Source organism: Verrucomicrobiia bacterium, assembly GCA_019634635.1.
Taxonomy (GTDB): Bacteria; Verrucomicrobiota; Verrucomicrobiia; order Limisphaerales; family UBA9464; genus UBA9464.
In genome coordinates this window covers 1-57,671 of sequence record JAHCBB010000030.1, presented here as the reverse complement: position 1 = coordinate 57,671, position 57,671 = coordinate 1, and the positions used below count along the sequence as shown (strand labels likewise).

The window sequence follows — 57,671 nt, the reverse complement described above, 5'->3', positions numbered from 1 at the left end:
GCCAACGTGGACCCGCTCCGGTACGGCCTCCTGTTCGAACGGTTCCTCAATCCGGAGCGGGTGAGCCCGCCGGACATTGACATTGATTTTGCCGACGATCGCCGGGCGGAGGTGATCGAGTATGTGCGCAACCGCTACGGACGCGATGCCGTCGCGCAGATCATCACCTTCGGCACGATGGGTGCGAAATCGGTGCTGCGCGATGTTGCCCGGGTGATGGGGTTGAGCTTCAGCGAGTCCGACCGCCTCGCCAAGATGGTGACCGACGGCAAATGGAGCCTGAAGGACGCCCTCGAGAAGAATCCCGAGTTTCGAAAGGCCTATGAGTCCGAACCGGTCACCGCGGAGCTGGTCGGCCACGCCATGATCCTGGAAGACCAGGCCCGCAGTGCCGGAGTTCATGCCGCGGGCGTGGTCATCGGCGCGCAGCCGCTGGTCAATCTCCTGCCGCTCAAGCAGGACGATGAGGGCGGGATCGTGACGCAGTATGCCATGGGTCCCGTCGGGGACCTCGGCCTGCTCAAGATGGATTTCCTCGGGCTCAAGACCCTCACCGTCCTCCGCAACACGGTGGAACTGATCCAGCGCACCGCGGGTTCGGCGCCCGACCTCGACCATCTGCCGCTGGATGATGCCCCGACCTACGCCCTGCTGAACAACGCGCAGACGCTGGGGGTGTTCCAGCTGGAGTCCGGCGGCATGCGGGATCTGTGCCGCAAGTTCCAGATCGAGAGCGTCGAGCACATTACCGCGCTGATTTCGCTGTATCGCCCGGGCCCGATGGACCTCATCCCGGATTTCATCCGTCGCCGCCAGGGCGAGCAACCGGTGGAGTATCCGCATCCGCTCCTGGAGCCCATCGCCAGGGAGACTTACGGAATCCTGATCTACCAGGAGCAGGTGATGCAGGCCGCGCAGATTCTTGCGGGCTACACGCTGGGCGGCGCCGATCTGCTCCGGCGCGCGATGGGCAAGAAGAAGCTCGAGGAGATGGTCCAGCAGCGCGAGGCCTTCGTCGCCGGCTGCGCCGCGGTCAACGGCATTCCGGCGGCCAAGGCCAACGAGATCTTTGACCTGCTCGAAAAATTTGCCGGTTACGGCTTCAACAAATCCCACGCCGCCGCCTACGCGATCGTCGCGTACCAGACGGCCTACCTGAAGGCGAACCACCCGGTGGAGTTTCTCAGCGCCATGATGACCAACGACCAGGCCGACCTGGCGAAGCTGGCGCAGTACATCACCGAGGCGAAGGAGTTTGGCATCGAGGTGCTCGGGCCCGACGTCAACGAGAGCGACGTCAGCTTTGCCCCGGCGCCCGCGGCGGCCGGAACCCCCGGCTCGCGGCGGATCCGCTTCGGCCTGGCGGCGATCAAGGGCGTGGGGGAGGTCGCGGTGCAGTCCATCCTGGAGGCCCGCGCCGGGGGCGGACGCTTCACCACGCTGGAGGAGTTGTGCGGGCGCGTGGACATGCGGGCGGCGAACAAAAAGGTGCTGGAATGCCTGATCAAGGCGGGCGCCTGCGATTCCCTTGGATCGAACCGCGCGACGATGATGGCGCTGCTGGATGGCGCCGTGAGCCGGGCGAGTTCGCTGGCGTCCGATCGCGCCCGTGGCCAGGTGTCGCTCTTCGACGCCCTCGACACCGCACCGCCGGCCTCGGGGTCCACGGGCGGACCGCTGCTGGAGGAGTGGCCGGTGGCCGACCGCCTGGCGGCGGAAAAGGAGCTGCTCGGGATCTACATCAGCGGGCATCCCCTGCAGCCGTTCGAGACCCTGCTCTCCCGGTATGCGCTGCACGCCATCGCCGAATTGCGAACGCTCGAAAACCGATCCATGGCGCGCATCGGAGGGCTGGTGTCGGCCGTTCAGGAGGGCCTCAGCCGCAAGTCCGGACGCAAATATGCCATGGTCACCGTCGAGGACCTCACGGGCAGTGTGCAACTGCTGCTCATGAACGAGAACTATGACCGGTATCGGGCGCTGGTCCCGGTGAATGCGCCGGTCCTCGTCACGGCGGAGGTCAACACGGGCGAGGATCGTCCGAAGCTGTTTCCGCAGGAGGTGCTGCCGCTGGCGGACGCCCCGAAACGGCTCACGCGCCAGGTTCACCTGAGGCTGCGCGCCACCGGCCTCGACCGGGCCCGCCTGGAGTCGGTGCGCGCGCTCGTGGAGGCGCATCGCGGCAGCGTGCCCTTGTTCCTCAGCATCCGCATGGACCATGGCCCCGTGGCATTTCTCGAAAGTCACGAGCGCTTCTCGGTCGCGCCGACGCTTGAGTTCGAGGCGGCGGTCAACGCGGCGCTCGGGCCGGCCACCTTTTTTGCGAAACCCGATGTCTCCCTCCCGGAGCGCACGCCGCGCCGCTGGGAACGCGGCTGAATATCCGGGCGGCCCCGCGGGTCGTTCGGACGTCCCGTTTCTCCCATGAAATCCGTTGGTTGTTTCATTGTCGCCCTGAGCCTCGCCGCCGGAGGTGCCGCCCAGACCCCCGAGTGGATCTGGTTTCAGAAAACCGATGAGGCCGAGACCCGGTATTTCCGGAAGACCTTCGCCGTGGAATCCACGGTTCCAAAGGCGATCCTCGTGGCCACGGCGGATGACGCCCTGGAGGTGTTCCTCAACGGGGAGCGGGTCCTCTCGGCGGATCAATGGCAGCACGGACACGTCGTGACGTTGACCAACCGGGTGACCGCCGGGACCAATGTCCTTGCGGTCCGTGCCATCAATGGCGATGGCTCGCCGGCGGGCGTCGTCCTGAAGCTCACCCTTGATTCCGGCAGTGATCCGCGGGTCCTCGTCTCCGATGGTTCATGGAAGGCGTCTGATCGGGAGCGTCGTGGATGGCGGCGGACCGATTTCGACGACACCACCTGGGAGGCGGCCGCGTCGCTGGGGCGGCTGGGCAAGGAACCCTGGGGAGCGGTGTTTGCCACCACCCTCCCTGGCGCGGCGCGTCCGCTGGGCAGTGGTGGCGGCGGTGCGGTTCGTGTGGCCCCCCCGGCCGATCAGCTTGCGGCGTTGCCGGGGTTCCGGGTGGAACTGGTGACCGGAGGCGGACCTGAGGAGGGTTCGTGGGTCAACCTGTGCCGTGATCCCGGGGGCCGCTTGATCGTCAGCCCGCAGTATCCCCGGGCCAATCCGGATGCCGGATTGTTGCGGTTGACCCTCGGGCCCGACGGCAGCGTTGCCAAGCGTGAGTTCATCGCCCGGCCGCTCTACGACGCGCAGGGAATGTGTTTTGCCCATGGGGCGCTCTGGGTGGTGGTGAACAGGTACTCGACCGGGTTTGAGTCCGGCCTCTACCGGATCACCGACGACGGCAGCGACACCTGGCAGCAGATCACCCTGGTGAAGGCGCTCCCCGGTGGTGGAGAACACGGGCCCCATGCGGTGGCGCTGGGACCCGACGGCCAGCTCTGGGTCCTCGCCGGCAACCACACGCAGCCGCCGGAGGGGCTCGCGGCCCAATCGCCGCACCGGCATTACGCCGAGGATCTCCTGCTGCCCCGTCGACCCGACGGCAACGGCCACGCCACCGGCATCATGGCGCCCGGTGGCTACATCCTGCGCGTGAGCCCCGAGGCCACCACCTTCGAGCTTTTCTGCGGCGGGTTCCGCAATGCCTATGACTTTGCGTTCAACGTGGATGGAGAATTGTTCGCCTGGGATGCCGACATGGAATATGACTGGGGCGTTCCCTGGTATCGCCCGACGCGGGTCAACCACGCGGTGTCTGGTGCCGAGTTCGGATGGCGCTATGGCACGGGCAAGTGGCCGGCGTACCATGCCGATTCGCTTGGGGCGGTGGTGGACGTCGGCCTCGGCAGTCCCACCGGCATGACCAGCGGAACCGGGGCGAAATTCCCGGCGAAATATCAGCGGGCCCTCTACGTCCTCGACTGGACCTATGGCCGGTTGATGGCAGTGCACCTGGAACCGGACGGCGCAAGCTACACCGCCACCTGGGAGAACTTTGTTGCCCCGGCAGGCCTGGTGACCCCGGATGCCCCCAAACCACCGCTGAACCTCACCGACGCCATCATCGGGTCCGATGGCGCGATGTATTTCACCGTCGGCGGCCGCAATACGGCGTCCGGACTGTACCGCGTGACCTATCACGGCACGGAGCCCGTGACGCCGTCGGTCGAGGCGAACACCGTGGGGGCTGACGCGCGGGCGACCCGCCGTCGTCTGGAGGCGTTTCATGGCCGTGTGGATCCCGGGGCGGTCGAGGCGCTCTGGCCGTCGCTGAACAGTCCGGACCGGGTCCTGCGTCATGCGGCCCGGATCGCCCTTGAATCCCAGCCGGTGGACGTCTGGAAGGATCGCGCGCTTGCCGAGACGTCGGCCGATGCCGGCCTGACGGCCTCGCTGGCCTTGGCGCGGGTCGGCGGTGCGGCCCTTCAGGAAGCCAATCTGCGCGGCCTGGGCCGATGGCCGCTGGCCACGCTCAGCGAGCGCCAGCAACTCGACAAGCTGCGGATCATCCAGGTGAGCCTGGCCCGAAATGGACTGCCTTCCGCCGGGCTTGTGGCGATGGCCAGCGAGCGGCTCGGACGCAGCTACCCCAGTGCCAGTGCGCTGGTGAACCGCGAGCTGGCGCAGGTATTGATCGCCCTCGGGGCGCCGGATGTCGTCGAGAAGACGCTCACCGTGATGGCCCGGGCCGCAACGCAGGAGGAGCTCATGCATTATCTCTTCCACCTCCGGACGGCCCGGAACTGGACCCTCGACCAGCGACGTGAATACCTCGGGTACTGGATCCAGGTCCGCGACGACCAACCTCACGAGCCTGAATTGCTCCTGTGGTTTGAGCAGGCCGGGCGGCCGTACAGCAACGGCGCCAGCTTCAATAATTTTCTCAAGAACTTCCTCGCGGATGCCACGGCCGGATTGGACGGGGACGAGGCCGCGGCCCTGGAGCCGCTGATGGCCTCCATTGCCAGCGGTGCCACCGGGGGCAGCCGCGTCCGCGAATTTCCGGCAGCAAGGGAGCGACCCTTGATCAAGGCCTGGACGCTCGAGGAGCTTGAGGAGGATCTGGAGGCTGTAGGACGAGGTCGCGACTTTGAAAATGGGCGTCAGGCGTTTGTTGACGCCCAATGCCTCGCGTGTCACCGGTTCGGACGCGAGGGCGGCGGTGCAGGGCCTGATCTGACGGCCGTGGCCGCTCGTTTCAGTCGGCGCGACGTGCTGGAAAGCATCCTCGATCCCAGCCGGGTGCTGTCCGAGCAATATCAGAACACCGCAGTGACCCTGAAGGATGGGGAGGAACACGTCGGCCGGCTGCTGCAGGAGACGACGGAATCCCTGGTGTTGATGACCGATCCGCTCGAACCCGGCTCGACCGTGACGCTTCGCAAGGCTGACATCGTCTCTCGCGCCGCCTCGAAGGTTTCGCCCATGCCGGAGGGCCTGGTGAACGGCCTCGGCCGCGAGGACCTCCTGGATTTACTGGCCTTCATTGAATCCTCCGGCCGCCGGCACCATCCAGCCTTCACGAAGTAGCGTTGGAACGGAGCGATTTGCCCGCGAACACCCGCACAAGAGTCCGGCAGGTCATGGAGTGCGCCAGCCCTCTGGCGCTTTGGCACCGCGTCCGGGCGGCACAGCGGGCGAAACCCGACTCCCGCGTCCCCCGGGGCTCCGGGCGGCCACACGCCGCAACGCCCATCTCGGACATCCCCGCCGTCATGTGCCCGCATCGTTCGGACTCACTTCGGGTGGCATTCTTATCACCTCGGAGCTTGTCCCTTACCACAATTGTGGACCGCGGCAAAAATCGCTTCACCGGTGTTGCCGGAGTCCCCGGACACGCCTCGGGGAGGGTTCCGTCGTGATATGGCGCAATATCCGACGAACCACTTCGCCAACGGCCTCGTTTACAACCTGTTGGAGAATCTCTTGCCCGTCGTGATACTGAGCTCACAACAGGACCTCGCCACGCCCGTCGTGGCTGCGCCCCGATATCAGCATGCTCCCGGCGTAAATTTCATTTTGACAACATGTTGCTCAAAGTCAGAATCGTCCCGATATCAATATCGTGACGGGCTGCCGTCGCTCAACCAAACGGCTCGATGAAAGCGATCCAATATCTCATAGGCATGTTGACGCTTTTGGCTTTGCTCGGCTGCGGGGGCAGCGACAAGTCTGATGCCCGGCTCAACGGCACCTGGAAGTCGAATCGAGAAGATAGCGTTGCGGACGCCTTCCGCCGAGATCCTCGATGGACCAACGCGCCCTCGGAGAAGGTCGCACGATTTCGAGATATCTTTGGGCACATGACTTTGAGTTACTCCAATGGCGTGGTGACTACGCGATTCAAAGGGGAGGAGGGGACGCTGCGATTCACGGTCATTGAGCGAGGAGAGGATTACGTTGTGATTCGTGTGCATGGCGGCAACCAGGACAGGAAGGAGAGCCGTATCCAGTTTGTGGATGACGACCGCGGGTACTGGATCACGACTGAGACAATCATGGGCGATGAGCTTCGTGAAAAATTCGACAAAGTAATCAGCGAACCAGACGGTGCAGCGAACGGGAGCCAGCCGATTCCTTCAAAGCCACATTCAACGTCACCGACGGCTGGCCCCCGTTGCTGACCTCTGCGTTCGACGACAAAGGGGTCCTTATGAGAACGACGTTGCCACACCGGATTGTGAGGCTGGAGGGCGAGTTATGGCGGATTCGTCCAGATGGCGGTGAGCTGGACGCGGCGGAGCAGCAGGAGTTGCGCGATTATTTTGACGAGGTTCGTTTGCCCTACCGAATTGAGCACGGGCGGCTTTGTGTTCCCGGGACCATCACATGGCAGGCGCTCTGCGAGAGATTGGAGCACTTTTATGATGGGCGCGCTGAGATTTATCCGTTTTGACTCCATGGGCTCGCCGAACAAATCGCTGCAAACGGACCGCCGCCCTTCGTTTCGGCTCCGAGCGCGTCGGTGCATCGGACGCTCGATTCGCTGCCAACGCCCGCATCCGGCAGCGGTCGGTGAATTCGGGCGTTGGGCAGGATCCCTCGGCTGTGCGCGCAATGAAGAACCGCTCTAAATCGGCTATCGCCATTTCCATTGTCTTGGTTCTCGGTGCCATTTTATGGCTGACCCTTCGGACGGCGGATCGGGAGCCGTCCTACCAAGGCAAGCCATTAGGGGTCTGGCTCAAGGGCTTCGATGCCGCTCAGGGATCTGCAGAGTACGCGGCCGCACAGTCAGCCGTTCAGCATTTCGGCACGAATGTCGTACCGCGCCTGATTTATTACCTTCGTCGCAAGGACCCTCCCTTCTATACCCAGTGGATCAACCTGAAGGCGAAGCTTCATTTGCTGCACGGTGAGGTGGACTATGCCGTATTTTGGAATCGAAGGGCCGCGCATGCGTGCGGGGCACTCGGTCCGGCGGGTGAGGCTGCCTTCCCGGCTCTGACGAAAGCGATGAATGACCGAGGTGCCGCTTCGGATGTGGGGAATGGCCTTTCCAGGATGATGCCCACGAGCGTACCTGTTTTGACAAACGTGTTGGCTACGGGAAGCGTGGTTGCCCGCTGTCGGGCGGCAGACAATCTCGTGACGGCCTTCTCCCACCCTGGGGTCGAGGGAATGGCGCGCACTGCGCTTATTGTTGCCCTACACGACTCCGATCGCGGAGTCCGAATGACGGCGGCTTCGGCATTCCAATTCTGGAACACCAACTTGGACTCTGTTGTCCCGGAGCTGGCGCGGCGGCTGAGCGATCCTGATGCCAGCGTGCGCGGAAACGCCGCGACCAGCCTTGGGAACTTTGGCAGCGCCGCAAAAGCGGCTGTCCCCGAATTGCTGAAGCTTCTTCAGGACACGAACTCGTACGTCTCTGGAACAGTTGCTGATCGTGCGGCCATGGTGTTGTCGAAGATCGATCCGGAAGCAGCAATTCGACCGGGTGTGGACTGAGCCAGCACCAGGAGGGACTGCCCAGCAAGAGCACAGGAGCGAACAGCCGGCCCGCGTCGCAGTTCAAGAGTCGCGTACTTCGGCGACGCGCTCTGGTTGTCGAGAGTCGCGGGGGTCACCACGGCGGGCCGACCGTCGCTCAGGTCTGTCGTCTGGCTAGAGCGGCGCAGATCCTCCACGGCGGCGAGCCGGCAACGCACCAGGTCCCGGATGGCCTCATCGGCTTCGTCCGGGACGTGGATGGAGGTGAGTTCGCCGGCCCGGAGGAGCCGGGCCAGCGTCAACGCGTCACGGCGATCGGTTTTGACCCGGTCGGAGGCCCGCTTGGGGATGAGCGAGGGACTGACAACGTCGCAGGCGATGCCCTGAGCCCGGAGGTGGCGGCAGAGGGCGAAACCGGTCGGACCGGCCTCGTACACGTAGCGGGCCTGGGAACCGTCTCCGGTCAGGCGCTTGTGGAGCTTGTCCAGCGCGTGAGTGTGGGCTGGGATGTTGCCGTAGGAGCGGACCTCGCCCGCGGGATCCGCGATGGCGACGGCAATGGTTTCGGCGTGGACATCCAGGCCGACATGCTTGAGCTTTTGTGCTGTGGGTGACGGGTTCATGAGGCACTTCTGGTTGACTGGCTGGCGGAGGGATCCGTCCGGCCACAACCCTGTGGCTCTGGAGGCCGCCAACGCGGCTTTTAACCCACGTCCGCCCGACTCGTCACCCACGCTCAACCGTCCGTTGTTGAGCCATAGGGTCTCGGCCACACACGTTATGCCCACTGAATTTCCTCACGTTACCTTTCTGATGGCCCGCGAGTATCCCGAGGAGGACGGGCTTTGGAATCCACGCGACAACGACCCGCCGCTAGATGGCGGCTTTCAGGTCAACGTCTTTGGGACACGAGAGCATTACTTGAGACTCGCAGACGCCATTCGGCGTTTTGCGGAGCAGGACACATCGAACGATGGCGACCACCACGAACACTTCGAGGGTCTGTTCACTGCGAACGGCAAAGTTCGGTTGAACGTCATACTTCGGAAGGACGATGTGGGAGACAGCATATGGAAGACTTGGTTTCCAAAATCATGACCGTGTGGCCTAATGCGCTGCAGCGAACCCGGCGGGGGCGTCGCGGTTGGCAATCCATGCGTCCCGTGTGCCGGTCGCAGACCTGGGTCGTTCGACCTTCGGGGCTGGCCACTTGCGCGATCTCCTGGCAGGTTCCACCCGTGCCGAAGGTCTTCGAGAAGGATGGTTTCCTGTTCTTCTTCTACAGCAACGAGCACCGTCCGATCCAGGTCCACGTTCGGCGCGGAAGCGGGGAGGCCGTGTTCGAGGTGGCGCACGGTGTTGAGTTGCGAGAGTCCCAAGGCCTGAAAATCAAGGACTTAGCGAAGGCCGAGGCCCTTGCATCAGAGCACAGAGAGCTGATTATTACAAAGTGGCATGAGCACCTTGTTCGATAGCGCGCGTTCCGCCGTCTACCGCGACGGCAGGATCGTCTTGACGATGCAGAGTGGTACGGAGTTCAGCTTCCCTGTGCTGGGGAATCCGAGACTGGCACGGGGGACACCTCGGGAGCTCGGTAACATTGAGATCTCCCCTTTCGGCCTCCACTGGCCGGATCTCGACGAGGACTTGTCCATCCGCGGCATTCTCGCTGGCGACCATGGACAGAACCAAGTCGTCGAACCATTGCGTCCTGCGAACGGCGGTTGAGCCGGGACTCCAGGACTGACCCTGTTCCCGCCGTCGCAGACGCAGGCGTTCGGCGAAATTTGCATCATGAGACTCCCGGGCTCTGCGCAAGCGGAGATCGACGTGCGAAAGCTCGGGGAGTAATGCCTTCGTTCGACCATCCTCGAGGGAAGCACAAGGCCCGAATGGTCCGCTCCGCCCTGGGAATCACGAACGAGGATGCTACCGAACTCGAGGTCCGCATCAGGGAGGCGCTCGAAGCGGAGCCATGTACTGTCGGGGTGAACGACAGATTCGGACGCCGCTACGCGGTCGATTTTCGCTGGAAAGGGGAAGGCAAGAGTGCCGAGGTCCGCACGACGTGGATCATCCGAGCCGATGAGAATTTCCCGCGATTGACTTCCTGTTACGTGCTCTAAACCATACAAATATGAATGCCGAAATCCGAGAGCTTGATGTTGTGGCCCTGCTCACCGACCGGCCCGTCTGCGGTTTGGTTATTGGCCAGGTCGGCACGGTCGTCTTGAGTCTCGATGAGGACCACTTCGAGGTGGAGTTCAGCGGAGACGATGGCCGTCCCTACGCAATGGTTCCGGTGCCGGCGCGGGAGTTGATGGTGCTCCATTACGCGCCGGTTGCAGCATGAATCAGCCGAACAAATCGCTTCACAAGAACCACCGCTGCCCGTTTCGAGTTCGGACGCACTGGTTCCTCGGATGCTCGATTCGCTGCCAGCGCCCGTCTCCGGCGGCGGTCGGTGACTTCGTCGTTCGATGATGGGGGCGCCCGGCACGATGCCCCATCCTTTCCGGACTTGAGCCTACGTTCCAGGACGGCATCATGCGCCAATGATACTGAAGGCGATCATCCATGATGCTGAGGAGGGGGGATTCTGGGCCGAGGTGCCGGCGTTGCCAGGCTGCGTGACGCAGGGGGAGTCCATTGAGGAGGTGACGGCAAACCTCCGGGAGGCCATCGAAGGCTGGCTGGACGTTGATCTCGCGATTGCCGGCGATCAGCAGGGAACGCGTGTCATTGAACTGGCCGTGTGAAGCAGGTCTCCGGCAAAGAGCTCGGCCGCGTGATCGAGCGCCGAGGGTGGCTTCTTGCGCGGATCAGCGGGAGCCACATCGATACCATGGCGTGGCGACGGGAGCGCATTGTAGTTCCGGTGCACGGCAACAAGCCACTGAAGATCGGATTGCTTCGCTCACTCATGAGGATTGCTGACCCCGAGGAGATTGATCTTTGAGCATCGAACCAGCCGTTCCAGCGAACGGGCGCCAGCCGGCACGCCGAGTGGCGAGGCTGACGCCGCTGACCTTTGTCTGGCCGGAAAAAAACGTGTTGCGCTGAGCCACATGGCATGGCATATCAAGCCATATGGCAGAGACAAAGCAACGCAGACCGTCCTCAGAGCGAGACTTCTCGCTCGTGTTCACGACTTCTGAGACACCCGGAACTGAAGTTCGATCAGCGTTCCGGAGCAAATGGGACTGGGTCATTACCTCACAGCACAGTGCCGCTGCTCGGTATGCGACGATCATTTCAAACCTCCTGCGGAGTTACACAGAGCCTGAGAAGGCGACAATCGACGTTATCCGGAGCAGGATCGCAGGCGGACTGCATCGCGACGCGTTTACCCGTCTGAAGACGGTGATCGCCATTTCAGGGGACGAGCTATCGCATGTTGTTGGAATTCCGGCACGCACCGTAGCGCGCCGGCATCTCTTCAAGCCCGATGAGTCAGAACGCATCCTACGGGTCGCATCCGCGTTTCAGAGATCAATCGAAGTGTTGGGTTCGCTTGACAAGGCGCGGCGCTGGTTCACTAGTCCCAAAAAGGCTCTTGGAGGCAAGACTCCTCTTGAGTTTTGTGATACAGATATCGGCACTGAAGAGGTGTGCAATTTGCTCGGGCGCATTGAGCATGGTGTTTTCACATGAGTGTTACGGCGTTCCGACTCACAAAGACTAAGCACGTATCCACTGCATTCGACGGCGAGGGTGCAAGGCTTTACGGTGGACGCTGGAACTCTATCGGGACTCGCATGGTCTATGTCGCGGGATCAAGATCGTTAGCAACCCTTGAGATCCTCGTTCATGTGGAGGACATCTCCACGATCGAAGGACAGTATAGCATCATTCAGGTCAGTTTCGCCAACGAACACGTAAAGCGCATCGATGAAAGTGATCTCCCTGATGGATGGTCGTCTCCAGAGCCGCTTGCGTTTACTCAGATGTTTGGCGATGAGTGGATTAAAAAGAACGAGTCAGTCATCCTTTCTGTTCCGAGCGCAGTCACGAATGAAGAGCGCAATTTTCTGATCAATCCGGCACATCCGGAGTTCTCCGCCCTATCGATCGGAACCGCCGTGCCATACCGCTTTGATTCGAGACTAGTGTAGTGTTCACTAACTGGGTTTACTAATGCTAGCCTCCCGTGCCAGGGCCTCGCGAGCCCTGACGATTCGTTCAAGGATGACCTTTCCCTCAGCTTTCCACTCGTACTGGGTCGGGTTGAGGTTCCATTGGTCCATGTATTGAGTGATCGCCTCGGCCAATTCTTTCACGCTGCTGAAACTCCCGGGAAGGATACAGTTGCCTTGACCCAAGGGCAGAGCCGGTTGACTGAAAGCGGCAAGACATGCTGTCCCTCGCCCCCTGCGCCGCCCCCGCGCCCTCGTGGAGCAGCGGGGCCGGCGACACGAGTGGTTGTCCTGTCCCTTGCGCGTCGCGTGACGGCGGGTCGGGGACCCCGTCCCTTCGTCGTCAGTCACCTGCCCGTTTCCCCATCCAATCCGCGGCGGGCCAGCAGGGGGCGGATGTCCGGATCCCGTCCGGTGAACTGACGGAACATTTCCCTGGCGTCGCGGCTGTCACCGCGGGAGAGAATGAGGTCGCGGAAGCGGTCGCCATTGGCCCGCCGGAGGCCGCCGTTGGCCTTGATCCACTCCACCGTGTCGGCGTCGAGGACTTCACTCCAGAAATAGGAGTAGTACCCGGCCGAATAGCCGCCGGCGAAGATATGGGAGAAGTACGTGCTGCGGTAGCGTGGCGGGACCGGGGCGAAATCCACGCCGGCCGCGCGCAGGGCCGCCTCCTCGAAGGCCGCCACCTCCTCGGGGGCCGGGACTTGATCGGGATTCAGTTGATGCCACGCCTGGTCAATCACATTGGCGGCGACCAGCTCGGTCGTGCTGTGCCCCTGATTGAACTTCGAGGCGGCCTCCACCTTGGCCAGCAGCTCCGGCGGAATGGGGTCTCCGGTTTGGTAATGACGGGCGTAATGCTTCAGAATCTCGGGCCAGGTCGCCCACAGCTCGTTCACCTGGGACGGATATTCGACGAAGTCCCGCGGCACGCTGGTGCCGGCGAACGACGGATACTTCACCTGGGAGAAGAGCCCGTGGAGGGCGTGTCCAAACTCGTGGAACAGCGTCCGGACCTCGTCATGCGTCAGCAGCGTCGGCTCTCCTGACGGCGGCTTGGGAATGTTCTGGTGGTTGCCGATCACCGGCTTCGTTCCGCGGAGCCCGTTCTGGGGCACGTACGCGCTCGCCCAGGCTCCACCCCGCTTGTTGGGCCGGGCATAAAAGTCGCCCAGAAACAGGCCGATCGGTGATCCATCCGCGTCGAACACCTCGAACACCAGCATGTCCGGGCTGTAGCCCTGCAGGTCGGCGCGCTCGTGGAACGTGATGCCGTAGAGCTGGGTGGCCGCGTGGAACGCGCCGTCCACCAGAACGCGCCGGAGTTCGAAATACGGCCGCAACTGCTCCTCGTCGAAGGCGTGGCGGGCGGCGCGGATTTTCTCGGCGTACCGTTCCCAATCCGCTGCGCCGAGGGCGGCGCCGTTGGTCTCGGCGTTCATCAGGGCCTGCATGTCCGCGGCCTCGCGGCGTGCGTTGGCCACCGCCGGCGGGGCCAGGCGTGCCAGCAACTGGTTCACCGTTGCCACGTCTCCCGCGGTCTGCTCTGCGAGCTGATAGGCGGCGTGGTTGGGGTGGCCCAGGAGTTGGGCGCGCTCCGCCCGGAGTCGCGCGAGATCGGTCACGATCTTCCGGTTGTCATAGGGGCCGCCGCGGCTGCCCCGCGCCAGGGAGGCCGCCATCAGCCGCTCACGCACCGCCCGGTTCTTCAGCGAGGCCAGAAGCGGCTGACCGGTCGTATTCGTCAGACGGAGCAGGAACCTTCCCTCCTGGCCTGCAGCCCGGGCGGCCTCGGCGGCGGCCGTGATCTGGGCGTCGGTCAACCCCTCCAGTTCCGATCGCGAATCCACCCACACGGCCGAAGCGTTGATTTCCTGGAGGACGTTCTGCTTGAACCGGGTGGAGAGCGTCGCGATCTCGGCATTCATCGTCCGAAGCTTCGCCTGGGCGTCCGGAGACAGTTGCGCGCCGCTGCGGACGAACTCCCGATGGTACCGCTCCAGCAGTCGCAGCGATTCCGGGTCGAGGCCAAGCGATGTCCGCTGTTCGTGAAGCTGGGCGATCCGCCGGAACAGGTCCGGGTTCAGCCGGATCGCATCCCGGTGGGCCGCAAACTGCGGGGACATCTCGGCGTCCAGTTGCTCCAGATCCGGATTGGTGAGGGCGCTGGTGAAGATCCCGAAGGCGCGTTGCGCCCGGCCGAGCAGCTCCCCGGAACGTTCCAGGGCGACGATGGTGTTCTCGAATGTGGGCGGTGCCTCGTTGGTCGCGATGGCCGCGACCTCGGCCAGTTCCGCGGCCATGCCCTGGAGGAAGGCCGGCTTGAAGTGCTCGTTCCGGATCTCGCCGAACGGCGGCAACTCGTAGGGCAACGGGCTCCGTGAGAGCAGCGGATTGGCCGCGTTCGCGGATTCGTCCGTTGCCCGGGCCCCGGACTCCCAGGGCAGCGCCAGGCAAAGGAGGGGCAGGAGCGGCATCCAATGCGGCCGCCTCCCGGCGGCGGTCCACGGGGCGCGTGAGATCATGATCCGCCAATGAATCGTTGTGTTCCCAACCGCGCAAGTGTTGAAGGGAACTGTATCGCGACGCGGTGAGGCAGGTGGATCGGGCATCTGAGGTTTTTGGGCGAGGACGACGACGCTTCGCGTTCGTGTCCGGGCGATGGACGCGTTGGGACGTCCACGGGTGTGCGGCCCGGGGAAGCCTCGACCCACCGGACTCCGTTTTGGGGGCCGGCCTTCTTCCGTCCCCCTCTCCAGGATCCTGCCGGAACCCGAGGATGCGACCGGGGGGGGCGCGGAGAGGGACAAAATGACGTTTGCCCAACGTCGTTCCGGGGTGGAAAGTGGGAAAGCGTTGGCGGTGTCCGGCCGATCCAGAGGTCGGGCGGCGGTTGCCCGGAGTTCCCGTGTAACCTCCGTCCCGTCCCATCGGTCCTCACCGCGGACGTTCAACGACTACTGTCACTACCCAATGAATACTCTGAAGAAATCCATCGCCCTCCTGGCCGGCGTGCTGTTTGCCGCGGCCGCCATCGCCGGGGAATTCCCGGATGTCAGCATCGCCGAGGTCAAGGCGGTCGCCGGAACCGGAAAAGCCACCATCATTGATGTCAACGGAACGGATTCCTACAACAGCGGTCACGTTCCGGGCGCCCTGAACTTCGACGCCATTGAGGCCGACTTCGCGAAGGCGCTTCCTGAGGACAAAAACACCCTCATCATCGCCTACTGTGGCAATCCCCGCTGCACTGCCTACAAGGCCGCGGCCGAGGCTGCTGAAAAACTCGGCTACAAGAACGTGAAGCACATGTCGGCCGGCATCTCGGGCTGGAAGAAGGCCGGCGAAAAGGTCGAGAAGGTCCAGTAGGACCACTTCAAGAAAACGAGGCGGACGTGCCCCCCGGGGAACGTCCGCATTGTTTTTTACATCGGCCGACTTCGGCGTCCGGGTGACCGCGTCCGGTCACCAGCCCGGCGGCCGCGTCTCGGCGGTCCCTCGAAGGATTTCACGAATGGTCCGCTTTTCCTCCTCCGGCAGGTACGCGTACTCCGGGTCGGGGTGCTCCACGTCGAGGGCCTTGTCCAATGCGGCCCACACGCGGTCCCGGATCTCGGGATGGATGCCGGTGAACAGGTCGGTGTAGACCATGTAGCTGCAGCGGTGCCGCAGGAGCCGTGTGTTGAGATCCAGATCCTTCAGGGAGGCGCCATTCACCGCCCGGCGGGTCTTGAGAAAGTCCGCCTTGAAGCGCGGGTCGCCGGAGATACCGCCCTCGGGCAGCGGAACTTCGTCCGCGAAGAGCAGGTAGCGGGTCAGGATCCGGGCCTGCTGGTCCAGGTCTTCCCGGTGCTCCCGCGTCAGGCCATCCGGCCCCTGGTCATTGTAAAGATGGGTGCGTGCCCGGTAGGTCGCCTCGACCGCGCGATTCACGAAGCCCGCCTGATGCTCATGCAGCAGTTGCGGCAGCAGGTCGCTCGTGGCCACCAGATATCGGGAGAAGTCGAACCGTTCCCCGGGCGGGACCGGTGTCCGGATCAGTCCCCCCGGGGACAGGTCGCCAATGAGGTTGCCCCAGTGGTTGGTGAAGGTGTCCGCCCCCGTCACGTACCAACCGCCGAATCGGTCCGCCAACGGGATGCCGTGTCCGGTCTGTTCCCGACGGAAGGAGTCGAGGCTGCCGCCGGCGGGACCGGGAATGACGGACTTGAGCGCCAGGCCCGGCACGTGGCCGGTGTTGTCCCCGGCGTGGCAGTTCATGCAGCGCGTGGAGCGCTCAACCTTGAGGGCTTCCGGCCCCCGGGGCACATCGAGGATGTGGAAAATGCCGCCCAGTTCCGGATCCACCGACACGACCTCGATGCGCCCGCCGGGAATGTACCCCAGGTAGATCTCCTCGTTGAAGTACAGGGCGCGGGGATTGGACGGGCTGATCAGGCGCAATTGAAGGCTGGTCGTGGAAAAGACCAGCATCTGGGAGGACTCCGGAATTTCCAGCAGTCGGAGCAGGCTGACCAGGAACGCCCGTTCACTGCGGCGATCGAGGGTCGCTTCGCCGGATTCCAGCGCGTTCTTGAGCCTTGAAAACCGGTCGGACGGCGTCCGGTCAAAATAATGGTGCGGCGCCTGGTCCCAGTCCCGGTAGGTCACCTCCGCCTGCGACAGGACGGCGCCCGCCAGCAACATTCCCATGGTGAATGACCCGCGACGCATCGCGCACGACGATAGCCGGGTCTCCGGCTCGGCGCCCGTCCGAAACGCCGAAACCGAACGGCACGTCCCATCGTGGTCTGGCGGGCCAGGTCTATTGGCAGAGGCATTGCACGGGGAGCGCACCACCTTTTGCCGGACCAGGCGAAGGGGATCCACTTGGCAGGGCCTGACCCGCGTGAATTCTTGCACCTCCGGCGACGGGCGCGGGTGGCTGGTGAGCGCCGGCGTCATCCACACGAAAAAATGCCGACGACGCCCACCAGCCGGGACCCCATTCGGAGACCGCGTGCCATGACAACCCGACGGCGCGTCTCAGGCAATGGTGCCCGCGTGAACTCGAGGTGACGGACTGGGGTGCACCCGGGCGCCTTGAGACTGGCGGATCCGTGTTTCCTTTGGCCTTTGCGGTTCGCCCGGGGAATTGGCGCCCGTCCGTCGTCATGGCTCCGGCAGTGAAAATGACTGCAGCGGCAGCCGGCGGGCGACACCCAGATCCTGACGCAGCTCGAAGGCGGCATTGGGTTGGACACCGGTGAAGATCTCACGCCCCGATCCGCCCGGCCAGCGCACGGCGACCTCGACAATGTGCGTGGCATCCCCCAGGCCCAATTCCTGACGCAGGGGGCCGGCCCCGAAGGGGCCGCCGGAGTTGACGTCCTTCCACACGGAGCGGCGGCCGCCCGGGGTCTCAATGACCACCTCGATTCGCGCCCCGATTCCGGAACGGTTGGCGGTCGTTCCGACCAGCCGGAGCTTCAGCCAGCCGGCCGGCGACCCCGGATTTCGGAAGAGGGCATTGCGGTAACCGTCGCCCTCGTAGGCGCCGCCGATGCTGGCGTAGACATCCTGGTCTCCGTCGTTGTCCAGGTCTCCGAAGGCGATTCCGTGGCCTTTCTGCAGGTGACCGAAGCCGCCTGCGGTGGTGACTTCCTGGAAGGACCGTCCGCGGTCATTGCGGAACATCCGGTTGGGGATGAGCATGGACAGCTCCGGATTCCCGGTGCCCAGATAGTAGTCGGGCCATCCGTCGTTATCGAGATCTCCGAAGTTGCCGGCCATGGGCAGGGTGGTCTTGAAGACGCCCAGGTCGCGGCTCTGATCGGTGAAGGTGCCATCGCGGTTGTTCCGATAGATCCGGTCGCGTTCGCTGGCATGCGGCAGATGCAGGTAGTCCGCTGCCACCCGTCCCACGTCCCTTGCGCCGTATCCGCTGACGTAGAGGTCGAGCCAGCCATCCTGGTCATGGTCCCAGAACCAGGCGGGAAAGCTGAACCGCGGTTCGGTGACCCCGGCGGCCGCGGCCACGTCCGTAAACCCCCAGCGGCGTCGGTCTGCGATTCGTGTCGGCGCGGTCCCCATCCTTGCGGGTTCGGACGCCCCGGTCGGACCGTCATTCCGGTAGAGGACATTGGGTTGCCCGCGAAATGAGAGGTAGAGGTCGGGTCTGCCGTCATTGTCGAAATCCCCGGCGTGGACCGCCTTGATCAGGCCCAGCGCCCGAATACCACTGGCGGCCGCGGTCTCGGTGAACGTGCCGTCCCCGTTGTTGCGAAACAGTTCGCAGGCATTGGTCGCCCCCGGGGTGGATTCGTTGCCAATGAAAAGATCCAGCCATCCGTCCCCGTTGAAATCCAGCCAGACGGCGGTTTGGGTCGGACGAAAACTCAACAGTCCCGCCGCCTCGGTCACGTCCTCGAAGCGTCCGTCCCCCCGATTCCGGAGCAGCGAATTGGGCAGGTCGCCCTGGGACTCCCACCAGGCGCCGCGGAGGACGAGGACATCCACCATCCCATCGTTGTCATAGTCCCCCTGGACCATGTTGAGACCGCCGCCAAGGCCCTCGAGTCCGGTGTATGCCGTGCGGTCCGTGAAGCGTCCGTCCGCCTCGTTCCGGAAGTAGCGGAGGGGATCCGCGGGCCCCCACGAACAGAGCAGAACATCGAGGTCGCCGTCGTTGTCGAAATCCTCCAGCACCACGCTGCCGGCGAGCCCCGGCGAGTCGAGGCCGACGGCGCCCGCGATGTTGGGGAATCGGGGAAAGGCGACCGGGGAGGCGAAGACCTCGGGTGGGATGAGGAATTCCGCCGGCACCTTGTGGGGCCAGTCCCCGACGGTCATGGCGGCGAGATTCAGCAGCCAGCCGTGACGGAGGTCGCCGGACCGCCGCACATCGGCCTCCAGACGTTCCATGGCCCGCCGGGAACCGCGCGGCAGGAGGTGGCGTCCCGCCGCGGAAATCGGCAGCAGGCAGGACTCGCCATGGTGATGGGCCAGGCAGTTCTCCTGCTCGCCAAGGCGGAGCCAGGCCACGCTGAGGGTGTCCCGAACCGCCTGGGCCTGTTCCGGGGAGACTTCGAAGCGTCCTGTCGTCACGGCCCTCTCGACGGTTTCCAGTTCCGGGATGGCCTGTGCGGTTTCGCCGGCGTGGAGCAACTCGACGGCCCAACGATAGCGGGCGGCAGCGATGCGGCCGGGGCGTTGACCGGCATCCGGCGCCGCCTCCAGGGCACGGAGATCTCGCAGGGCCAGGCCGGCGGCGGCGCGGTTGAGAAACGGGTGACGGGATGGATCCATCGCCTCATACCGGGCCTTGAGGCGCGCCGCCATGGACTCCGTGCCCGGTTCCGCCCCCAGCGCCAGGGCGCCGGCGCACCAGAGCCCGAGGCTGAACACGCGGGGTGTCATGCTGGAAATCTCCGCCAGTCGGCGGCGTTGGTGACAGCAGATTTCTCCGCATTTTCCGGTTCCCGCCACCCTTCATCCCCGGGGCGGCAGGTCCTCGGACTCCCTGCGACAGTGGACCCGGCGGATCCGCGCATCGCTGATCCCGGATCGTCGGCTCGAGTCGCCCGCGTCGGCGTCGTCCAGCCGCGTCTGACCGGGTGCCGGGCCCGATGGCCCGCGGCGACGCGGAAGCGCCGGCCGCTCCCGCCATCGGTTCACGATTGCTGCACCCTTCCCACCCCGGTAGACAGAATTCATGGATTTCGGAGCGAGATTTCGGCTGATCGGGATGAAGGCGTTCGTCGGCTGCCCGCGAAACCGGAGGCCGGGGCGGAATCGCCGGGTCCCCGCCGCGGCCCGATCGGGTGCGGTGAGCGCACCCTCCCGCGGTCTCCCGCTTTCCTGCCTCCTCGCGTGGCTGTTCACCGTTGCCTTGGCGCAGGAGGCCCCGGTCGTGACGGGGTTTGAGTTGGATCGGGCCGGGCGTGCGGTGGTGCGGGTCACTGCGATGCCGGGGCATTACTCCATTCTCTATCGAGGCGGGGCGCTGGATGCCATCCGGACTCCGGCGGCCGTGGCAGGCGAGGCGCCTTCCGGCGGATCGGGCATCATCGAACTCACCGACTCCGGGTGGCCCCTGCCGGGTGGCGCGCGGTTCTACCGGGTGCATCAGGTGCCACTGGCCACACCCCGCGATGTGGATGGCGACGGACTGGACGATCTTTACGAGCTCGCGCTGTACCCGTGGCTGGATCCGCTGTCCCCATCCGATGCGTCGTTTGATCCCGACGGCGACTATCAGTTGACGATTGAAGAGTACCGCGCCGGTACGGATCCGTTTGGGCACAATCCACCGACGGTGGGCGATGTGCCGTATCCCATGCCGACCCAAGACACCCCATTCGATCCCTTTCCCACGGATCCGGAACGATCCCTGGTTCAGCGGTTGCTGGTCTATGCGGCGGATGCCGACGGCAATGCGATCCCGGTGAAGACCCTGACCATCCAGAACAACGCACCGGTGACCCTGTTCCCGATCCTGAGGGATGGGAACGAGGCCACGACCACCAACGTTCCCCCGATCGGACTTTATGATCCCTATGATCCGGTGGAAACAGAGTACCGCGGCTACATCGGGTATCAGGGCACGGACGGTCAATTCTACTTCGGCCTGCCGGGGGGGAAGTCCATCACCATCCGCATCCCCCTGGTTTTCTGGAACGGCGCCCGCATGGGCATCGTGACGGACGGCCGGTACCTGACTCCCGGGGCGGGCGAACCCAATCCGCTCCATTTCGACCCGAATTCGCAACGGGTCATCGCCGCGGCGGCGCCCGGCGATCCCGCGGTTGCGGCGACATCGGATCCGCAGACCAATGGCGTGGTGATGTGGTATCGCGCCGGACTCCTTGCCCCGGCACTGGATTCGCCCGACCAGCTCGTGGAGTGGACCATTCGGGACCGGAACTACCTGGGCAATCCGCAGATCACCGCACGGACCGGGGGACAGATTCCGGATTCCGAGCGCGTCACCCTCATCAACTACGACGTCTCCTATGTGGACAACATGTTCCTGCCGGCGGCCATGGAGGCACTCGATGTTCCGGTTCCTGCGCCGCCGCCCCCGTTTGACCAGAATCGCGGCCCCTACGGATGGATTGGATCCACGAACAGCAGCGGGGAGCTGCAGGCCAAAATTCAGGCCTTTACCGCGTCCAGCAACCTCCTGCTGGGCACCTACTTTGGAACCAACGGATGGCCCGTCTACAACATGCCGCCGGATGCGCTGGGTCACGTGAAAATCCCCGCGGGCCAGAACATCTTCGCCCAGAGTCCGCTGGCTGGCGCGCTGTCCAGCTACGACGTGCTCAACAACCACTTCATGCTGTCGAGCGGCGGCACGGCGCCCATCCGGGTGAACATTGGAGGGCAGGGCACCGTGGCGACGGGGAACGTGCTCACGCTCAGTCCCAATGAGGACGTAAGCAAGGTCCTGCAGATCCAGCCGGGCTTCGCCGTCATCGGCCATCCGCCCGCCGGACAGCAGAATCCCATCCAGCCCGGAACCACCGTCACGCAGGTCCTGCATGTCAGCACGGGTCCAGGCGACCCCAGCACGGTCGGCCTGAGTCTGCCCCTGGTCGCCTCGCAGGGCGGATGCAATTTCGATTTCGTCCGTCCGGTGTCCGACTATGCCTCGAGCGCCATGATCCGGACCTGGTATTCATGGGCGGAATACTACCGGGCGCAGACCCGGGACGTGCCGGCGCAGACGCTGACGGGAGGCGTGGGCACGGACCAGGCGACGCTGTCCTTCGCCAGCCCGGTGAGCGGGCTGGTCGAGGGCATGCAGGTGACCGGTCCGGGACTCGACCGCGCCGACCCCGGCCGGGATCAGGGTGGGGTGATCGTGCTGGCGATCGCACCGGACCGTCAGTCCGTCATTTTGAGCCAGCTGGCCCGGACCAATCATCCGCTTTCGGAAGCGCGACAGTACACGTTCATTCCGCCTCAGGTGCTTCCGGATACGCCGACCCATCTGTTCTCCTTCGACTTCACCAACGACCCGGTGGAGCCGTCGCGCGTCCCCCTGGAGTTTTCGCGCAGCGTCTATCTGGTCATGGGGTCCATGGCGCAGATCCCCAGCGATCCGGACTCGACAGCGCCCCATGTGCTCGCGCTGATGAACAATGTCATCGGCGGCAACATGGGGTTCATTTTTGACACCGACGCCCGGAGGTTCTCTCCGGACGGCCTGGCGGTTTCCGCGCGGATCCGGGACATGATCAAGTCACTGCTGCGCGGCATCTCGAGTTTTGAACAGTACCCGGAGTTTGACGACCATGGACGGCGGATCTGGTATCCTGATCCGTCGGACTCCCGCGGCGGACTCGCCTTCAACGCCTACAACCTGGATCCGTTTGTGTGGTTTGTGCACGTCGTCCTCGGATTCTCGGGCTACGGCTTCTCGCTGGATGATGACACGGCGGACGTTGGCGCCGGCGAGGCGACCCGGTTGCTGCTCACCGTTGGCGGCGCCGGCGGGCTCATCAACAGCAACGAGTGGACCATTCAGGCGGTGTACGGTCCGGTGACTGGCACCGGGGATTGGGACCCCGCGCAGACGGTGAGCTTCTATGAGGCGATCACCGATGCCAGCAACACGAGCCCGATCGTCATCACGTCCGCCGCGCACGGTCTTGCCGACGGGGAGCAGGTGACCCTTGAACAGGTGGTGGGCAACACCGCCGCCAACGGCGCCTGGACGGTGTCCAATCCCACGCGGGACACCTTCCAACTGCTGCACTCGGTCGGCAACGGCGCGTACGTGTCCGGCGGTCGCTGGACCCGTGGACCGCATCCCTTCATCTCGGGTGTGGACCGGCTTGACGTGTATTGGAAGCTGAAGGGCGACGATCGGCAGGCGGGCTTCAGCGGGGCGTTGGTGTCCGGCCCGGGTGTTCTCAAGAAGGGGACGGTCCGGATCGTCCAGTTGGGCGACGATCAGCAGGGGGTCCTCGCATTGAACACCCAGCTGGTTCAGCCGGATGGCACGCCGCTGGCCAGGGGGCGCTACTCGTGGACGTTTTCGGGCAACTGAGCCGCGCAGGATCGGGGCCCTTGCCCTTCGACGCCTGCCCCGCCGTTGAACCGCCCGGGCTGCACCGGGGGCCTGGCGTTGGTTCATGGCCACGTGGGCCACAAATCCCGATGCGGATGGTTGTCGTTGATCCAACGACGTTCCGCGGAGTCGGCTGACCCGACTCTGGTTGCGTGCAGTGGGAGAGAGCGATCTCTCGTCCGCCGATGGTGGGCCGGTGTGCGGACACCGGGACAGGCTCTCAACCTCAATAGGTGTAGGTGATCGTGACCGCCTGGTTCTCGCCCCGGTCGTTCAGGAGGTTGGAGATCCCGCGGTACCCGACGAGGCGCTGGCTGGCCTTGTCGTATTTGACCTCAAGTTTGGGAGCGAAAAGCCTGAGGAACCAGTTCTGGATCGTGACGTCAAACGCCACGGTGCCGTCCGGAGAGGCGTCCCGGGCGGTCAGGCCAAAGTCGTAGTAGTCGAGCTTTCCGGGAATGAGGAAGCGCACCGGCACCCGGGATGACGGTTTCAGTTCGTCGAGGCGCCCGACCAGGTAGTAGTTCAGGCCCTGGCATCCGACGAGGAGCCTGTCCCCGGCATCCTCCGCGGTCAGCACGCGGACCCGCTCCGGCTTTCCCTGCTTCTGGTCAAAGAGCACGATCCGCCCGTCTTCCCGTCGCAGTCCATACGAATGGCCGGTGCGATGATCCACGAAGACATGGGATGGCACGGTCAGACTGTCGGAGAAGTCGGAACGGAGCTCGGCGAGGAGCCGGCCCTCGGGCGACTCGTAGCGCGTCTCGGCGCGGACGAACCGGCCATCGTCCTCCAGCGTGACCCGGTGTTTCTCCAGATAGGCGACGGATCCAGGAGTGCGGTCCGCAGCCACCCGCGCCTCTCCCTGGTACTCAAGAATGCGCTCCGCACGGGCGGAACCGATGGCGGTGGACGCAAACAACACGGTCAGGACGAGCCTCCTGGCGGTCGGAAACAGCATGCGGGAGCAGTTTTGCCGTGGGATCGTACCATGGGGAGGCGATGTCGCAATTTGCGAGACCGGGGTCACCGGGGCCTCCCCCGGGGGGCGCATCCCAGGAATTTGAGGAACCCTGGAGAGGAGTGCCTTCCGGCGCGACGGACAGATCCAAGGTGACGAAGACTTCCATGCGTGAATGGCGAGGGGTTGATTCGCCGATAGGCGGCGATTCGCCCATCGTGCGACCCGCCCCCAATCGCTCCTCAACGGTCGCGAGGTTCGGGCCCGGTTCCAAGGGAGGAGTCACCGGGCCAAGGATTGGAGGGTGGCCCGGTGGCCGGGAACTCCTGTTTTTTTCGCTTTCCCGGACGTCTGCTGCGGAAAAGGGTGGGGAATGATCCATCGAACGCTGCTCGCGGCCTGCCTGTTGCTGGCGCCCGTCCTTCTCAAGGCCACCCCGGGGGGGGACATGTCCGCGGCCGCCGGCAACTTCCTGGCGGCGCTCACCGCGGAACAGCGGGAAAAGGCGGCGTTTCCGTTCGACGCCGCCGAGCGGGAGAACTGGCACTTCATCCCCAAGGAGCGGAATGGCCTCCCGCTGCGCGAGATGACCACCCCCCAGCGGCAGCTGGCCCATGCGCTGCTCAACTCGGGCCTCAGTCAACGGGGCTACTCCAAGGTGGTGACCATCATGAGCCTCGAACAGATCCTCCAGGATCTCGAGGGACCCAACCGGCGTTTCCCCCGGGATTCGGAGCTGTATTACTTCAGCGTGTTCGGCACCCCCGGCCCCAAGGGCGCCTGGGGCTGGCGGGTCGAGGGGCATCACGTGTCGGTCAACTTCACGCTGGTGGATGACCAGCCGGTGTCCGGGACCCCGAGCTTCCTCGGCTCGAATCCGGCGGAGGTCCGCAGCGGGCCCCGGGCCGGCCTCCGGGTGCTCGGCGTGGAGGAGGATCTTGCGCGCGAACTGGTCCGCTCACTGAACGCGTCGCAACGCGCCGTTGCCGTGGTGGATGGCAAGGCGCCGGACGACATCCTCACCGTCGCCTCGGCGGTCGCCGACATCGGCGCGGCGAAGGGGTTGAGGTACGCGGACATGGATGCGTCCCAGCGGGACCTGCTGGAACGGATCCTCGCGGAGTATGTGGGGCGGCTTCGGGGGGAGCTTGCCGCGGCGGACCTGGGGAAAATCCGGAAGGCGGGTCTGGGCTCCATCGTCTTCGCCTGGGCCGGGGGTCTGGAGCCGGGGCAGGGGCACTATTACCGGGTCCACGGTCCCACCTTTCTGCTGGAATACGACAACACCCAGAACGACGCGAATCACGTCCATGCGGTCTGGCGTGAGTTCCAGGGGGACTTCGGTCGGGACATCCTGGCGGAGCACTACCGCACGGGCCACGGGAAGGCGCCGTGAGCGGGGCGGCGCTAAACGTCGCGGCCCGGGTCCTCGAAGGACGGTGCCGCCGTCTCGGCCACCCGCGACCGCGAGGCCTCCACCTTGACGTAATGGAGGATGACCGGGGCGAGGATCATGCCGGGGATGCCCATCAACCGCTCGCCCACCACCAGCCCGATCAGCGTCAGCCACATCGGGTTTTTGATCCGGTCCCCGATGATCTTGGAGTTCAGGAAGTACTCCAGCTTGTGGATGGTCACGAGAAAGATCAGGGCGAAGAGGGCGATCCGCGGCGACAGCGTGAACCCCACTGCGATGATCAGGGTGTTGCTCAGCAGGTTGCCGATGATCGGCAGCAGCCCGCAGAGGAACGTGAGCACGATGATCACGGTCACGTACGGGTAATCGTTCCAGATCAGGAAGCCGGAGGTCAGGAAGGTGTTGATCGCCGAGATCACGATCTGGGCGCCGATCACCGTCGAAAAGCTCCGGTAGAAGGTGCGGAAGCGGAGCGACAACTCCCGGCTGGCCAGGGAGTACAGGCTGCCCTTCACCGCGTGGGGATCTCCCTCCATCTGGAACCGCGAGTTGAGGAAGAGGCTGACGGGCAGGACGAGGCCGATGATCAACGAGGCGATTTCAAACATCGCACCCCGAAGGTAGGTGCCCACATTGGCAAACCGCTCCCGCACCTCCGCGAGGGCAACGACCTTGAGGCTGGCGAAGTCGGTGAATGGCAGGTCCACACCCCGCTGCTCGGCGTATTCCACCACGGCGGGGATGGAGGTGTTCGCAATCTTCGGGAGCGTGATGTAGGCCTGCTTCGAGAAGTAGACCAGCCCGACGAACAGCGCGCTCACGACGACGGTGTACAGGGTCACCGCAAGCCACTTGCGCCCCCCGAAGCTGAGCGCCCGGATCACGAAGTAGCCAAAGAGCGCGGTGAGCACGAGCGTGGCCAGGTTGAGCCAGCCGACCATGGCCAGCAACGCCAGCATGATGCCGTACGAGATCCGCGCCGGCGTGCTCGCGACGAGGGGCGTGGGCGTTGCCATGGTCAGCGGATCCGGCCCAGCAGCCACTCCGTCAGGGCCGCGATCGGCAGCCGTTCCTGGCGGCCGTCATCGCGATGCCGGAGGGTCACCGTGTCCTTCAACTCCGGGGTCTCCCCCAGCGTGTCGAAGTCCACCGTGATGCAATAGGGGGTGCCCGCCTCGTCCTGACGCGCGTAGCGGCGTCCGATGGACCCGGCTTCATCGTAGGCGGTGGCCAGGTGGATCCTGAGTTGCTCGCGGATCTCCCGGGCCCGGGCGACGAGGTCGGGTTTGTTCTTGAGCAGCGGCAGGACGGCCACCTTGACCGGGGCGACCCTCGGATGGAACCGCATCACGACCCGGGTCTCGGCCCGACCCTGGGCGTCGGTCTCGGTCGTCTCGTGGAAGCCATTGGCAATCAGGGCGAGGACCAGGCGGTCCACGCCCGCCGAGGGCTCGATGACGTGCGGGATGTACTGCCCCTTCGCCAGTCCGGCGGCGTCCTCCCGCGCCTGCGCCTCGATGGACTCCGGTGTGTCCCCGGGTCCGGCCGCCCGGGTGAGATAGCCCCGGCGGGCTTCGTAGTACCGTTCCGAAAGCCGGGAGCGGACCGCGGGGTCGAGAGCCGTCCAGGCCGTGCGCAGGGCCTCGTCAAACACGCCCATGGACTTGCCGGAGAAGCGCGCGTGCTGCGAAAGGTCGAAATCGCTGCGCGCGGCGATGCCCTCGAGTTCGTCGCCGGCAACCGCGCCCCCGGCATCCCGTCGGCTGAAGGGAAACTTGTATAGGATGTCGGTCGTCGCCCGCGCGTAATGGGCGAGCTCCGCGGCTCCCTGCACGTGGAAGCCGAGGGTTTCACGCGACAGGCCGATTTCCTCGTAGAACCGGACCCGTTCCTCGACCCAGTACTGGTGCCAGAGCTGCCAGCCCCAGTCCGGCTGCGGTTCGCCCGGGTGCCCCGGCCCGGTGGGCACCGCCACCCGGCCGTGGATCGCCTCGACGACCTCGTCGGGTGCGATGAAGAACTCGAGTTCCATCTGCTCGAACTCCCGGGACCGGAAGGTGAAGTTGCGTGGCGTGACCTCGTTGCGGAATGCCTTCCCAATCTGCGCGATGCCGAACGGGACGCGCTGGCGGGAGGTGTCGAGTACGTTCTTGAACTGGGCGAAGATCGCCTGCGCGGTCTCGGGACGCAGGTAGGCGATGTTGTCCTCGGACTGGATCGGCCCCACGTAGGTCTGGAGCATCAGGTTGAACGGCCGCGGCTCGGTCAGCAGGACGCCGTTCTCCGGATTGAAACGGGTGGAGTGCTCCACCGTCTCGGTGCGGATCCCCAGCAGTTCGACCCGCCTCAACCCCCGCCGCATGTAGAACTGGATGGCCATGGTCCCCGCATGACGTGCGGGCGTTTCCTGAGGAAGCAACATGGCGAAGGGCTCCTGGACCTCCAAACCGGACTCCGGATCGCGGGCCCCGGAGAAGTGATGGATCACACCGCTTTGCGGCTCGATCTGATCCGCGCGAAACCGCTTCTGCGTCAGCAGGCAGTCACACATCGGGTCGCTGAAGGTGTCCACGTGGCCCGAGGCCTTCCAGATGCGCGGCGACATGATGATGGAGGCGTCGAGCCCGACGACGTCGTCCCGCACCCGGGTCATGACCTGCCACCAGCGCTCCTTGACCTGCCGCTTGAGTTCCGCACCGAGCGGGCCGTAATCCCAGAAGCCGTTGATCCCGCCGTAAATCTCCGAGGATTGAAAAATGAACCCGCGACGCTTGCAGAGGCTGACGATGCGCTCCATCAGCTCGTTGACTTTCGGCTCGGCCATAGATTGAAGCGCGACCCTCCGGATTGCGGCCCGGCGTGTCAATGCGGCCCGTGGTTCGGGCAGGACCGGGGCCCCAAAGCCCCTTGAAGCTGCGGCGTTCCCCGACCGCCGCCGCCATCGGAGACCCGGATGCCGCCCCGGAAACACGGCTCTGAGCTTTGCAGGAGACGCGCGTGACGTTTGACTGGGCGGCGATGAGACCGTCCGGACCCGAGGGGCCTGATGCCGGCAACGCGGAATACGCCCGGTTGGAGGCTGCACGGCACCGCGAGGCCGATTGGTCCCGATGGGGGCCGTTCCTTCCCGAGCGGCAGTGGGCGACCGTCCGGGAGGACTACTCCGCCAACGGCGACGTGTGGCATTACCTCCCCCACGACCATGCGCGCAGCCGGGCGTACCGTTGGGGGGAGGACGGATTGCTCGGGTGGTGCGACCGGCAGTGCCGCGTGTGTTTTGCGGTGGCGCTCTGGAATGGACGCGACCCGATCCTGAAGGAGCGTCTCTTCGGCCTGACCGGTCCCGAGGGCAACCACGGTGAGGACGTGAAGGAGGAGTATTACTATCTGGACGCCACCCCGACGTCTTCCTACGCGCGAGCCCTGTACAAGTACCCGCAGGCCCCGTTTCCCTACGAGGCGCTCGTGTCGGAGAACCGCCGGCGCAACCGCCATCAGCCCGAATACGAGCTCGCGGACACCGGGGCGTTTGCCGGGGGCCGGTACTTCGACGTGATCATCGAGTATGCCAAGGCGGCACCCGAAGACGTGTTGATCCGCGTCGAGGTCTGGAACCGGGGGCCGGAGGCGGCCCCGTTGGACGTCCTGCCCACCGTATGGTTCCGGAACAACTGGAGCTGGGGGTGCCCCAGGGAAGGGGTTGAACGCAAGCCCTCCATCGCCCGGGTGGCGCCGGACCGGCTGCAGCTCGAGCAGGAGGCGATCGGGCGGCTGCACTTTCTGTTTGTTCCTCCGGAGGATGACGGGCGACCGGGGGTCCTGTTCACCGAGAACGCGACCAACCGGGAGCGGTTGTTCGCCGTGGCCAACGAGGTCCCATGGGTCAAGGATGCCTTTCACGAATATGTGGTGGACGGGGTGATGTCGGCCGTGAACCCGGAGGCCCGGGGCACCAAGGCCGCGCCGCATTACCGGCGGGTTCTCGACGCCGGCGGTTCCTGCGTGTTCCGGTTCCGACTGTCGGTCGGGACCGAACCTCCCGTCACGGCGCTGCCTGCGGAGGCTCCGGCGTTCGACGCGGTGGTGGCGCAGCGGCGATCGGAATGCGACGCCTTTTACCGGACGCTGTGCCCGGGGCATCTCGGGCCCGAGGAGTGCCGGATCCTGCGCCAGGCGTACGCCGGGCTCCTGTGGTCGCGGCAGTTCTATCACTTTGCGGTGGAGCAATGGCTGGATGGCGACCCGGGCCAGCCCGCGCCCCCGGCGTCCCGTCAGTCCGGACGCAACCGCGACTGGCGCCACCTGTATGCGCGGGACGTCCTTTCGATGCCCGACAAGTGGGAATACCCCTGGTTTGCCGCGTGGGACCTCGCCTTCCACATGCTGCCCCTGGCCCATGTGGATCCGGACCATGCGAAGGACCAGCTCCAGACGCTGCTCCGGGAATGGTACCTGCATCCCAACGGGCAGCTTCCCGCCTACGAGTTCGCCCTGGGGGATGTGAATCCGCCGGTGCATCCTTGGGCGGCGTGGCGGGTGTACAAGGTCTCGGCGCCGAAGGGCGGACGCGACCGCGAGTTTCTTGAGGGCGTATTCCAGAAGCTGCTGCTGAACTTCACCTGGTGGGTGAACCGCAAGGATGCCAACGGGCAGAACCTGTTTTCGGGCGGCTTTCTGGGCCTCGACAACATCGGGGTCTTCGACCGGTCGCATCCGCTGCCCCAGGGGGGCACGTTGCAACAGGCTGACGCCACGGCGTGGATGGCGTTCTACTGCTCAACGATGCTGGCCATCGCGCTGGAGCTGGCGTGGGACGGGCACCGGGTGCGCACGGCCTATGAGGACATGGCCAGCAAGTTCCTGGAGCATTTCGTCCAGATTGCGGAGGCGATGAATGTGCTGGGCGGGACGGGCCTGTGGGACGAGGTGGACGGATTTTACTACGACGAAATCCGGATGAACGGAACGCCGCAGTTGTTGAAGACGCGTTCGCTGGTCGGATTGATGCCGCTCATCGCGGTCGAAGTTTTTGACCGGGATCAGATCGAGCGGCTGCCGGGATTCACGCGGCGGTTGAAGTGGTTCATCGAGCACCGGCTGGACCACAACCGGGGCATCGCGCTGGGCTACTCGCAAAGCCGGCAGAAACTGCTGCTGTCCATTCCGACTCGTGACCGCCTTCGGCGCGTCCTGCGCTATCTCGGCGATGAGGGGGAGTTTCTCTCACCGTTTGGCATCCGCTCCCTCTCCCGGTACCACGAACAGCACCCGTACCGTCTGACCCTCGACGGGGTTGAGCACCGGGTGGATTACACCCCGGGCGAAAGCGACACCGCCCTTTTCGGGGGCAACTCCAATTGGCGCGGTCCCGTTTGGTTCCCGGTCAACTACCTGATCATCGAGGCCCTGGAGCGGTACCACCACTTCTACGGGCCGGAGTTCACCTTCGAGTACCCGGCGGGCTCCGGGCGCCAGCAGACCCTCGCCGGGGCCGCGGCGGACCTGGAGCGCCGGCTCATCTCGCTGTTCCTTCCCGATGCCAACGGCAGGCGCCCCTGCCATGGCGAAGACGCCCGGTATGCGACCGATCCCCACTGGCGGGATCTCCTGTTGTTTCACGAGTACTTCCATGCGGACACCGGACGCGGCTGCGGCGCCTCGCACCAGACCGGTTGGACCGCGCTGGTGTTGCGTTTCCTGGAGGACCGGGCCCTGGGGCCCAGGGGCTGAGCCCTGCGCGTTCGCCCGGCGCCTCGCCTTTCCCGCCTTCGATGGCAGACTCCCCGGACTGCATGTCGTCTCCTTCACCGGCCGTTACTGCATGGATCGCTGAATTCGCGACCGGAGCGCGATGGATCGAAGTGTGTGCCGTCACCGCGGGCAGCCGCCTGGAGTTGCGTCATGCGGAGGACGCCGCCCTGCCGTCGTCGAGCCTGCAAGACCGGACACCCGCCCAGCTGCAGGAGTGGGTCCAGACCGATGCCGGGGGCGCCTTCCGCCCGAACAAGGCCGCCCCGGGATTGCGCCGGGGCTGGCGTTGTGAAGTCGGAGATCCCGAAGCGCTTGAGGCGGCGCTGGACGCCTTGTATCCCGGCGCGCTGGCGGATTGGTACGCCGTGGTGCGTGGCGCTGTGGCGCCGGGCTCCTTTCGCGACTTCACCGGGCGCCAGACGGGGATGTACCGCGTGGTGACGCAGCTCAGTGACGCGGAAGCCGCAGGGGTCATCCGCGCCGGGTGCGCGGCCGCCGCCTGTCTGCGCCGCCGGCTTTGGACGGTGGACGGGCTGGCGCCGGATGGGTCCGCGGAGAAATCCGTGGTTCCCTGCCTCGAGCCGTGCGCCCTGCTGCTGGAATTCAGCCGTCAGGTGGCGCGATCCGGACGGGAGGATCGGGTTGCTCTGTCCCTGACCTCCAGCGAGATGCAGACGATTCGGGCCGCGCTGGAGCTGGCGCTCCGGCATCTGGACCCCGCGATCCGCGAGGGGGATTTCAGTGCGCCTGCCAACCCGAGGCGGCTTCGCCGGCTTCGGGATCTGCTTGCGCGGGCAGGGAACAATCCCGGAATTTCCGCGGAAGATAGTTGAACGGAGCCTCAGGAGCGCCAGTCTTTGGCGCTGAACGGTTGCCCGAATCCCGATTTCATGAATCCCAAGATTGTTGCTTCCGGCCTCGCGGCCCTGTTGCTCGTCGGCCCATCCGCCTGCAAGCCCAAGGAGTCCGAAACGGCTCCCGCCCCCGCGGCGACGGCCCCTGTCCTGACCCCACCCTCGGCTCCAACGGCGACGGCCGGTCCGGCGGCATCCGATGCCGAGGAAGCGGCCTGGCTTGCGCTGATCGAGGGCACCGCGCCGCCGCTCCCGCCGGCCGAGTGGAACCAGCAGCAGCCGTCCGAGGAGGAATACGCGGCGTTCCGCAAGAAGATGGGCGAGTCGGCCGCGGCGACCGCGGATCGCGCGAAGGCGTTTTTGGAGCGCTTTCCGGACAGCGAGCATGCCGATGACGCCAAGGAAATCCGTTCCCAGATGCTGGGCGCCGCGGTCCGGCTTGGGCAGACTGACCGGGCCGATGAACTGGCGGCGATTGGCGGCGAGGGTCGCCCCGGGGGACCGTTTGAGCAGAAGATGGGCGAGGCCGTGCAGAAGGCGATGGCGCAGCAGGAAAAGGGCATGGAGGCGGTGCTGACCACATTTGAGGAGGGGATCCGCGAGGTGATGAAGGAGTTCCCGGACCGACCTGAAGTCTATGGAGCCCTCCTGGAGGTCGCCAATGGCGTGGGGGCGGAGCGGGCGCGCGAGATTGCGAAGGAGATTCAGGGCAGCGCGGCTCCCGACGGCGTCAAGGAGGCGGCTGCGGCACTCATCGCCAAGTACGACCGCGTCGGTCAGCCGCTGGACCTGAAGTTCACTGCCATTGATGGCCGCGAGGTCAGCATTGCGGATCTGAAGGGGAAGGTGGTGCTGGTGGATTTCTGGGCCACCTGGTGCGGTCCGTGTGTCGTCGAGCTGCCCAACGTCAAGGCCGCCTTCGACAAACTGCACCCGGAAGGCTTTGAGATTGTCGGGATCAGCTTCGATCACGACAAGGAGGCGCTCGAAGCGTTCCTCAAGAAGCACGACATGCCTTGGCCCCAGTTTTTCGACGGTGAAGGATGGCAGAACAAGTTTGGCCAGGAGTTCGGGATCAATTCGATTCCCGCGATGTGGTTGGTGGACGCGAAGGGCGTTCTTCGTGACCTGAACGCCCGGGACGGCCTTGCCGACAAGGTGCAAAAGCTCCTTGCGGAGCGTTGAGCCGGGATCGCGAAGCGGGGCGGAGCGGCTATCTGGCTCCGGGAGTGAGGCGGAGCACCGACTCCCGCATTTCCTTGCCAGGCTTGAACTTGACCACCGCCCGCGGGGGGATGGGCACGTCCTTTTCAGGCAGGTTGGGGTTGCGACCGATCCTCGCCTTTCGGATCTTCACCTCGAAGACTCCAAAGTTCCTCAGCTCCACGGTCCTGCCCTGGGTGACCGCCTCGGAGATGTAATTCAGGGTTTTCTGCACCACCTCCTGGACCGTCTCTTGAATCAGGCCGGTCTCGGAGGCGATCCGCACCACCAGGTCGCGCTTTGTCATAGGATCAAGTCAGGTTTCAGTGCCTGACAGTCAAGCACTTGATAGTGCATTACGGTGGCCTCCTCTTGCGGTCAAGCGGGGATTGAGCCCGGCAGCCCCGGCCCGCCATCGGGTGCCGCTGCGGATGAAGGAAAATGTGGCCGGATGCACGATCCTTCGCCCGCCCCTTTTCCCGTGCGGACGCGCCGGACCCGGACCCGCAGTTTGGGTGTTGACGGTTTGGACGCCGCCGCGGAAATCGCCGCGTCTCGAAGGCGGTCCCGGCGACAGATCCGGCAATTGCGGGGCGGATCCGCGGACTTGTCGGGAAGTCTGACCTTGCCGGCCTGATTGCCCGACCGGGGCGAATGCCGTTGCTGCGGACCGTGTCGGGTACTAGCCTGCGATCTGAACTTGGGCGGGCGTCGAGATCGTCCACCTGCGTCTTCGCGCGCGAACCTGCTTTCTCAACCACTTTTTACCCTGTCATTGTGTTCAATCGTGAACCTGACGGTCACCGCCAATGGACGTGCGATCGCCCTGACAGAGCCGTGCCCGCTGGCCGAGTTTCTGGAGCGGCAGTCCCTGCCACCGCGCAGCGTGGTGGTCGAGCTCAACGGCGAGGCGGTGGCGCCATCCGAATTCACCCGGTGCCTGGTCCGTCCGGGCGACCGACTGGAGATCGTGCAGATCGTCGCCGGCGGGTAGCCCGGTAGGAGCCCGCCGGGTTGCGGTCCCGGAAGTTAGACCCCGGCCTGCACCAGCTCGCGGAGCCGGGTCTTGAGAAGCTTGCCGGTGGCGTTGCGTGGGAGGGAGGGCAGGACGATTGCGCGCCGGGGCACCTTGTAGTCGGCCAGCTGCTCCTTCAGGAACGCCAGCAGCGCCTTCTCGTTGAAGTCCTGTCCCTCGTCGAGCGCCAGGAAGGCGATCGGTCGCTCCCCGCGGCGCTCGTCGGGTTCGCCGACGACCGCGCATTCGCGCACCCCGGGAAAGGTGTAGATCACCTCCTCGATCTCACGCGGATACACATTGATTCCATTGGGTTTCAGCATGTCCTTCAACCGGTCGGTGATCACGAAGTAGCCGTCGGGACGCCGGTGTCCGATGTCGCCGGTCCGCAGCCAGCCGTCCACCAGGGTGTCCGCCGTCTTCTCCGGCGCATTCCAATACCCCGCCATCACATTGCCGCCGCGCACCCACAGTTCGCCGTCCACGCCGTCGGCCACCGGATTCCCCATCGCGTCGCGAATGCCCACCTCAACGTCGGGAATCGGCACCCCGATGGTTCCGGCAATCCAGGGGCCCTGGACCGGGTTGACCGCGACCACCGGACTCGCCTCGCTGAGCCCGTAGCCCTCGATCAGCGGGGTCTTCGGATGCCGCTGGTTGAACGCGCGGAGGATTTCACCGGGCAGCGGGCCCGCCCCGCTGATGCAGAGGCGCAGGGGCAGCTCGAGTCCCGCCGGCAACGCGGCCAGCATGCGGAAGATCTGGGCCATGGCCGGCAGCACCGAGCCGCGGTTCATCAACATCTCCTCCAGCATGGCCTTGGGGGGATTCACCGAACGGATCAGCACGATCGCCCCCCCGGTGATCAGCGGCAGCAGCAGCGAAACCGTCAGCATGAAGCTGTGGAACATTGGCAACATCAGGATGAACCGGTCCACGTCCACGACCTGGAGGATCTTCCGGCAGGACTCCACGTTGTGCAGCAGGTTGCCGTGGGTGAGCATGGCGCCCTTGGGATGTCCGGTGGTGCCGCTGGTGTAGATGAGGACCGCGAGGTCGGATGGCACCCGCGGCACCGGGGGGAGTGCCGCCGCGTCGTCGGGGTGGCCGGGGATTTCCCCCGCGGCCATCACCGGGACCCCGGAGAGCCCGGTGGTGGCCAGCCCCTCGGCGAGCTCCGCATCGGCGATCAGCACCCGGATGCCGGCGTCCGCAACCTGATAGGCGAGCTCGGCCGGCTTGAGGAAGTTGTTGATGGGGACCGCCACGGCCCCCGCGGCAAGCGCGCCCAGCAACGCCGGCACAAACTCCGGCCGGTTGCGCATCCAGAGCCCCACCCGGTCACCGGGCTGGATCGCGAAGTCCGCCCGCAGCCGGTGTGCCACCCAGTCCGCCTGGCGGCCAATCTGGCGGTAGGTGATTTGATCGGGTCCCCAGAACAGGGCGGCTTTTTCGGGGTGCCGGGCAACGGAGGCCTGGAAGGCGCTGGTAAGGCTGGCGTGCATACTTCTGGGGGAGCCGAGGGCAGTTGAAGGTCCGTCACCCGGCGACGTCAAGCTCCCCCGGCTCGACTTCGGAAATCCGGAACCGGAGCTGGTTCCGAATCGGGCATCGCCGGGCACCCGCGCCGGATCGCCTGCGCCTGCACCCAAGCGGAGGATGGCCCACCAGCCCCGAGGCCCGGGTCTGGAGACCCACGTGATGAAGCCTGCGCCCTACCCGCGCGGGGTGCGGTGGCGGGCGGGATGCACGGCGGCGTTGACCCGGAGCCGCAATCCCTGGAGGCGGATGAAACCCGTGGCGTCATCCTGATTGTAGGCCTGGGTCGGGTCGGCCTCCATGGTGGCGATCTGCGGGTGGTACAGGCTCACCGGGCTGCGGCGTCCGGCCGCGTGCACCGCGCCCTTGTAGAGCCGGACCCGGACGGTTCCGGTGACATGCCGCTGGGATTCCTCGACGAGCGCCTGAAGCGCCAGCCGTTCGGGTGAAAACCAAAAGCCGTAGTACACCAGCTCGGAGTACCTGGGGATGAGCGAATCGCGCAGGTGCATCACCTCACGGTCCATGGTGAGGCTTTCGATCTGGCGGTGCGCGAAGTGCAGGATGGCGCCGCCCGGGGTCTCGTAGACGCCGCGGCTCTTCATGCCGACGAAGCGGTTCTCCACCATGTCCACCCGTCCCACTCCATGGCGTCCGCCGAGCCGGTTCAGTGCACGCATGACGCCGAGCGGATCCAGGCGCTTGCCGTTCACGGCCACGCAGTCCCCGCGTTCGAAGTCGAGCGTGACCAGTTCCGCCCGGTCCGGTGCATCCTCGGGCAGGACCGACAGCGTGGTGAAGTATTCCCGGTTCTTGGAATTGCCGGCGTCGTACCAGGGATCCTCCAGGATGCCCGCCTCGTAGGAGATGTGGAGGAGGTTGCGGTCCATCGAGTAGGGCTTTTTGGCGCTGGCCTGGACCGCGATTCCCCGGGCGGCGCAGTAGTCCAGCATTTCCTGGCGTCCCGGGAAGTCGCGCCGGTAGCGCGCGTCGCGCCAGGGGGCGATCACCTGGAGTTCAGGGGCCAGCGCCGCCGCGGTCAGTTCGAAGCGCACCTGGTCGTTGCCCTTGCCGGTGGCTCCGTGGGCGATGGCGTCGGCCTGCTCCTCCCGTGCAATCTCCACCATCCGCTTGGCGATGAGCGGTCGGGCGATGGCGGTGCCGAGGAAGTACTGTCCCTCGTAGAGCGCCCCGGCGCGCATCATCGGGAAGATGAAATCCCGGGCGAACTCCTCCTGAAGGTCGTCAATGTGCACCGCGGAGGCCCCGGTCTTGCGGGCCTTCCGGTCGAGTCCCTTCAGCTCCTCCTCCTGGCCGATGTTGGCGCAGAAGGCGATCATGGTGGCGTTGTCGTAGGTTTCCCGGATCCACGAGAGCAGGACGGAGGTGTCGAGGCCGCCCGAGTAGGCGAGGACGATTTTCATGCGTGCAGCAAGGCGCCCGGCAGTCAACGCGACGCCCCCGCGGCGGGGAAGGCGAAATTTGGCGGATGCACCGGTGTCGCGGGGTCCCCGCGGATTGAAGATTGCACCCGGGGCCGTCCCTGGGGTCTCATCCGCCAGCCTTGATGCGGACGGACCAAAGTCATTGATGGAACGGCATTCAGCACAGGATGGCGCGGCCACGCCGGGCTTCGGATGGAATTGTCGCCCGGGAGCCTGGTGGATCGTGTGCCTGCTGGCACTGGCCGGGCTCTTCGCCAGGCCGGAGGCCCAGGTGCCGGTCCCGCAGGTTGGCGCGATTGACATCCGTTTCGTCGGCCCCGCGACGGTGAGCGAAGACCTGGTCCGCGCGAACATCCGGGTCCGGGTCGGCGACCCGTTCAACCAGCTCGCCGCCGACAAGGATGTCGAGGGGCTCTATGGCACCGGGTTCTTCTACAACATTCGCGTCACCCAGCAGCGGCTTCCGGATGGCAGGATCGGTCTGACCTACATCGTGCAGAGCAAGCCGATCCTCACGGAGATCCGGTACTCTGGGAACGACCGGTTCAGCGTCAACCGGCTGCGGAAGAAGACGACGTCCAAGGTCGGGGAGCCGCTGGACGAACGGAAGCTCTTCACCGACGCGCAGGCGATCCGGACGATGTACGAGAAGGCCGGGATGCAGAACACCACCGTGACGCCACGGCCCGTCATCAACGAGGCGCTGGGGCGTGGCTCGGTCACGTTCGAGATTGTGGAGGCCCCAAAGATCCGGATCGAAAAGGTGTTCTTCGAAGGCAACGAAGCCTTCAGTCAGAAGAAACTGCGCAAGGTGGTCAAAACGCGGAAGTGGAACTGGCTGTCGTGGTTGACGGGCAGCGGCAAGTTCCTGGAGGAGCAGTTTGCCGACGACCGGGACCGTCTTCGGGATTTCTATGCCAACAACGGCTTCGTGGACTTCGAAATCGTGGACGTCGAATTCGACCGGCCCAGAACGAACCGGATGACCATCACCTTCGACGTCGCGGAGGGCACGCAATACCGGGTGGGATCGGTCAGCTTCGAGGGCAACAAGCGGTTCACCGAGGCAGAGATCACCTCGAACCTCCGGGATGACCGCGGCGGGTACACCCCGCAGCGCCTGACCCCCGGCAAGATTTTCAGCCCGGAACAGCTCGATGCGGACATCCAGCACATCCAGAACTTCTACGGCTCCCTCGGGTACCTCGACGTCCGCGTCCAGGCCCAGAAGATTCCCAACGTGGTGGACCGGACGATTGACCTCCGGTACACGATCCGCGACGCCCGCGGCGTGCTCGGTGAGGGCGAGAAATCCACCATCGAGAAGATCGAGATCAAGGGGAACACCAAGACCAAGGACCAGGTCATCCGGCGCGAGCTCGCCGTCTCGCCGGGCGAGACCTTCGACATGGTCCGGGTGAAGATCAGCAAGCAGCGGTTGGAGCAGATGAACTATTTCGAGAAGGTGGACACCAAGGAGGTGCCCACCGATGTGCCCACCCAGCGGAACCTGGTGGTGGCGGTCGAGGAGAAGAACACCGGCAACGTGGCATTGGGCGCCGGGTTCAGCTCGGTGGACAAGCTCGTCGGGTATGTCGAGGTGTCGCAGGGCAACTTCGACCTGTTCAACCCGCCCACCTTCACCGGCGGCGGCCAGAAGGCGCGGGTGCGGGCCCAGATCGGCACGCAGCGTCAGGACTACATCCTGAGCTTCACCGAGCCATGGTTTCTCGGGCGCCGTCTCCGGCTCGACACGGAGGTGTACTACCGGGATCTCCAGTATCTTTCCGACACCTACGAAGCGACGATCGTCGGCGGCAACCTGGGGCTGACGAAGCAACTTCCGTTCAACCTCACGCTGAACACCACCTATACGCTCCAGAACGTGGACATCACGTTCTACGACAACTACCTCAACCAGTATCCGCCCACCATCGAGACCTACAACTACCTGACGAACAACGGCCAGGTGTCGGTGGTCTCGACCAACGTGGTGCCCGGGCCGCAGCCGGTGCTGCTCGATCAGGCGGGATCCACACTGATCTCGAGCCTGAGCTGGGCCCTCACCCACGACACCCGGAACAACCTGATGCTTCCGACCCGCGGCCACGTGGTGAAGTTCGAGCCGATGCTGGCGGGCGGCCCGCTCGGGGCGCAGGCCAATTTCTACCAGTTGGAGCTCAAGGCCTCGCAGTACTGGACCCCCGCCCGCCTGTTCTCTCCGGCCAGCAGCACCCACGACTTCTTCAAGGAACACGTGCTGGAGTTGGTGGGCAACCTGGGCGCCGTGCAGGCCTTCTCCAGCGGGGACCGCGGCGAAGCCGGCGTGGTGCCGGTGAACAACCGGTGGTACCTCGGCGGTCTGTACTCCCTGCGCGGCTTCACGTTTCGGGAGGTGGGCCCGGTGGATCCCCTCACCGAGGAGCCGATCGGCGGCGGCACCTATTGGTTTGCTTCGGCGGAGTACAGCGTCCCGGTCGTCCCCCGGGTGCGCTTCGCGGTGTTCTTCGACTCCGGCATGGTGTATCCCGACGCGTACAGCTTCACGCCGCAAAAGTTCGCCGACGGCACCACCACCGGTGTTTACAATTCCAACTGGGGCCTGGGCATCCGGCTCAACCTCCCGATCGGTCCGCTCCGGCTGGATTACGGCATCCCGATCAAGTCCGACCGCTTCAACGACAGCAGCGGCCAGTTCCAATTCGGTGTTGGCTATGCGCGAGATTTCTAGGATCCTTCCTCCGCTCAGAAATCCATAGGAATGAAACGTATCCTTTGTCTGGCCGCCCTGCTGGTGGGCGGCCTTGTCGCCGTCCCGGCTCACGCCCAAACCCGCATCGCCGTCGTGGACCTCAAGAAGGTGTTCGACGGCTACTGGCGCACCAAGCAGGCCGACTCGCAGCTCAAGGAGCGCGCCGCCGACTTTGAGAAGGCCCGCGGTGGACTGATCGAGGACTACCGGAAATCCAACGAGGAGTTCCGGACCTTCGTCGAGGCCGCCCAGGATCCCGCCCTCTCCTCCGACGAACGCGACCGGCGGCGCAAGGAACTCGAGGCCAAGCAGAATGACCTGAGGGAGCAGGAGAACAGCATTCGCACCTTCGACCAGAATTCCCGGCAGGCCCTCACCGAGCAGCAGGGCCGCATGCGCGAGAGCGTGCTCCGCGACATCCGGGGCGTCGTGGAGGAAAAGTCCCGGGTCGGCGGTTACAACCTGGTGATTGACGTCGCCGCGATCTCGTTCAACCAGACGCCCGTCGTCATGTACAACAATCTTGCGGGCACGGACGTGGACCTATCGGACGCCGTCCTCAAGCAGCTCAACGCCAACGCCCCACCCGACTTCGACAAGTCCGAGGCCGGGAAGTAGGCGCGGCGGGTTCGCCCCGCGCCGGCTGCCTGGAGCCGGCCGCGGATCGTTATGGAACTCCGATGACCTCGGCCATCCTCGTCGCGGCCGGGCGCGGGACCCGCATGGGTCCCGACGTGGACAAGCTGTTCCTCGAAGTGGGCGGCCGGCCCGTCGTGGCGCACACGTGGGGTCGTTTGGAGGCATGCCCGGCCGTGGACGCCCTCGTTCTGGTGGTGCGTGCCGGACTGGAGGAATCCTTCGCCGGGCTCGCCCGGGATCACGGATTTCGCAAGCCGTTCCGGGTCGTCCCCGGTGGTGCGGAGCGGCAGGATTCCGTTGCCCATGGACTGGCCGCGCTGTCCCGCGAGACCGCGCTGGTCGCAATCCAGGATGGCGCCCGCCCCTGCACATCCCCGGAGGTGATCGCCCGGTGTCTGGCGGCGGCGGCGAGGACCGGCGCCGCGGTGGCGGCGCAGCGGGTGACCGATACCGTGAAGGCGTCGGATGGGGACCGGACGATCGCCAGTCACCTGGACCGGTCGCGGCTGTGGACGGTTCAGACCCCGCAGTGTTTTCGCCGTCAGGTAATCGAGCGGGCACTGGAGGCGACCCGGACGGCCGGTCGCCGGATCACCGATGACACCGCGGCGTGCGAACTGACCGGGCAGTCCGTGGAACTGGTTGAGTGTCCTGAACCCAATCCGAAGGTGACCACGCCGGCGGACCTGCCCTGGATTGAGTGGTTGCTGCGCCGCGATCCCTGAGGGCGGATCTCGGAGGGCTTTGGAACCTCCCGGCAGGATCCGGGGAATTCCGTGGGGAGCGGAGGGGCCGACGGGCTGTCACCGTGCCGGGGCCCCGGCGCGTCGCAGCCGGTCTGCGATCGCCGCCCATTCCGGCGTCGCGGGCGGTGCTTCGACGAGGATCCATCCCGCCCCGGCATCGTCACAGCGGTGGAGCTGCGCGTAGAGCGCACGCCCGAAGGCCTCGGGATCATCCGGAATCAGGAAAACTCGTTCCGGGGGCAGCGACTGTGGCAGGCGGTGATGGGCCAGAATGAATGTGGACTCGGGCTTCGCCCCGAGCGCTTCCATCCGGGCCCCCAGCTCCGCGTCATTGTGCCAGGTCACCACGGCCAGGCGGGCCCTTGGGGCGTAATGACGATCCAGCTGTCCCGGACTGCGCAGCGGTCCCATGTCCGCGGTCTCGTTTCCCGGTTGGGGGGGACCGGTGCCGGCCGCCATCAGGATCGCCGGTTCATGGATCATGCCGGGTCGCAGGATTCGGGGGTGCGCACCGGTGGCATCCACCACGGTGCTTTCAATACCCACATTGCAGTCGCCTCCATCCACGATGAGCGGGAGGACCTGTCCCAGCGCTTTGTCCACATGCGCGGCATTCGTCGGTGAAATACCGTTGGCAAGGTTGGCGCTGGGTGCGGCGAGCGGGAAACCGCAGGTCCGAATCAGCGCCTGCATGAAGGGATGCTGGGGCCAGCGGATGCCCACAGTGCCCCCCCCGGCAGTGACGATCTCGGGGATCGTCGCCGCCCGTGGCAACACCAGGGTGAGCGGCCCGGGCCAGAAGGCCCGCGCGAGACGATCGGCCAGCGGAGGCCAGTCCGCGACGCAGTCGCGGGCCATGCCCTGGGATGCCACATGGACAATCACGGGATTGTGGCCGGGGCGTCCTTTGAGCTCATAGATGCGCGAAACCGCGGCCGGATCCGATGCGTTGGCGGCGAGCCCGTACACCGTCTCGGTGGGCACCGCGACCACCCCTCCGGCGCGCAGCAGCGCTGCGGACCGTTCCACGGCGATTTGCATCAAGCCGGGTGTCTCGGTGGACAGGATTTCGGCAGGCATGGTGGCGGTGATGTCGTCAGCGACACCCTTGGGAATGCGGTTCAAGGCTCAAAGCGGAAAGTTCGGATTCCTTGGTGCCGAACGACCGATGGCGCCCCGCTTGGCCCGGGCTCGCATCCGATGCACCCGGGCGATTAGCCTGACCGTCATGGAGACCGCCACCGGGACGCCACGACGCCTGATTGAAGTCTGCATTGATTCTGTCGAATCGGCCCTCGCTGCCGCCGCGGGGGGTGCCGACCGCCTGGAGGTGTGCTCCGCCCTCGGCGAGGGCGGGCTGACCCCCACCGCCGGACTGCTGGCGGTCATCCGGGAGCGGGTCCGGCTCCCACTCGCCGTGATGATCCGCCCCCGGGCGGGTGACTTCTGCTACTCGCCCGAGGAATTTGAGGTGATGCGACGGGACCTGTGCCACGCGAAGACGCTGGGTGCGGACCTGATTGTCCTGGGATTGTTGACGCCGGAGGGGACCGTGGATGCGGATCGGACCCGTGAACTGATGGCCCTTGCGCGGCCGCTTCCCGTGACGTTTCACCGCGCCTTTGACATGGCGCGCGATCCCATGGAGGCGATGGAAGCGTTGATCGGGCTTGGGTGCGAACGGGTCCTGACCTCGGGACAGGAGAAATCGGTGCTGGAGGGCCTGGATCTGCTCGTCGCGCTGACGCGTCGGGCTGCCGGCGGGATCGTGGTCATGCCGGGCGGCGGCATCACGGAACGGAACCTTCCGCGAATCCTGCGCGAGTGCGATTTCCGCGAACTGCATCTGTCGGCGAGTGCCACCCGCGAAAGCCGCATGGAGTTTCGCAATCTGCGGATTTCAATGGGCCGCACCCTCGCCGCCTCCGAGTTTGCGATTTCAGCGGCCGATTCGGGCCGTGTCCGCCGGTTCCGCGAGCTGGCAGACGGCAGGGGCGCCGGCTGAGCGCTTTCGGGGACGGGAACGGGCTGCCCGGTTGCGGGTGAAGGGCAGGGGACGAACGAATCGGGCGTGACCGCGCCGCGCCGCCTGGTGGGGACCGCCTCAAGCAGTCCGTACTCATGGAGGGTCCGGTTCCTCCTTTCCGTCTGGCGTTTGCATCGCAGTGGCCTACGGTTTCCGGGCATCCTTCCGCGGATGCCGGCGCGCTCGCCGTTCACTGTCCCATGAGTGCCACGGAGCTTCATCCCTACGTGTTTCTGACGGTCCTGTTCGTGATGGCCGTGATGTTTCCGCTGGTGCCACTTGCCCTCGCCCGTGCCTGGGCCTGGCGGTTTGCCCCTGCAAGACCGGGTCCACAGAAGAATGCCACCTACGAATGCGGCATTGAAACCCGGGGGGATCCGCTCACCCAGTTTCGTGCGGGCTACTACCTCTACGGCATCCTGTTCCTGATTTTCGATGTCGAAGCGGTCTTCCTCCTGCCCTTTGCCGTGTCGTTTCTCCAACTGCCGCTGGGTGCGGTTCTGGCGATGCTGCTGTTTGTGCTCCTGCTGGCGGAAGGGTTGGCCTGGGCGTGGCTCAAGGGACTCCTGACCTGGAAATGACGCGCCATGATTGACGAAGGACTCCGCAGTGAACTGGCCCGGCAAGGGGTCGTGGTCACCAGTTTCCAGGAACTGGGAAACTGGGGCCGGAGCAATTCCGTCTGGCCGATGACGTTCGGCCTGGCCTGCTGCGCGATCGAAATGATCGCCACCAGCATGGCCCGTTACGACATCGCCCGATTTGGGTCGGAGGTGTTCCGTCCATCCCCCCGGCAGGCGGACCTCATGATCGTGGCCGGGACCGTCACCAAGAAGATGGCGCCCCAGGTGGTGCGGCTTTACAACCAGATGCCCGAGCCGAAGTACGTCATCGCCATGGGCGCCTGCGCCATCTCGGGCGGCCCGTTCAAGGAGGGGTACAACGTGCTGAAGGGCATTGATCGTTATCTGCCGGTGGACGTCCACATTCCCGGATGCCCGCCCCGTCCGGAAGCCCTGCTCCACGGCCTGATGACGCTCCAGAAGAAGATGTCCGGGGAGACGCTCACGGGCCCCGGGCGGTCGCGATCGTTCGATCCGGACGCACCCAGCGAATTCCCGATACCCGTGTGCGGCGAACACGATCTGGTGCCACCCCGCAACGACGCGGTCTGGCATCCGCCCACCCGCCCGTCTGCGGCTTCATCCACTTCCCAAACCTGACCCTCGCTTGCGTTGTCCCTGAGACTCCCGAAAAAATCCCGAACCGAACTCCAACGTATTTTCGCAGGCAACCGTCGGAACCGAAAGGGCTCCGGTTCCTGCACCTCCGGCACCCGGTCGCGGAAACTTGAACCATGCCCGCCCCGGGACCGGTGTTCGAAAAATCCCTCACGCAGTTCCATGAGCGCAATGCTTCCCAATTGGATTCAACCCACCGGTGACCTCGAGGTGGTTGTCCTCGTGATCTCGACCCTCCTGCTGGCCACCCTGGCGTTCACCCGGGGCCGGGTGCCCTGGTGATGCCGGGTCTCGGGCAGGGTTCCCGGCGATTTCCGGCGTGCCTTTTCCGGCCGGACGGTGTGGACTTCGACCGGATCCCCCGGCCGCGTGGTGTGCCCGTTCCGGGGGCTTCCAGTCCAAGGTACGCTCATGAGACGCCTCTTTTACGTGGAACAGGATATGTGCGGTGCCGACCTGCCGCCGGACTTCGATCTCGACGAGTTTTGTGAAGTCCTCCAGGGGAAACTGGGCGACGTGGAGGTGGTGGCGGTGCCGCCCGACGAATCCGCCCCGGCAAATCGCGACCACCAACTGGTCCCCGAATCCGTGTTCCTCGAAGCTCTCGGCGAATATCTTCACCGATAGGCGCGGCACGCCGTCCGCGGGCGGGAGGCGGCCTCCAGCCTTGCCCGCGGCAGCCTGGCGTCGTTTGCTGTCCCGGTGCCGGAGGAGTGGTTCGACGTGGTCAATGAGCAGGATGCGGTCATCGGACGCCGTCCGCGCAGCGAGGTGCACCGTCTCGACCTGCGCCACCGGGCGGTGCATGTGCTCCTCTTCAATTCGCGGGGCGAACTGTTCCTCCAGCAGCGCTCCCTCTCGAAGGACAACTGGCCCGGAGTCTGGGATTCGTCGGCCTCCGGCCATCTGGACGCGGGTGAAGACTACGACCCTTGCGTGGTGCGGGAACTGCGGGAGGAACTCGGGGTGACGCTCGCGGCACCTCCGGTGAGGATCCTGAGGCTCGAGGCGACGGCGGCCACCGGCTGGGAATTCTGCTGGGTGTATCGTGCCCGGCACGAGGGACCGTTCGACCTTCAGGCGAGCGAGATCCGGGGCGGCGGCTGGTTCCTGCCGTCCGCGATTCGCGACTGGATTGCGGCCCGGCCCGGGGACTTCGCCGGCGGCTTCCGGGAAATCTGGCCCCGGTTGCCGGACTTGCACGGGGACTGACGGCCCATCCGGGGGGGGGCGTGCGGGGAGGACCTATGCGAGGATCCCCTGGACAACCTCCCCATGGACGTCGGTGAGGCGAAACCGCCGGCCTTGGAACTTGAAGGTGAGCTGTTCGTGCGGGATCCCGAGCAGGTGGAGGAGCGTGGCGTGCAGGTCGTGGACGTGGACCGGTGCCTCGACCACGTTGTACCCAAACTCATCGGTCGCCCCGTACACCGTACCCGCCCGCACGCCACCCCCCGCCATCCACATGGAGAAGCAACGCGGATGATGATCCCGGCCGTAGTCGGTCGCGGTCAGCTTTCCCTGCGAGTAGTTGGTCCGGCCAAATTCGCCACCCCAGACCACCAGGGTGTCCTCCAGCAGGCCGCGCTGCTTGAGGTCCGCGAGCAGTGCGGCGCAGGGCTGGTCGGTTTCGCGGCACTGGGTCCGGATCCCGTTGGGCAGGCCGCCATGCTGGTCCCAGCCCTGGTGATACAATTGGATGAACTTCACGCCCCGCTCGGCGAGGCGGCGCGCGAGGAGGCAGTTTGCGGCGAATGTGCCGGGCTTCCGTGCGTCAGGCCCATACGCTGCGAGGGTTGCCTCCGGCTCGCCGGACAGGTCCATGACGTCAGGCACGCTGGCCTGCATCCGGTAGGCCATCTCATATTGGGCGATCCGGGTCTCCAGTTCGGCGTCCCCGGTCTCGGCGGCGGCGACCTCGTGGAGTTCCCGCAGGCGGTCGAGCATCGCCCGCCGTCCGGCAGGGGACACGCCGTCCGGATTCGTCAGGTACAGCACGGGATCCTTCCCCGAACGGAATTGCACCCCTTGAAACCGCGACGGCAGGAAGCCGCTGCCCCAGAGCCGGGAATACAGCGGCTGGTCCACCTTGCCCCGCGTGATGAGGACGACAAAGGCCGGCAGATTCTCGTTGTCACTCCCCAGCCCGTAGTGGACCCAGGAGCCGAAGCTGGGCCGTCCGCTGAGCTGGGACCCGGTCTGCAGGAAGGTGATGGCCGGGTCGTGGTTGATCGCCTCGGTGAACAGGGAGCGGACGATGCACAGGTCGTCCACGTGGGAGGCGGTGTGCGGCAGCAGCTCGCTCACCCAGGCTCCGGACTGCCCGTGCCGGGCGAACCGGAATGCCGAGCCTGCCAGGGGGAGCACGGCCTGGTTTCCGGACATCCCGGTGAGCCGCTGGCCCATGCGGACCGAATCCGGCAGCGGTTCACCCTGGCGCTCGTTGAGCAACGGCTTGTAGTCGAAGGTCTCCAGCTGTGACGGTCCGCCGGCCATGAACAGGTAGATCACCCTGCGGGCACGGGGCGCCACCGGCAGGGTGCCACCCAGCATGCCGACCCCGCCGGCCGCCAGCGCACGCGAGGGGGTCAACAGATCCGCCAGGGCGACGCCACCCAGTCCGAGCCCGAATCGGTTCAGGAACTGGCGGCGGCTCAGGGAAGTCGCGTCCACGGGGCCGGTGCAGCACGAGGTGTTCATCGCTTCATCACAAATTCGTCGTGATTCATGAGGGTGCTCATCACCAGGGTGGCCGCCGCCAGTTCCGGCGCCGGCAGTGCGGTGTCGCGCAGGCGTTCCCCCGTGGACAGCAGCCGCTCGGCCGCCTCGGGATCCGCCGCGTAGAGACGCCGCTGTTCCTCGAAGAGCGACGCAAGAATCGCCGACTCGCGGGCGGAGGGCGGCCGGCCGAGCACTGTATGGAACCCCCGGTCCACGCGCGCCTCCGGAGTCGCCTCCCGATCGCCCCACAACGCCTCGGCCAGCACCCGGGCGGCCTCCAGGAATTGCGGGTCGTTCAACAGCACCAGCGCCTGCAGGGGTGTGGCGGTGATCTCCCGGTTCGCCACGCAGACTTCCCGGGAGCCGGCATCGAAACTCGCCAGCGACGGCGGCGGGGCGGTCCGTCGAATGAACGTGTACAGGCTCCGCCGGTATAACTTGTCCCCGTGGTCCTGGACGTAGGTCTTTCCCGTCCCGGCCTCCTCCCAGACGCCCGGCGGCTGGTACGGCTTGACGCTCGGCCCGCCCAGCGTGGGTTGCAGCAGCCCGCTGACGGCCAGCGCACTGTCGCGGATCTGTTCGGCGCCCAGCCGATGCCGCGGCCCCCTCGAGAGCATCCGGTTTTCCGGATCGAGGGCGACACGTTCCGGCGGCGCCTCGGAGTCCTGACAATAGGTCGCGGACAGGACCAGGAGTTTGTGCAGCGCCTTCAGATCCCAGCCGGAATCCCGGAACGTGGCGGCCAGCCAATCCAGGAGCTCGGGATGCGTTGGCAGCTGCCCCTGCGCCCCGAAATCATTCAACGTGGCCACCAGGCCCCGCCCAAAGTGCTGACGCCACGCGCGGTTGACTGCGACCCGGGCTGTCAATGGATTGCGCGGATCGGTCATCCATTGGGCCAGTCCAAGCCGGTTCCGGGGTGTTCCCTCCGGCAGGGGGAGGATGTGCTTTGGCACGTCGGGATCCACCGGGTCCGCCGGGGCGTCATAGGCCCCGCGCTTGAGAAGATGGGTCGGTCGCCGTGCCTCCATCTCGCGCATCACCATGATTTCCTTCGTTTTCGAAATCAGTTCGTCCTCCGCCTTGCGCAGGCGCTGCAGTTCCGCATGCGCCACGGCCACTCCGGGATCCCAACGCATCGCGTACGTTTCGGCATCCATGGCGGCGGCTCCAGGCGCCCCGGTGTCGGGGTCGAGGTGCAACACCTCAGCCGGAGTCAGGCAGACATCGTAGACACGAAAATCGTCCAGCTCCCCGTCCCGGAATCCATTGTCCCGAAACCGCGCACCAAGGGTCAGCCGGATCCCCCCGGCGTCGGCATCGCCCCAGGCCGCCCGGTGCTGGATGTCCCGCGTCAGCCCGTCGCGGACCGTCTCCAGTGCCATCGGTTCCCCATCCCGGTACAACTGCACGCCCGCGGCCCGGCTGGATCCGTCGTAGGTCACCGTGAGCCGGGTCCAGCGTCCCGGGGGCAGCGGCTCGCGCGCCCGAACCCCCAGGGCGTTCCCCGGCCAGAAATGGATCAGGCCGAAAAACGGCCGGCCGTTCTCCAGCACCAATTCGTACCCGCGGCTGCCGGAATCCGTCCAGGCCCGCGAATAATGAAACACCACCGCACGCGGACGCACATCGGCCGGCCGGATCCAGACATCCACGCTGAAGGGATCGGTCCGCCGGAAGGCTCCGGCGTCCGGAAGGGTCACGGCATTGTCCCCGCTGAAGCGGAGCGCCGTTCCGCGGCGTCCCGGCACGGGGACCGGCCCGTCGGACAGCACGGCCTGGTTGGTGCTGCGGGCGTCCGGCGTGAACAGGTGGGTGAAGACGTCGAAGGCATAGGAGGCCACGGGAAGCACTGGTGCGGGGCTGGGGACCTCCGGACGCTCCCCGGCATCCCAGCGGGCCCGGGCCGCCGTCACCGCGAGTCGCATCTGCCTGTCGGCGGCGTCGCGTTCCCGCACGAGGACCTGATGCCTGGACTGGTCCTCACCTTCCCAGCGTACCAGGGTCGGCGTGGGCGTGGCGGAGGTGAAATGCGAGTACAGGCCCGACTCGTCAATGTTGTTGAAGAAGGCCGAAAGCGCGTAGTAGTCGCGCTGGCTGATGGGGTCGTACTTGTGGTCGTGGCATCGCGAGCACTCGAGCGTGAGCCCAAGAAAGGCGGTGCCCATGGTGTGCACCCGGTCGGAGACGTATTCCTGGCGGAACTCCTCCTCGATGCTCCCGCCCTCGTTGGTCTGACGGTGGAGCCGGTTGAAGGCGGTCGCCAGCACCTGTTCGTCGGTCGCCCCGGGCAGCAGGTCTCCGGCGAGTTGCCACGTCAGGAACTGGTCGTAGGGCAGGTTCCGGTTGAAGGCTGCCACCACCCAGTCCCGCCAGGGTGAAAGATCCCGCTCGACGTCGGCCTGGTATCCGTAGGTGTCCGCGTACCGGGCGAGGTCCAGCCAGTCGGTGGCGAGGCGCTCGCCGAAGGCCGGCGACGCCAGAAGGCGGTCCACGACCTTCTCGTAGGCATTCTCCGAGGGATCCTTCACGAAGGCCTCCACCTCCCGGGGCGACGGGGGCAGGCCGGTGAGGTCGAGGGATGCCCGGCGGATCAACCGTTCGCGTCCGGCGCGCGGTGACGGCTCCATCCCGGCGGCCTGGAGTCGTGCCAGCACGAACTGGTCCACCGGATGGATCCGCCGGTCCCCGGCGTTCACGGCGGGAGGTTCGGGCCGGGTGATCGGGGCGAAGGCCCAGTGATCACTCCAGGGCGCCCCCTGGGCCACCCATCGCCGGAGCAGCGCCTTTTCCGGGTCGGTCAGCGCCAGGTGGGCCTCCGGGGGCGGCATGACTTCGTCGGGATCCTCTGAAAACAGGCGTCGGATCAGCTCCGAGGCCTCCGGATCGCCGGGCGCCACGATCCGGCGACCGTCCTGGCGTACGCGCAGGACGTCTTCGCGTTGATCGAGCCGCAACTTGGCCTTCCGCGCCCGCTCGTCGGGGCCGTGGCAGGAGAAACACCGGTCGGACAGGAGCGGACGCACCTCGAAATTGAAATCTGCTGCAGCGGACGCCGCCGCGTGGAGCGTCGGACCGACGCCCGCCCCGACCATCGCGATGGCAAGCCACACCGCTCTCAGCCCGATCCCATTCACCGTCGGCAGCATAGCGTTGGGACGAGTCCTTGTCCCGCCGGATTCGGCCCGGATGGGGACTTGATCTCCAAGGCCCGATGAACGCGGGCGCCAGGATTCCCTCGTTGCGCAATTGGCACGCGGCGCCAAAGCGCCAGGGGGCTGGCGCAGTCCAAGACCTGGCGGATTTCTGCGCTGCCGTGGCGGTCGCGAAGCGTCGTGCAGTGCGGTAGCCCTCTACCGCTTTCCCCTCCCAGCCCCCGACAACCCCGGGGCGCCAGGAATCGCCGGTCGTGCAACGGGCACGCGGCGCCAACGCGCCCAAGCCGGCGGCTGCGCCGCGGGGTTGCCAATTCACGGACCGGGCGCCAAGGATTTGCGCATGACGCCTTCCACCGCGAACGCTCACGCACCCCGGTCCCCCCTGTCCCGCCGTGGATTTCTGTCCGCAGCCGGCGCCACCCTGACGCTTCCGGGACTTGCCGTGGCCACCGTCGCGGCCGGGGCCCAGACGGATTCCGCGGCCTCCACCAAATCCGACCGGGTCGTCACCCCACCAGAGGGACGCCGCCTGTTGCTCTCCTGCAAGCTGGGGATGATCAGCGCCGGGTCTGGTGACCGGAAGCGCACCCTTGCCGAGCGATTGAGCCTCGCCGGGGAGGCCGGTTTCGACGGGGTGGACCTCGATGAGGCGGGAAACTACACGCCGGAGCAGGCACGGGACGCCGTGCGCGAGTCCGGTGTCTTCGTCCACAACGCCATCAACCACGCCCACTGGCAGCAGCGTCTGACCAGCCCCAATGCTGCCGAGCGGGACCAGGGACGCGCCAACATCGAGCATTGCATCCGGGTCTCCCACGCAGCCGGAGGCAGCGGGGTGCTGATCGTCGTGGGCAACGGGAGCGATGGGACCCCGGCCGAGACGGCGCAGCGGGCCGGCGATGAGATCCGCCGTTTGCTTCCCCTCGCGGCGGCCTACGGTCAGGCCATCCTGGTGGAGAACGTCTGGAACCGGATGTTCTACAACCACGACGGTTCCCCGGAGCAGGGACCGGAGCAGTTCATCCAGTTTGTGGACAGCTTCCGCAGCCCCTGGGTGGGGATGTACTATGACATCGGCAACCATTGGAAATACGGCCAGCCCTCGGAATGGATCCGCGGGTTTGGTCCCCGATGCGTGAAACTCGACGTGAAGGGATTCAGCCGGGCGAAGAACGAATTCGTGGACATCACCAGTCCCGACGACGACCTGCCGTGGGACCAGGTCCGCAAGGCCCTCGGGGACATCGGCTTTTCGGGATGGGCGACCGCGGAGGTCGGCGGTGGCGAGCTGGCCCGCCTGAAGACGGTCCGGGAGCAGATGCAGCGGGCGTTCGGACTGTAGTCCCGGGCCGGCCGTGCGGACCGCGGCGCGGTGCCGTCCTGCGGCTTCGCGACCGGCCGGTTCCGTCGCCCCCGTGCCGTCCCATGGACACCTGGTGGTACCCCGTGCTGTTCGCAACCGGTGTGGCCGCCGGGTATGTGGACGCCATCGCTGGAGGTGGCGGACTGATCACCGTGCCGGTGCTGATGGCCACCGGCCTGTCGCCGGCCGATGCCCTGGGCACGAACAAGCTTCAGTCCGCGTGCGGCACGACGCTCGCCACGATGCGTTATGCGCGCCACGGGCTGCTGGGGCAGGGGGACTGGACGTGGGGCATTGCGGCCACCGTGGTGGGTGCCGCGGCGGGATCGTGGTGCGTCCAGCAGGTGAACCCCGGCTTCCTGCGGCCCCTCATCCCAATCCTGCTCGTCACCATTGCCATCGTGCTCATCACGCGTCCGGACCTGGGCAGCCGCCCCCGGGCGCCGCGCCTGGCGCCGCGACCGTTTGGCATCCTCTTCGGACTCCTGCTGGGTTTTTACGACGGCTTCCTGGGACCGGGAACCGGTGCATTCTGGATGATGGCCTGTGTGGGGTTGCTCGGGCGGGACCTCCTCGCGGCGACGGCGCACACCAAGGTGATGAATCTCACCAGCAACCTGGCCTCGCTGGTCCTGTTCCTCGCCGGAGGACACGTGCGGTTTGCCGTGGGCCTTTCCATGGCCGCCGGCCAGTTCCTTGGGGGCTGGCTGGGTGCCCGGTCCGCCATCCACGGCGGAGCGCGGCGAATCCGGCGGGTCTTGTTGACGGTGGTGATCCTCCTTGCCGCGAAACTGCTATGGGACGCCGTTCGTGCACCATGAAGGCGGCGGCGAACTCCCGGCTTCTCAACCGGCCTTCGCCCCGTAGACTTCCCGCATGGCCGTGATTTGCCGTCTTTTCGTCCTCGTCATCGCCCTGGCGTCGGTGGCCCCGTTGCCGGCGGACGAATCCAATCGAGTTGCGCTGAAGCGGGTGGCCGGTGGCCTCACGTCCCCGCTTTCGCTCGTGCCCCTTCCCGGAGGCATGGCCCTGGTGGTGGACCAACCCGGGTACCTGCGCGTCCTGGGGGCCGATGGGGTGATGCAGGACGAACCCGCGTTGGTGATCACCAACCGGCTCTCCCCGATCAACCACGGCGCCTTTGACGAGCGCGGGTTGCTGGACGTGGCGTTGCACCCGCAGTTCCCGCAGAACCGGAAGCTGTACCTCACCTACACGGCCCCGCGCCGCGACACCGCGCCCGAGGACTGGGACTGCACCCTGCGGTTGTCCGAGTTCACCCTGCCCGCGGGCGGGGCGATCCGCGTGGCCCCGGGCTCCGAGCGCGTGCTGCTTGAGGTGGACCAGCCATTCGCCAATCACAATGGCGGCCGCATGGTGTTTGGTCCGGACGGCCTGCTGTACCTGGGAATCGGCGACGGCGGCAGCGCCAACGACCGGGGGAAGCGCCCGGAGTCCGGCAACGGCCAGCACCTCCAGACCCTGTTGGGCAAGATCGTGCGGTTGGACGTGAATGCGACCTCCGGTGGTCGGCAGTACGCGATCCCGGCGGACAACCCGTTTGCCGACGGTCGCGCGGCCCTGCCGGAAATTTATGCCTACGGCCTGCGCAATCCCTGGGGCCTGAGCTTCGACCGGGGGGGTGCGCGGGAATTCTTCGTCGCGGACGTGGGGCAGGACCTGTATGAGGAGATCAACATCATCCGCAACGGTGGGAACTACGGATGGTCCCTGCGCGAGGGATTCGAGGGGTTCAGCGCCGACACGCCCAAGGCGCCGCCCGCCGATGCGCCGCGGACCGGTGGGCGCGGCGAGCCCCTGCTGGACCCGATCCTCCAATACAACCACACCGGGCTGAAAAAGGACCCCGATGCGCACGGCATCAGCGTGACCGGCGGCTACGTGTACCGCGGCAAGGCCCTTCCGGAGCTGGCGGGGCGCTACGTCTTCGGTGACTGGTCCCGGCACTGGGCACTGCCGCAGGGCGTGCTGTTGGTGGCGACCCGTCCCGGGACAACCGGCACGCGCTGGACCGTCGAGCGGCTCGAGGTGGTTGAGCCGTCGGATTTCTCAGGGTACATCGTCGGTTTCGGCGAGGATGCCGACGGGGAGCTGTACGTGTTGACCAATGGCAGCAACGGACTGACCCCGGGCAAGGGGAACATCTGGAAGCTCGTGCCCTCCCTGGAATAGTTCCGGCAGTCGCCCGCCGGTACGAGCCGGGTTGTGCGAAGGAATCCGCGTGAACCGGGAAAAGATCACCCCCGAGGGACTGCGGTCCCTCAAGGGCCGTCGCCGCTTTGGCGCCCTCACCGCCTACGACTACCCGATGGCGCGCCTCCTCGACGAGGCTGGCGTCCCGGTGCTGCTGGTCGGAGACTCGCTTGGCATGGTCGTGCTGGGATTTCCCGACACCACCCATGTCACGATGGCGGACATGGTGCACCATGTGCGGGCCGTTGCGCGGGCGCGGCCCGCCGCCCTGCTGGGTGCGGACCTGCCCTATGGCAGCTACGAGAGCCCCGCCGATGCCGTGTCCCACGCCAGGGAGCTTCAGGCGGCCGGGGCGGAATTCGTGAAGGCGGAGGGTGGCCGGGAAATCCTCCCGCAGATCCAGGCGATCGTGTCCGCGGGAATTCCGTTTTGCGCCCACCTGGGCATGCTGCCACAGCACATCCTTGAGGAGGGGGGGCGGTACCGCATCAAGGGACGCGATGACGCCGGACGGCGGCGGTTGCTGGACGATGCGCGCACCCTGGAGCAGGTGGGGGCGTTTGCGTGCGTCCTGGAACTGGTCGTCCCCGAGGTGGCCGCGGCCATCACGGCCACCTGCCGGCAGATGGTGACCATTGGCATCGGGAGCGGACCCGGCTGTGACGGACAGATTCTGGTGACCCAGGATCTGGTCGGCGGATTCCCGTGGTTCACGCCGCGGTTTGTCACGCCGCGGGCCACCACCGGCGCCGCAATTCGCGACGCGGCCGCGGCCTGGATGGCGACGCTGGAAGATTGAGGATCCCTCCGGTCTTGCTTCCCCTGCGTCGCCGGTCGGTGCAGGCTCCTCCCTGTGGCGTACGCGCTGCTGCAGACCGAGTTGTCACGTCCCGACGTCAGGGCGCTGGAGAGGGCTTTTGCCAGTGGTCGGGGCCTCACCCTGGCCGACGCCCGGTTTGTGGCCGACGACGCGTTCGGCATTCTCGCGCGGGATCTGTCCCTGGAGGACGCGTTGTTCCTCCAGCAGTCCCTGGGCGCCGAGGGCATTGAGATTGAGGTGGCGCCGGAGTCCGACCTGCCCCGCCTGCCGGAACCCCGGCTGTTCGACTTCGCCGCGTGCACCCCGGAACATCTGGTCCTGTACGATCCCCTGGGCCGGCCCACCGACGTTCCCTGGGACCAGGTGACGGTGGTGGCCGCCGGTTTTGACCAGCGCCAGCTCAAGATCGAGATCATCGTCGGTGATGCCGAAACCCGGTATCAGTCCACGCTGGACCGCCTCCAGTTCGACCGGATGCCGGCCTACATTGACGACAGCGAGCCCGACAACCGCGGGGAAAGTTTCCGGAAACTGGTGCGCGACGTGGTGCTCCACTGCGACGGCGCCCACGTCAATCAGGCCGCCCGGCTCCTGGCGGGCGGCAACCTGGAGGGGGATGTCACCCGCGACATCACCTACCCGCGGCCCATGGCGTACACCGAGGAATTGGTGTGGCTGCTGTGGCGGGCCCGGGCGGGGCACGAGCCCTGAGCGCCCGCCCCCCGTTCAGGCCCCCACCACGCGCGACAACAGGTCGTTCATCCGGGCGAGCATCGTTCGTGGATCCTCCAGCCGTCCGGCAGCCAGCCGGGCCTGGTCGAACAACTGGCGGGCCACCAGCTCCGCGAGCGCCCCTTCCTGCCCGCGCAGTTGGTGCAGCTTCACCACCACCGGATGCGCCGGATTGAGCTCCAGGTCCGGAGCGGCATCGGGCAGTTCCGCGCCATCGCGGCCCATCGCCTTGAGCATCCGGCGCATGGACCCCGTCAATTGCCGGTCGCTGTCCACCGCCACCGCCGGGCTCACCACCAGCCGCCGCGAGGCGCGGACCTCGTGGACCGCGTCGCCGAGGAGTTCCTTCAGCCACGTGGACAACGCCGCGGCGTCGTCATCGGAGAGCGCGCTGGCCGCCTGCGATTCCAGGTTGAGATCGGCCTTTTCCGCCGCAAGGATCTTGCGACCGTCGAATTCCTGGAGGCGGTCCAGGACGAACTCATCAATGGGTTCCTCGACGAAGAGCACCTCGAATTTCCGCTCCCGGAACACCTCGAAGTAGGGACTTGCCTCGGCCGCCGCGCGGTCGCGCGCCTGCAGGAAATAAATCTCCTTCTGCCCCTCCGGCATCCGCTTCACCGAGTCGGCCAGCGAGGTCCGCATTCCGGGCTCGGTCCCCGAGGATTCGTACCGCAACAGTTTTGCCAGCGCCCCCTGATGCTCCCAATCGCTCAGGATGCCCTCCTTGAGGAAGCGGTGGTACTCGGTGTAGAAGGCGTCGTAGGCCGTCCCATCGCGGCCGGACTCCTCCTCGAGATGCTTCAGGAACCGGCTCGTCAGCGCCCGGCTGAGCCGGCGCATCAGGCCAGAGTCCTGCATCCGCTCGCGGGACACGTTGAGCGGCAGGTCCTCGCTGTCCACGACGCCCCGGACGAACCGGAGCCACTCGGGCAGCAGGCCCTTCGGCTTCGCGTCAATGAGCACCTTGCGGCAGTACAGGTGGACCTCCGACTCCTGGCGCACCATGCCGGGCAGCTCGAGGCTGCGGGACGGCACATAGAGCAGCGACTGGATCGCCATCGGCGCATCGGCCGTGAAATGCAGACGGTAGCGCGGCGGTTCGTTGTCGTGGGCCAGGTATTCGTAGAACTGCCGGTACTCCTCCTCGGTGACCTCGGACTTGGACCGCGCCCAGATCGCCTGCACCGTGTTGATCCGGGTGCCGTTCAACTCGAGCGGAAAGGCGACGAAATTGGAGTAGCGCCGGATGATCCGTTCCAGCCGGTCTGCCTTTGCAAAGTCTTTGGCATCCTCCTTGAGCTCCAATTCGATCCGGGTGCCGGGTGCTGCCTCGTCGGCCGGCTCCAGGGTGAAGCCATTGCCTCCCTCGCTGGACCACTTCCAACCGGCGGCGTCCGCAGCGTGCGAACGGGTCCACACCGTCACCCGGTGCGCCGCGATGAAGGCGGAGTAGAACCCGACGCCGAACTGACCGATCAACTTCGCATCGGCGGACTGCGGCTCCGACGGCCGCTCGGCAAGTGCCTTCAGGAAGGCCCGCGTGCCGGAGTGCGCGATGGTGCCGAGGTTCTGGACGAGTTCCTCACGGGTCATGCCGACCCCGGTGTCGGTGATCGTGAGGGTGCCGGCCTCCTCGTCGGACTTCAGGGAGATCGCCAGCGGGGTCTCCCGGGCGGGGGTCTGGCCGCTGGCCTGGAGGAATCGGAGCTTCTCGCAGGCGTCGGCCGCGTTGGAGATCAACTCCCGCACAAACACCTCGCGATCGGTGTAGAGGGAGTGGATGACGATGTTGAGAAGCTGCTGGATCTCGGCCTGAAAGACGTGTTGCTCGGGCTGGCTCATGGTTGGAAATCGTGTGCTGACGGGCGGGAACGGAACCTTCCCGTGCCCGCGCCGGACGGGAGGTGTACCCGATTCCTTCCGACCTCTGTCAAGCCCGGGAACGCCACCGCAAACCGTGGC

General features: G+C 66.0%; 47 protein-coding genes (1 of these 47 running past the window's edge). 33 read left to right on the top strand and 14 right to left on the bottom strand.

The features are described from left to right. The 5 genes from dnaE to KF791_16680 form a co-directional block, all read left to right on the top strand. Nucleotides 1–2,379, top strand: partial view of a DNA polymerase III subunit alpha gene (gene dnaE / locus KF791_16700; protein ID MBX3734217.1) — the 3' portion only. Its footprint begins 1,245 nt before the window's first position; 2,379 of the gene's 3,624 nt are visible here — the last part of the coding sequence; its start codon lies off the left edge, out of view; its stop codon occupies nucleotides 2,377–2,379. Nucleotides 2,380–2,424: 45 nt separating this feature from the next. Next, nucleotides 2,425–5,508: a c-type cytochrome gene (locus KF791_16695; GenBank protein ID MBX3734216.1), complete on the top strand. Its 3,084-nt coding sequence runs from the start codon at nucleotides 2,425–2,427 to the stop codon at nucleotides 5,506–5,508. A gap of 569 nt (nucleotides 5,509–6,077) precedes the next feature. Continuing rightward, complete coding sequence (locus tag KF791_16690; GenBank protein MBX3734215.1) at nucleotides 6,078–6,602, top strand: hypothetical protein; 525 nt, start codon at nucleotides 6,078–6,080, stop codon at nucleotides 6,600–6,602. 29 nt (nucleotides 6,603–6,631) lie between these two features. After that, complete coding sequence (locus KF791_16685; protein ID MBX3734214.1) at nucleotides 6,632–6,874, top strand: hypothetical protein; 243 nt, start codon at nucleotides 6,632–6,634, stop codon at nucleotides 6,872–6,874. Between the two features lie 161 nt (nucleotides 6,875–7,035). Further along, nucleotides 7,036–7,929, top strand: a complete 894-nt coding sequence (locus KF791_16680) for a HEAT repeat domain-containing protein (GenBank protein ID MBX3734213.1) — start codon at nucleotides 7,036–7,038, stop codon at nucleotides 7,927–7,929. Here KF791_16680 and KF791_16675 read toward each other — a convergent pair. Next, complete coding sequence (locus tag KF791_16675) at nucleotides 7,827–8,534, bottom strand: transposase (GenBank protein MBX3734212.1); 708 nt, start codon at nucleotides 8,532–8,534, stop codon at nucleotides 7,827–7,829. The genes KF791_16680 and KF791_16675 overlap by 103 nt on opposite strands. 190 nt (nucleotides 8,535–8,724) lie before the next feature. Here KF791_16675 and KF791_16670 point away from each other — a divergent pair, with 190 nt between their 5' ends. From KF791_16670 to KF791_16635, 8 genes are all read left to right on the top strand, one after another. Beyond that, nucleotides 8,725–9,009 carry a hypothetical protein gene (locus KF791_16670; protein MBX3734211.1) on the top strand — a complete coding sequence of 95 codons (285 nt, stop codon included), beginning with the start codon at nucleotides 8,725–8,727 and terminating at the stop codon, nucleotides 9,007–9,009. Between the two features lie 56 nt (nucleotides 9,010–9,065). Next, nucleotides 9,066–9,386 carry a DUF4160 domain-containing protein gene (locus tag KF791_16665; protein MBX3734210.1) on the top strand — a complete coding sequence of 107 codons (321 nt, stop codon included), beginning with the start codon at nucleotides 9,066–9,068 and terminating at the stop codon, nucleotides 9,384–9,386. Then, nucleotides 9,367–9,639: a DUF2442 domain-containing protein gene (locus KF791_16660; GenBank protein MBX3734209.1), complete on the top strand. Its 273-nt coding sequence runs from the start codon at nucleotides 9,367–9,369 to the stop codon at nucleotides 9,637–9,639. Before KF791_16665 ends, KF791_16660 begins: the two co-directional genes overlap by 20 nt. A gap of 409 nt (nucleotides 9,640–10,048) precedes the next feature. Next, nucleotides 10,049–10,264 carry a DUF4926 domain-containing protein gene (locus KF791_16655; GenBank protein ID MBX3734208.1) on the top strand — a complete coding sequence of 72 codons (216 nt, stop codon included), beginning with the start codon at nucleotides 10,049–10,051 and terminating at the stop codon, nucleotides 10,262–10,264. Between the two features lie 202 nt (nucleotides 10,265–10,466). Further along, entirely contained in the window at nucleotides 10,467–10,670 is a 204-nt protein-coding gene (locus KF791_16650) for a type II toxin-antitoxin system HicB family antitoxin (protein ID MBX3734207.1), read from the top strand. Further along, the gene (locus tag KF791_16645) at nucleotides 10,667–10,870 is read left to right on the top strand and encodes a type II toxin-antitoxin system HicA family toxin (GenBank protein ID MBX3734206.1); all 204 of its coding nucleotides are present in this window, start codon (nucleotides 10,667–10,669) and stop codon (nucleotides 10,868–10,870) included. Before KF791_16650 ends, KF791_16645 begins: the two co-directional genes overlap by 4 nt. Nucleotides 10,871–11,052: 182 nt before the next feature. After that, nucleotides 11,053–11,565: a DUF2384 domain-containing protein gene (locus KF791_16640; GenBank protein ID MBX3734205.1), complete on the top strand. Its 513-nt coding sequence runs from the start codon at nucleotides 11,053–11,055 to the stop codon at nucleotides 11,563–11,565. Then, a complete protein-coding gene (locus KF791_16635; GenBank protein MBX3734204.1) occupies nucleotides 11,562–12,026 on the top strand; it encodes an RES family NAD+ phosphorylase in 465 nt (154 codons plus the stop codon). The genes KF791_16640 and KF791_16635 overlap by 4 nt, the downstream gene beginning before the upstream one ends. A 368-nt stretch (nucleotides 12,027–12,394) precedes the next feature. On the opposite strand, the gene KF791_16630 is transcribed toward KF791_16635, so the two are convergent. Beyond that, a complete protein-coding gene (locus tag KF791_16630; GenBank protein ID MBX3734203.1) occupies nucleotides 12,395–14,527 on the bottom strand; it encodes a M3 family metallopeptidase in 2,133 nt (710 codons plus the stop codon). A gap of 496 nt (nucleotides 14,528–15,023) precedes the next feature. Here KF791_16630 and KF791_16625 point away from each other — a divergent pair, with 496 nt between their 5' ends. Further along, nucleotides 15,024–15,419, top strand: a complete 396-nt coding sequence (locus KF791_16625) for a rhodanese-like domain-containing protein (protein MBX3734202.1) — start codon at nucleotides 15,024–15,026, stop codon at nucleotides 15,417–15,419. 96 nt (nucleotides 15,420–15,515) lie between these two features. Here KF791_16625 and KF791_16620 read toward each other — a convergent pair whose 3' ends face one another. Together KF791_16620 and KF791_16615 are read right to left on the bottom strand one after the other, a co-directional pair. Next, a complete protein-coding gene (locus KF791_16620; GenBank protein MBX3734201.1) occupies nucleotides 15,516–16,763 on the bottom strand; it encodes a hypothetical protein in 1,248 nt (415 codons plus the stop codon). Nucleotides 16,764–17,201: 438 nt separating this feature from the next. Further along, the gene (locus tag KF791_16615) at nucleotides 17,202–19,448 is read right to left on the bottom strand and encodes a CRTAC1 family protein (protein ID MBX3734200.1); all 2,247 of its coding nucleotides are present in this window, start codon (nucleotides 19,446–19,448) and stop codon (nucleotides 17,202–17,204) included. Nucleotides 19,449–19,857: 409 nt separating this feature from the next. Here KF791_16615 and KF791_16610 point away from each other — a divergent pair, with 409 nt between their 5' ends. Beyond that, a complete protein-coding gene (locus KF791_16610) occupies nucleotides 19,858–23,088 on the top strand; it encodes a hypothetical protein (protein MBX3734199.1) in 3,231 nt (1,076 codons plus the stop codon). Nucleotides 23,089–23,335: 247 nt separating this feature from the next. On the opposite strand, the gene KF791_16605 is transcribed toward KF791_16610, so the two are convergent. Beyond that, complete coding sequence (locus KF791_16605; GenBank protein ID MBX3734198.1) at nucleotides 23,336–24,070, bottom strand: hypothetical protein; 735 nt, start codon at nucleotides 24,068–24,070, stop codon at nucleotides 23,336–23,338. Nucleotides 24,071–24,443: 373 nt separating this feature from the next. Here KF791_16605 and KF791_16600 point away from each other — a divergent pair, with 373 nt between their 5' ends. Beyond that, entirely contained in the window at nucleotides 24,444–25,466 is a 1,023-nt protein-coding gene (locus KF791_16600) for a DUF3500 domain-containing protein (protein MBX3734197.1), read from the top strand. 11 nt (nucleotides 25,467–25,477) lie between these two features. Here KF791_16600 and KF791_16595 read toward each other — a convergent pair whose 3' ends face one another. Then, on the bottom strand, nucleotides 25,478–26,503 hold the full coding sequence (locus KF791_16595; GenBank protein ID MBX3734196.1) for an AI-2E family transporter: 1,026 nt from the start codon (nucleotides 26,501–26,503) through the stop codon (nucleotides 25,478–25,480). A gap of 2 nt (nucleotides 26,504–26,505) precedes the next feature. Further along, nucleotides 26,506–28,311 (bottom strand): glycine--tRNA ligase, encoded by a 1,806-nt coding sequence (locus KF791_16590; GenBank protein ID MBX3734195.1) that lies wholly within the window; start codon nucleotides 28,309–28,311, stop codon nucleotides 26,506–26,508. 194 nt (nucleotides 28,312–28,505) lie between these two features. On the opposite strand from KF791_16590, the gene KF791_16585 reads away from it, so the two are divergent. From KF791_16585 to KF791_16575, 3 genes are all read left to right on the top strand, one after another. Next, nucleotides 28,506–31,217, top strand: coding sequence for a glucosidase (locus KF791_16585; GenBank protein MBX3734194.1), 2,712 nt, complete (start codon nucleotides 28,506–28,508; stop codon nucleotides 31,215–31,217). Nucleotides 31,218–31,279: 62 nt separating this feature from the next. Next, nucleotides 31,280–32,071, top strand: a complete 792-nt coding sequence (locus KF791_16580; GenBank protein MBX3734193.1) for a hypothetical protein — start codon at nucleotides 31,280–31,282, stop codon at nucleotides 32,069–32,071. Nucleotides 32,072–32,128: 57 nt separating this feature from the next. Beyond that, nucleotides 32,129–33,277, top strand: coding sequence for a TlpA family protein disulfide reductase (locus tag KF791_16575; protein ID MBX3734192.1), 1,149 nt, complete (start codon nucleotides 32,129–32,131; stop codon nucleotides 33,275–33,277). Nucleotides 33,278–33,305: 28 nt separating this feature from the next. On the opposite strand, the gene KF791_16570 is transcribed toward KF791_16575, so the two are convergent. Beyond that, nucleotides 33,306–33,602 carry an integration host factor subunit beta gene (locus KF791_16570; GenBank protein MBX3734191.1) on the bottom strand — a complete coding sequence of 99 codons (297 nt, stop codon included), beginning with the start codon at nucleotides 33,600–33,602 and terminating at the stop codon, nucleotides 33,306–33,308. Nucleotides 33,603–34,082: 480 nt separating this feature from the next. Between KF791_16570 and thiS the strand changes: the two genes are divergently transcribed. Beyond that, the gene (thiS, locus tag KF791_16565) at nucleotides 34,083–34,289 is read left to right on the top strand and encodes a sulfur carrier protein ThiS (protein MBX3734190.1); all 207 of its coding nucleotides are present in this window, start codon (nucleotides 34,083–34,085) and stop codon (nucleotides 34,287–34,289) included. A gap of 35 nt (nucleotides 34,290–34,324) precedes the next feature. Here the strand turns inward: thiS and KF791_16560 are convergent, their stop codons facing one another. Together KF791_16560 and KF791_16555 are read right to left on the bottom strand one after the other, a co-directional pair. Next, a complete protein-coding gene (locus KF791_16560) occupies nucleotides 34,325–35,815 on the bottom strand; it encodes an AMP-binding protein (GenBank protein ID MBX3734189.1) in 1,491 nt (496 codons plus the stop codon). Nucleotides 35,816–36,025: 210 nt separating this feature from the next. Beyond that, on the bottom strand, nucleotides 36,026–37,273 hold the full coding sequence (locus KF791_16555; GenBank protein MBX3734188.1) for an argininosuccinate synthase: 1,248 nt from the start codon (nucleotides 37,271–37,273) through the stop codon (nucleotides 36,026–36,028). 166 nt (nucleotides 37,274–37,439) lie between these two features. Between KF791_16555 and bamA the strand changes: the two genes are divergently transcribed. From bamA to ispD, 3 genes are all read left to right on the top strand, one after another. Then, on the top strand, nucleotides 37,440–40,025 hold the full coding sequence (gene bamA, locus KF791_16550; protein ID MBX3734187.1) for an outer membrane protein assembly factor BamA: 2,586 nt from the start codon (nucleotides 37,440–37,442) through the stop codon (nucleotides 40,023–40,025). 30 nt (nucleotides 40,026–40,055) lie between these two features. Next, the gene (locus KF791_16545; protein MBX3734186.1) at nucleotides 40,056–40,664 is read left to right on the top strand and encodes an OmpH family outer membrane protein; all 609 of its coding nucleotides are present in this window, start codon (nucleotides 40,056–40,058) and stop codon (nucleotides 40,662–40,664) included. A 62-nt stretch (nucleotides 40,665–40,726) separates the two neighbouring features. Beyond that, nucleotides 40,727–41,410, top strand: a complete 684-nt coding sequence (ispD, locus tag KF791_16540) for a 2-C-methyl-D-erythritol 4-phosphate cytidylyltransferase (protein MBX3734185.1) — start codon at nucleotides 40,727–40,729, stop codon at nucleotides 41,408–41,410. A gap of 78 nt (nucleotides 41,411–41,488) precedes the next feature. On the opposite strand, the gene KF791_16535 is transcribed toward ispD, so the two are convergent. Beyond that, nucleotides 41,489–42,472: a threonylcarbamoyl-AMP synthase gene (locus KF791_16535; protein ID MBX3734184.1), complete on the bottom strand. Its 984-nt coding sequence runs from the start codon at nucleotides 42,470–42,472 to the stop codon at nucleotides 41,489–41,491. A gap of 187 nt (nucleotides 42,473–42,659) precedes the next feature. On the opposite strand from KF791_16535, the gene KF791_16530 reads away from it, so the two are divergent. The 5 genes from KF791_16530 to KF791_16510 all read left to right on the top strand — a co-directional run bounded on the left by KF791_16530 (nucleotide 42,660) and on the right by KF791_16510 (nucleotide 45,910). After that, nucleotides 42,660–43,436 (top strand): copper homeostasis protein CutC, encoded by a 777-nt coding sequence (locus tag KF791_16530; protein MBX3734183.1) that lies wholly within the window; start codon nucleotides 42,660–42,662, stop codon nucleotides 43,434–43,436. Nucleotides 43,437–43,657: 221 nt separating this feature from the next. Next, the gene (locus KF791_16525) at nucleotides 43,658–44,038 is read left to right on the top strand and encodes an NADH-quinone oxidoreductase subunit A (protein MBX3734182.1); all 381 of its coding nucleotides are present in this window, start codon (nucleotides 43,658–43,660) and stop codon (nucleotides 44,036–44,038) included. A gap of 6 nt (nucleotides 44,039–44,044) precedes the next feature. After that, entirely contained in the window at nucleotides 44,045–44,680 is a 636-nt protein-coding gene (locus tag KF791_16520) for an NADH-quinone oxidoreductase subunit B (GenBank protein MBX3734181.1), read from the top strand. A 429-nt stretch (nucleotides 44,681–45,109) separates the two neighbouring features. Next, nucleotides 45,110–45,325 (top strand): hypothetical protein, encoded by a 216-nt coding sequence (locus tag KF791_16515; GenBank protein ID MBX3734180.1) that lies wholly within the window; start codon nucleotides 45,110–45,112, stop codon nucleotides 45,323–45,325. 75 nt (nucleotides 45,326–45,400) lie between these two features. Continuing rightward, nucleotides 45,401–45,910 carry an NUDIX domain-containing protein gene (locus KF791_16510; GenBank protein ID MBX3734179.1) on the top strand — a complete coding sequence of 170 codons (510 nt, stop codon included), beginning with the start codon at nucleotides 45,401–45,403 and terminating at the stop codon, nucleotides 45,908–45,910. A 33-nt stretch (nucleotides 45,911–45,943) separates the two neighbouring features. On the opposite strand, the gene KF791_16505 is transcribed toward KF791_16510, so the two are convergent. Together KF791_16505 and KF791_16500 are read right to left on the bottom strand one after the other, a co-directional pair. Further along, a complete protein-coding gene (locus KF791_16505) occupies nucleotides 45,944–47,398 on the bottom strand; it encodes a DUF1501 domain-containing protein (protein MBX3734178.1) in 1,455 nt (484 codons plus the stop codon). Then, a complete protein-coding gene (locus KF791_16500; protein ID MBX3734177.1) occupies nucleotides 47,395–50,532 on the bottom strand; it encodes a DUF1553 domain-containing protein in 3,138 nt (1,045 codons plus the stop codon). Before KF791_16500 ends, KF791_16505 begins: the two co-directional genes overlap by 4 nt. A gap of 385 nt (nucleotides 50,533–50,917) precedes the next feature. Between KF791_16500 and KF791_16495 the strand changes: the two genes are divergently transcribed. From KF791_16495 to KF791_16475, 5 genes are all read left to right on the top strand, one after another. Further along, on the top strand, nucleotides 50,918–51,919 hold the full coding sequence (locus KF791_16495) for a sugar phosphate isomerase/epimerase (protein MBX3734176.1): 1,002 nt from the start codon (nucleotides 50,918–50,920) through the stop codon (nucleotides 51,917–51,919). 83 nt (nucleotides 51,920–52,002) lie between these two features. Then, nucleotides 52,003–52,761, top strand: coding sequence for a TSUP family transporter (locus KF791_16490; protein MBX3734175.1), 759 nt, complete (start codon nucleotides 52,003–52,005; stop codon nucleotides 52,759–52,761). A gap of 55 nt (nucleotides 52,762–52,816) precedes the next feature. Continuing rightward, on the top strand, nucleotides 52,817–54,133 hold the full coding sequence (locus KF791_16485) for a PQQ-dependent sugar dehydrogenase (GenBank protein MBX3734174.1): 1,317 nt from the start codon (nucleotides 52,817–52,819) through the stop codon (nucleotides 54,131–54,133). Between the two features lie 49 nt (nucleotides 54,134–54,182). After that, nucleotides 54,183–54,953 (top strand): 3-methyl-2-oxobutanoate hydroxymethyltransferase, encoded by a 771-nt coding sequence (gene panB / locus KF791_16480; GenBank protein ID MBX3734173.1) that lies wholly within the window; start codon nucleotides 54,183–54,185, stop codon nucleotides 54,951–54,953. A gap of 54 nt (nucleotides 54,954–55,007) precedes the next feature. Then, the gene (locus KF791_16475) at nucleotides 55,008–55,685 is read left to right on the top strand and encodes a hypothetical protein (GenBank protein MBX3734172.1); all 678 of its coding nucleotides are present in this window, start codon (nucleotides 55,008–55,010) and stop codon (nucleotides 55,683–55,685) included. 15 nt (nucleotides 55,686–55,700) lie between these two features. On the opposite strand, the gene htpG is transcribed toward KF791_16475, so the two are convergent. Further along, nucleotides 55,701–57,551, bottom strand: coding sequence for a molecular chaperone HtpG (gene htpG, locus KF791_16470; protein MBX3734171.1), 1,851 nt, complete (start codon nucleotides 57,549–57,551; stop codon nucleotides 55,701–55,703). Between the last annotated feature and the right edge of the window lie 120 nt (nucleotides 57,552–57,671).

What these genes read in the sequence shown, in the direction of transcription:
- KF791_16695 (MBX3734216.1), top strand. Translation starts at nt 2,425, where the DNA reads ATGAAATCCGTTGGTTGTTTCATTGTCGCCCTGAGCCTCGCCGCCGGA.
- KF791_16690 (MBX3734215.1), top strand. Translation starts at nt 6,078, where the DNA reads ATGAAAGCGATCCAATATCTCATAGGCATGTTGACGCTTTTGGCTTTG.
- KF791_16685 (MBX3734214.1), top strand. Translation starts at nt 6,632, where the DNA reads ATGAGAACGACGTTGCCACACCGGATTGTGAGGCTGGAGGGCGAGTTA.
- KF791_16680 (MBX3734213.1), top strand. Translation starts at nt 7,036, where the DNA reads ATGAAGAACCGCTCTAAATCGGCTATCGCCATTTCCATTGTCTTGGTT.
- KF791_16675 (MBX3734212.1), bottom strand. Translation starts at nt 8,534, where the DNA reads ATGAACCCGTCACCCACAGCACAAAAGCTCAAGCATGTCGGCCTGGAT.
- KF791_16670 (MBX3734211.1), top strand. Translation starts at nt 8,725, where the DNA reads ATGGCCCGCGAGTATCCCGAGGAGGACGGGCTTTGGAATCCACGCGAC.
- KF791_16665 (MBX3734210.1), top strand. Translation starts at nt 9,066, where the DNA reads ATGCGTCCCGTGTGCCGGTCGCAGACCTGGGTCGTTCGACCTTCGGGG.
- KF791_16660 (MBX3734209.1), top strand. Translation starts at nt 9,367, where the DNA reads ATGAGCACCTTGTTCGATAGCGCGCGTTCCGCCGTCTACCGCGACGGC.
- KF791_16655 (MBX3734208.1), top strand. Translation starts at nt 10,049, where the DNA reads ATGAATGCCGAAATCCGAGAGCTTGATGTTGTGGCCCTGCTCACCGAC.
- KF791_16650 (MBX3734207.1), top strand. Translation starts at nt 10,467, where the DNA reads ATGATACTGAAGGCGATCATCCATGATGCTGAGGAGGGGGGATTCTGG.
- KF791_16635 (MBX3734204.1), top strand. Translation starts at nt 11,562, where the DNA reads ATGAGTGTTACGGCGTTCCGACTCACAAAGACTAAGCACGTATCCACT.
- KF791_16630 (MBX3734203.1), bottom strand. Translation starts at nt 14,527, where the DNA reads ATGCCGCTCCTGCCCCTCCTTTGCCTGGCGCTGCCCTGGGAGTCCGGG.
- KF791_16625 (MBX3734202.1), top strand. Translation starts at nt 15,024, where the DNA reads ATGAATACTCTGAAGAAATCCATCGCCCTCCTGGCCGGCGTGCTGTTT.
- KF791_16620 (MBX3734201.1), bottom strand. Translation starts at nt 16,763, where the DNA reads ATGCGTCGCGGGTCATTCACCATGGGAATGTTGCTGGCGGGCGCCGTC.
- KF791_16615 (MBX3734200.1), bottom strand. Translation starts at nt 19,448, where the DNA reads ATGACACCCCGCGTGTTCAGCCTCGGGCTCTGGTGCGCCGGCGCCCTG.
- KF791_16605 (MBX3734198.1), bottom strand. Translation starts at nt 24,070, where the DNA reads ATGCTGTTTCCGACCGCCAGGAGGCTCGTCCTGACCGTGTTGTTTGCG.
- KF791_16600 (MBX3734197.1), top strand. Translation starts at nt 24,444, where the DNA reads ATGATCCATCGAACGCTGCTCGCGGCCTGCCTGTTGCTGGCGCCCGTC.
- KF791_16595 (MBX3734196.1), bottom strand. Translation starts at nt 26,503, where the DNA reads ATGGCAACGCCCACGCCCCTCGTCGCGAGCACGCCGGCGCGGATCTCG.
- KF791_16590 (MBX3734195.1), bottom strand. Translation starts at nt 28,311, where the DNA reads ATGGCCGAGCCGAAAGTCAACGAGCTGATGGAGCGCATCGTCAGCCTC.
- KF791_16585 (MBX3734194.1), top strand. Translation starts at nt 28,506, where the DNA reads ATGAGACCGTCCGGACCCGAGGGGCCTGATGCCGGCAACGCGGAATAC.
- KF791_16580 (MBX3734193.1), top strand. Translation starts at nt 31,280, where the DNA reads ATGTCGTCTCCTTCACCGGCCGTTACTGCATGGATCGCTGAATTCGCG.
- KF791_16575 (MBX3734192.1), top strand. Translation starts at nt 32,129, where the DNA reads ATGAATCCCAAGATTGTTGCTTCCGGCCTCGCGGCCCTGTTGCTCGTC.
- KF791_16570 (MBX3734191.1), bottom strand. Translation starts at nt 33,602, where the DNA reads ATGACAAAGCGCGACCTGGTGGTGCGGATCGCCTCCGAGACCGGCCTG.
- KF791_16560 (MBX3734189.1), bottom strand. Translation starts at nt 35,815, where the DNA reads ATGCACGCCAGCCTTACCAGCGCCTTCCAGGCCTCCGTTGCCCGGCAC.
- KF791_16555 (MBX3734188.1), bottom strand. Translation starts at nt 37,273, where the DNA reads ATGAAAATCGTCCTCGCCTACTCGGGCGGCCTCGACACCTCCGTCCTG.
- bamA (MBX3734187.1), top strand. Translation starts at nt 37,440, where the DNA reads ATGGAACGGCATTCAGCACAGGATGGCGCGGCCACGCCGGGCTTCGGA.
- KF791_16545 (MBX3734186.1), top strand. Translation starts at nt 40,056, where the DNA reads ATGAAACGTATCCTTTGTCTGGCCGCCCTGCTGGTGGGCGGCCTTGTC.
- ispD (MBX3734185.1), top strand. Translation starts at nt 40,727, where the DNA reads ATGACCTCGGCCATCCTCGTCGCGGCCGGGCGCGGGACCCGCATGGGT.
- KF791_16535 (MBX3734184.1), bottom strand. Translation starts at nt 42,472, where the DNA reads ATGCAAATCGCCGTGGAACGGTCCGCAGCGCTGCTGCGCGCCGGAGGG.
- KF791_16530 (MBX3734183.1), top strand. Translation starts at nt 42,660, where the DNA reads ATGGAGACCGCCACCGGGACGCCACGACGCCTGATTGAAGTCTGCATT.
- KF791_16525 (MBX3734182.1), top strand. Translation starts at nt 43,658, where the DNA reads ATGAGTGCCACGGAGCTTCATCCCTACGTGTTTCTGACGGTCCTGTTC.
- KF791_16520 (MBX3734181.1), top strand. Translation starts at nt 44,045, where the DNA reads ATGATTGACGAAGGACTCCGCAGTGAACTGGCCCGGCAAGGGGTCGTG.
- KF791_16515 (MBX3734180.1), top strand. Translation starts at nt 45,110, where the DNA reads ATGAGACGCCTCTTTTACGTGGAACAGGATATGTGCGGTGCCGACCTG.
- KF791_16505 (MBX3734178.1), bottom strand. Translation starts at nt 47,398, where the DNA reads ATGAACACCTCGTGCTGCACCGGCCCCGTGGACGCGACTTCCCTGAGC.
- KF791_16495 (MBX3734176.1), top strand. Translation starts at nt 50,918, where the DNA reads ATGACGCCTTCCACCGCGAACGCTCACGCACCCCGGTCCCCCCTGTCC.
- KF791_16490 (MBX3734175.1), top strand. Translation starts at nt 52,003, where the DNA reads ATGGACACCTGGTGGTACCCCGTGCTGTTCGCAACCGGTGTGGCCGCC.
- KF791_16485 (MBX3734174.1), top strand. Translation starts at nt 52,817, where the DNA reads ATGGCCGTGATTTGCCGTCTTTTCGTCCTCGTCATCGCCCTGGCGTCG.
- htpG (MBX3734171.1), bottom strand. Translation starts at nt 57,551, where the DNA reads ATGAGCCAGCCCGAGCAACACGTCTTTCAGGCCGAGATCCAGCAGCTT.